The organism is Roseomonas acroporae, from assembly GCF_023223525.1.
Taxonomy (GTDB): Bacteria; Pseudomonadota; Alphaproteobacteria; order Acetobacterales; family Acetobacteraceae; genus Roseomonas_E; species Roseomonas_E acroporae.
In genome coordinates, this window is record NZ_JALPRX010000105.1 from 1 (window position 1) to 45474 (window position 45474).

The following is a 45474-nucleotide window of genomic DNA, read 5'->3' on the forward strand; positions in this document are numbered from 1 at the left end:
CGAGGCAAGCAAGACGGCGGCCGTGCTGGGCGCCACGCTCGCCGCGGCGCAGGCCGACGGGCTCGGGGAGCGCGGGGCGTGAGCGGGACCATGGCGACCTGCCACTGCACCGGGGAATGTCACCGCACCGGCAGGTGCGTGGCGGTTCCGGCGCTCACGCTGCCACCGGCGCCGCAATTCTACCCGTGGGACAAGACCGGCTATCCGCCGCCGGTGCCCGTGTGGCCGCTCGGCTCGCCGGCCGTTCCCTCGGTCGTGGTCCCCGCGCCAAAGCCCCGCATCCGCGTGCGGGCGCCGAGCCGGCCGATCCCGGAGGCCACGCCGTGAACCACTTCCCTGAGTTCTTCGACTTCATCCTGGCCCCGAACAACGACGGCCAGCCGTACCATCTGGATCCCCGCGACCCGGGCGGGATGACGGCCTGGGGCGTCATCGCCGCCACCTGGGCCAGCTACCACGGCAAGCCCCTGGCCTGGGCGACCAAGGCGCGGATGCAGAAGATCACCCGCGAGGACGTGCGGCCGATCTACCGCCAGGAATACTGGGACCGCTGGCGCTGCGACGAGCTGCCCGCGGGCATCGACCTCGTGGTGGCGGACATGAGCTGCGGCAACATGGTGCAGGCGCCGATCATCCTCCAGCGGCTCCTGGGGGTGGCGCAGGACGGCAAGATCGGGCCGATCACCGTCGCCAAGGCCCATGCGGTGCGGGACGTGGCCGGGTTCCTCGACCGCTACGAGACCGGTCGGATCGCCTTCTATCGGACGCTGAGCACCTGGCCGATCTACGGGGGCGGCTGGTCTCGCCGCGCCCGGGAGGCGACGGCGCTGGGCAAGCGGCTCGCCGGGGTCGGGATGCCGGTGGCCGCCTGACCCGCCCCACCCAGGCCGGCGAGATCGCGGCGCGGCTGGCGGCCGCCGCCTGACGGTTGCGCGGCGGCGGCCCATATTGGAAGCCGGCATGCGGGAGCACCCGACATGCCGGATACCGCCATCGACATCGCGAACCGCGCCCTGGCCCGCGTCGGCGCGGACGACATCGTGTCCCTGGACGACGACAGCGCCGAGGGCCGCGCCTGCCAGCGGGAATACGAGGGGGTGGTCCGCGAGGCGCTGACGGTGCCCGGGGGCGCCCCGTACCGCTGGCGCTTCGCCTCGAAGCAGGCGCTCCTCACCCGCCTGCAGGACACCCCGCCCGGCCGCTGGGCCTATGCCTACCAGGACCCGTCCGACGTGCTGGCGGTGCATGCGGTCACGCAGGGCGACGTCCCGGTCACCTATGATCGCTACGACGACAAGGTGTTCACCGACGCCCTGACCAGCGCCGCGGGCGATCTGGTGATGGACTACACCTTCCGCCCGAACGAGGCCATGTGGCCGGGCTACTTCACCGCCGGCGTGGTGCGCGACCTCGCGGTGAAGCTGGCGATCGGGCTGCGCGAGGACACCAGCCTCGCCCGCATGGTGGCGCAGACCTTCGACTGGGCAGGCGCGCGGCGGGCCGACAGCCAGGGGCAGACGGCGCGGCGGCTGCTGGGGCACGGCCGGCTGATCCCGGCCCGGTTCGGCGGGCGCTTCGGGCGGTGGCCGGCCTGATGCCCAAGGTCAAGCTGGCCCTGACCAACTTCAGCCAGGGCGAGATGTCGCCCCTGATGATGGCCCGCTCCGACATCGCCGCCTACCGCAACGGCGCCGCGCGGCTGCTGAACCGGCTGCCGCTGAGCCAGGGCGGGACCAAGACGCGGCCGGGCACCCGGTGGTTCGCCGCGCTGCCGGCGTGGCCGGCGATCCTGATCCCCTTCGTGTTCTCGGCCGACCAGCGATACCTCGTGGCGCTGGCGGATGGGCGGGCCGACATCTGGACCCCGGCCGGCACGCACTGCGGCACGCTGACCGGCCCGTGGACCGCGGCGATGCTACCCACGATGGGCTGGGCGCAGACGGCGGACACGCTGCTGCTGTTCCACCAGACGATGAAGCCGCAGCGCATCCTGCGCACCAGCGCCGTCACCTTCTCGGTGGGCGCCATGCCCGTCGAGCGGGCGCCGCTGGGGAGGATGCGCGACCCGGCCATCACCATGAGCGTGTCGGCGGTGGGCGCGGCCGGCGTCCACACCGACGTGACGTTCAGCGGCGCGGGCTTCCTCTCCTCGGCCTGGGTCGGGCGCGACCTGTCGTGGAAGAACAAGCGCATGCGGATCACGGGCGTCAGCAGCCCGACGCTGTGCGACGCCGAATGGCTCGACGCGACCAGCAGCTTGCAGGACGAGAACGGCGACGGCGCGGACGATTTCGCGGCCCCCACCACGAACTGGCTGGAGGAGGCGTGGTCGGACGCCTTCGGCTATCCCGGCACGGGCGCGTTCGTCGCTGGCCGGCTGTGGCTCGGCGGCTCGCCCGCGCTGCCGAACGGGATCTGGGGCAGCCGCAGCGGCGCCTACTTCTCCTGGGACACCGGCGAGGCGGCGGATGGCGATGCCATCGTGGAGACGATCGCGGCCGGCGCGCCCGGCACGGTGCTGCACATGCTGGCCGGCGAGCGCGTGATGATCCTGACCGACAGCGGGGTCTGGTACATCCCGAGCAGCGACAACAAGCCGCCGACGCCGAGCAACGTCAGCTTCCGGCAGATCAGCGAGACGGGAGCCGGCCGCCCTCGCGCGTGGCTGTTCGACAACTCGGTGATGTTCGTGGACTACAGCGGGCGCATCGTGCAGGAGGCGCTGTACAACCTGAGCCTCGACACGCTGCAGGTCGCGCCGAACAGCCTCCTCGCCGAACACCTCATCCGGGAGCCGACATGCGCCACGACCGCGCAGCCTTCCAGCGGCCGGCCGACGAAGCTTGCCATCATGCGCAACGGCGATGGGACGCTCGCGGTCCTGCACAACGTGCGCAGCGAGAACGTGGTCTGCTGGGTCCCGTGGGAGACGGACGGCGCCTTCATGCATGTCTGCGCCGTCACGCAGGACATCTTCACCATCGCGCTGCGGAACGGCGTCTACACGGTGGAGCTTTTCGTGGACGACGCCGCGCCCCTCGACTGCGCCGCGCGGGCCACATCCGGCAGCAAGGCCCGCGCGTTCCCCGGCTTCGCGCATCTCGCCGGGCGGACGGTCAGGGTGACGACGCGGGGGCACGACATCGGTGATCTGCCGGTATCGGGCGGCGGGGTGATCTCGCTGCCGGACACGGTGCCGGACCTGTACGAGATCGAGGCGGGATATGCCTTCGAGCAGATCATCCGCCCCATGCCGGCGGCGTTCGACCTACAGGACGGCCCGGCCCGGCAAAGCGTGAAGCGGCTGCTGGCGGTGCACGCGCAGGTGGACCGTGCCGGCATGCTGACGCTGGCGGGCCGGGACCTCCAGATCGCGTTCCAGGGCGACGACTTCGACACGCCGCCGGACCCGTTCACCGGCACGCTCAAGGTCCGTACCTATGGCATCAGCAAGGAAGCGCAGTTCGACCTGACCGTGCCGCAGGCGGTCAAGGTGACGGTGCTGGCGCTGACGCGAGAGATGATCGTGGGAGACGTGAGCTAATGGCCGATGTGGCAGCAATCGCCGGCATCGTCGGCGCCGTCGCGGCGGTCGGCGGCACGGTCATGTCGGTGCAGGCGGCGAACACGCAGGCGAAGGCGCAGCGGTCGGCCGCCGCCGCGCAGGCGCAGCAGTACGAGCAGCAGCAGCTTGCGGCCGAGACGGCGGCGAAGCAGCAGGAGGCGCGGACGCGCGCCAATCTCAACCGCAATCTCCGCGCGCAGGACGCGATCATCGCGGCAGGCGGGCGCGATATCGACAGCCCGACGGCCAATGCCCTCGCTGGCTACAGCACCGAAAGCGCCATGTACGACATCACGAACGCGCGGATCACGGGCGACCTGTCCTCCGCGCAGTACGGCACGGCGGCGCAGCGCGCGCTCGCCACCGGCAACACGCAGGCCGACGCGACGATGGCGGCCGGCTACACGCAGGCGGTCAGCAGCGCCGCGACGGCGGCCGATCGGAGCGTCAAGGCGTACAACCTCCTGAGCAACGCCTACGGCGGAAAGACCAAGAGCTGATGGCGCAGGTTCCGGTCCTCCAGCCCTCGTCCATCCTCGGTCCGCCGCCGAACATCCCGATCTCGCAGCCGCCCGCCGGAGGCATGGCGGCGCTGGCGCAGGCGCTCCCCCGCGTCGGGCAGCAGCTCGGGATGTTCAGCGACGAGATGGCGCAGCAGGCAGAGCAGCGCCGGCTGGCCGAGGCCGAGCACACCGCGCAGCAGGCGGCGGTGCGGGACCCGGACGGGAGCCTCGTCGTCCCGCCCGAGGCCGACTGGCGCGACGCCTCGGGCCGACGGGCCAACGCCATCATCCTCGCCCGCGTCGGCGACGAGGCGGTGGTGGACGCCACGAACGAGGCGGTGCGGCTGCGCGCGCAGGTGGGCAACGACCCGGCGCAGTGGGAGGCGCGGTGGACGGGGTATGTCCGGGGCCGCATCGGCGAGCTGCCCGAGTGGGTGCGGCCGGCCCTGGAGACGCGGCTGCGCCAGATCGGCGCGCAGCACGGGCAGGCCGTGGCGCTGGCGACCGCGAGCGAGGGGCGGCAGGCCGCGGCGCAGGCCAGCGAGTTCCTTCGGCAGCAGGATGAGCAGGATCTCGCCGGACTGGCCTATGGCGGCCAGGTCGGCACCCCGCAGTACCAGCAGGGGGTCAACCGGCTCCGGGCGCGGCTGGACGAGGACGTGCGCCTCGGGCGCCGGACCCGCGAGGAGGCCGATGCCCGGCTGGCGGCGACCCTCGACAACGGCACGCAGCTCGGCGTGGTGCGCCACGCCATGGACCGGGCGGCCGATGGGGACGCGCCCGAGACGATCTTGGGCCGGCTCGACCAGGAGATGGACCGCGCGGCCGTGCCGCCGGCGCAGCGCGAGCGGCTGCGGAACCTCGTGGAGAGCCGGCTGAACGAGCGCCGGGCGCTCCAGGCGGGCGAGCGGTCGGAGGCGGCCGGGGACTACGAGGACTGGAACACCCGGATCACTGCCGGCGTGCCGGTGCCGGCCGACGAGGGCGTGCGGCTGGCGGCCCGGCTCGACCAGCTCGGCGACCACCGGCGGGCGCAGGCGGTGCGCGACACGCAGGCGGTCTATTCCGACCTGTCGGCGGCCCGGACCCTCTCCAGCCCGGAGCTCGACCGGACCGCGGCGCAGGCGCAGATGCGCGCCCTGCGGCCGGATGCCTCGGTGCGTGACGTGGTGCTGGCCGAGAAGCTGGAGCGGATGGCGTCGCAGCGGGCCCGCTCCCTCGCGGCCGACCCCCTCGCCGGCGGCGCGGCGGTGCATCAGGCCACGGTCGGACCGCTCCAGACGCTCGACTTCTCGAACCTGGAGGGCCTGCCGGCGCAGCTCCAGCAGCGGGTGCGCCAGGCGCAGCAGATCGGTGCGCTGGAGCGGCGCAGCGACGTGCTGCCGCTGACCAAGCCCGAGATCGAGGGCATGGCCACGCTGGTGCAGAACGGCACCACCGACCAGCAGACGGCGCTGATCCGGGGGCTGTCCGCCGGCCTGCCGCCGCAGCAGCTCGCCCGGGTGCTGGGGCGGCTCGACCAGCGCGAGGAGCGGGTGCGGGGCTTCACCTTCGCCGCCGGGCTGTCCATGGCCGGCGACACGCGGCGCTCGAACGAGGTGCTCCAGGGCCTGGAGGTGCTGCGGCTCCTGCCGGCGCCGGCGCTCGCCACGGACAAGGTGGCGGCCGAGGTGCAATCCCGGCTGGGCCCGGCGCTGGACCTGCGGCCGGACACGCAGGCGCAGGTGATCCAGGCGGTCCGGGCGATCTACGCGCAGCGCAGCCGCACGGGCGCGGCGGGGGACCGGCCGACGCTCGACGGCGTGCTCGACCCGTCGAAGCTTCGGGCCATCGTGGACGAGATCATGCCCACCGGCGTCTGGGGCGGCGGGCTCCTCGGCGGCGGCTCGCGCGTGGCGCTGCCGCCGGGCATGACCGAGACGCAGTTCGCCGAGCGGGTGGCGGCGCTGCCCGGCGGCGCCTGGGACGGCGCGCGGGCCAGCGACGGCCGGGCGGTGACGGCCGACATGGTGCGCCGCGGCGGCTCGCTGGTGTCCACCGGGACCGGCCGCTACCGGGTCCGGTACGGCGGGTTCGACGTGCTCGACCGGGGCGGCGCGCCCTTCGAGATCGACCTGAACCGGGACTACAGCCAGCAGCCGGCCGGGCCGGCTGGCGAGGCCGCGCCCGGCGCGCCGATCCCGCAGCGCACCAGCCAGCTCCTCGCCCCGCTGGCGCAGCAGTACGGCGTGCCGCTGGCCTTCGCCGAGCGCATCGCCGCCGTGGAGAGCCGCGGCACCCACACCGACGCGGCGGGCAGCGTGCGCCGCAGCAGCGCCGGCGCGCAGGGGCTCATGCAGCTCATGCCCGACACGGCGCGCGGGCTCGGGGTGGACCCGACCGACGAGGCGCAGAACGCGCGCGGCGGCGTGCGCTTCCTCGGGCAGATGCTCGAACGGTACGACGGCAACCAGGTGCTCGCCGCCGCAGCCTACAACTGGGGCCCGCAGCGGGTGGACGGCTGGCGGGCGCGGGGCATGCCGGCGGACGGGCTGCCCGCCGAGACGCAGAGCTACCTGACCAGCGTGTTCGGCCGGCCGCTGTCGGCGCTGCTCCCTACCGCGCGGCTGGCCGGGCGCGCGCGGCCGGCCGCCCCGGGCGCCGTGGCCCCGGAGGATGCCGGCTGGGACGTGGCGGCGGTGGACGATTACCAGCCGCAGCCCCGCCAGGCGCAGCAGGCCTATCCGGAATGGCAGCGCACCGATGACGCGCGGCGCGGCCGGAGGACCGACCGATGAGCGGCACCATGGGCCCCCTCGACATCGGCGCCGAGCGCGTCTCGGGCATCGCCTGGAACCCGCTGCCGGTCCCGCCCGCCACCTTCGCCGAGCGGTTCAGCCTCGGCTGGGCCGACGCCGAGCAGACGCAGGGCACCGGCGTCGCGGCGCGCAACCTCTACAACGCCTACGAGCGCCAGCGGGAGGTGCTGCGCGGCGCCGGCTACGCCAACGCCCCGAACCCGGTGGCCTACGACGCCACGGCGCTCGGCGGGCTGGTGCGCTCCACCTATGCCCGGGACATCGCGATCCGGGACTACCGCGCCATCGTGGAGCAGGCGCGCCGGCAGCATCCGGACCGGGCGGCCGAGTTCCTGATGCCGGAGGAGATCCAGGCCGACGCGGACCGGCGGGCGCTGGAGGCGCGGGCGGCGCGCGAGACGCAGGACCGGGTGGGCGGCGGCGCGCTGGGCGGCCTCGCCGCCGACGCGCTGTCCGCCGTGCGCGACCCCACCAACGTGCTGACCCTGCCGCTCGGCGCCGGGCGGATCGCCGGCGGCGTGGCGCTGCGCATCCTCGGCACCGCCCTGGCCGAAGGCGCGATCGGCGCCGGCGCGCAGGTGGTGTCCGACCTCGGGCCCGAAGGCGCGGCCTGGGAGCGGCGCCGCCTCGGCCTGGACATGGATGTGGGCGGGAACGCTCTCGGCGGCTTCCTCGGCGGGGCCGTGATCGGCGGCGGCGCGCGTGGGCTCTTGGAGGGCTGGCGGGCCTTCCGCGGCACGGTGCCGGCGCCGGACGGCGGGGTGGCGCTGCGCGAGGGCGACGCGGCGCGGAACCTGGAGGTGCGCCTGCGCGAGCAGGAAGGGCGCCCGGCCGGCGAGGAGGTGCAGGCGCTCCACGAACGGGCGGCGGACGCGCAGGCCGACGCCGTGGCGCAGGGGCGGATCGCGCCGGTGCCGGCCTCCCTTTCGGCCGCCGCCGTGCCAGCGCCACGGGTGCCGCTGCGGCAGGCCGATCCGGCGGACCTCGCCGGCGACCTCGGGCGGTTCCTGGATGAGGTCGTGGCCGCACCGGGCGGGCAGTCGAGCCGCATGCAGCTCGGCACCTTCGAGCCCAACGTGATTGCGCGGGTTCAGGCCGACACCGGCGTGGACCTGACCGGCCTCCAGCACAGCATCCAGTCGGACGAGCTGCGCCACACCTGGCGGCGGCACGGCCCCGGCGGCGCCGCCGGCGACGCGACGCCGCTGACGCGCGAGGACATCCAGCGGATCGGCGAGTACATCGCCACAGCGGACCGCGTGATCCTCGACGGCACCACGCATCAGGGGCTTCCGACGCTGCGGTTCGAGAAGGACCTGCCCGACCGCAGCGTGGCCGTGATCGAGGAAGTGCGCACGAGGCGCCACATCCTCAGCTTCAAGTCGATGTATCGGTACGGGAAGCGCGGCCCCGGAACGGCAGGATCGCCCCCCGGTCCAGGACCGGGATCGCCCCCACCTCTACGTCCGCAACGGGGACCGGGGACCGCTGCCCCCCAGATAGCGCCGGACCTCACTCGGTTCAACGCCTACACCGCCGCCGGCCGCGCCGTGGCCGTCGAACCCCAGGTGGCCGAGCTGCGGGACCTGATCCCCTCGCACCTGGACGACGGCCGGCCGAACCCGGCCTACCCGCATGCCGAGGGCGTGCAGCCGCGCGACCGCAGCCGTGACGCCTCGCTGGCGCAGGTGCGCGACATCGCCGCGAAGCTGGAGCCGGAGCGGCTGGGCGCCTCGCCCGAGGCCGGCACCGGCGCGCCGATCGTCGCGGCCGACAACGTGGTGGAGAGCGGCAACGGCCGGGTGCTGGCGCTGCGGCAGGCCATGGCGGACCCGGCGCTGGCCGGCCGGCGCGACGCCTACCGCGCCTGGCTGGAGGCTCAGGGCTTCGACCTCGCCGGCTACGAGAACCCGGTGCTGGTGGCGCGGCGGGTGTCCGCCCTGACCCCGGAGGAGCGCCGGGCCTTCGTCCGGGAGGCCAACGCCGAGACGAGCCTGACGATGAGCGCGGCCGAGCAGGCGCGGGCCGATGCCGAGCTGGCGGGCCGGGCGCTCGACCTCTACCGCGGCGGCGACGTGACGGCGGCCGACAACGCCGCCTTCGTCCGGGCCTTCGTGCAGGGCCTCCCGCAGACGGCGCAGGGGCGGCTGCTGAAGGCGGACGGCACCCTGTCGGCCGAGGGCGCGCGCCGGCTGCGCGCCGCCATCCTGGCCCGGGCCTACGGCGACGAGATGGGGCCGCTGCTGGAGCGCATCCTGGACGGCGACGCCGAGGGGCTGCGGTCGATCGCCGGCGCGATCCAGGACGTTGCGCCGGGCTGGGCCGGGCTGCGCGCCGCCGCGGCGCGGGGCGAGATCGCCCCCGGCATGGACCTGACGGCGGACCTGTTCCAGGCGATCCGCACCGTCAGCCTGGCGCGGGAGAAGCGGATCCCGGTGGGCGACATGCTGGCGCAGGGGGACCTCGACATCCCGCCCATGGGCGACAACGCCCGGGCGATCCTGGCCTCGATGTACCGCGAGCCGGGCTTCAAGGGCGCCGCCGGGCGCGACACGGTGGCGCGGCGGCTGGACGCCTACGTGGCCGAGGCCATGAAGACCCGGCCCGAGCCCGACCTGTTCGGCGCGCCGCCAGCAGCCGCCGGGGACGTGCTGGCGGCGACCGACCCGATGCGCGGCCGGCAGAAGGCGCTGGCCGAGGCCGGGACCCGGATCGCCGAGGCGCAGGCCGAGCCAAAGGTGCCCGACGCCGAGTTCGCGGAAGCCCAGCGCATCGCCGCCGCGCGGGACATGCAGGTGCCTGACCCGGTGACGGGCGAGATGCGCGGGCTGCGCGAACTGCTCGACGCGGCGGAAGAGGCCGAAGCGGACGCGCTGGCAGCGGCGGCGTGCTTCCTCGGCGGCGGCGCGGCGGGAATGGGCTAGCGGTAGTGGCCGGTGGAAACGCCGCGGCGATACGCGGCGGCAACGAACAATCGCCGCGGCTATTCGCCGCACCCGACGAAACCCGACAAAACCCGGCGTAATAGGAAAGAAGGCCCATGGCCCTGATCCCTGAGCGCAGCAGCGGCCCCGGCAGCTTCTCCGCGGCGAAGTGCCTGAACGATGCCGTCGAGCAGGGGCGCATGTCCCGGGCCGGCGCGGAGAAGGCCCTGGCCTCGGTCCGCCGGATCATGGAGGAGAACCCAGGCATCGGTGAGGGCGCGGCCGCCACCCGGGCCGCCGAGGAAGGGCGGATCGCCGCCGCCCAGCAGAAGCGGCAGGCCGCCCTCCAGGCCATCGCCCAGAACCGCATGCTGGAGGACGTGGCCGCGCACCCGGACGGCGCGGCCTGGGGCGCGGCCGCCGTGTTCGCCCGGGACCTGACCGGCAAGGCGACCTATTCCAACGTCGAGGGCCGGACCGCCGCGATCCGCGGCATCCTCCACGCCAAGATCGCCGACACGCTGGAGCAGTACCGCTCCACCGCCCTCGGCCTGCGCCGCGACGTGGTGGGCCTGACCCGGCTGGTGCGCGAGCTGTACGGCGAGAGCACGGGCGACGGCGCGGCCGCCAACGCGGCACGCGGCTGGCGCGAGGCCACGGACTATGCGGTGGACCGCTTCAACGCCGCCGGCGGCACCATCGCCCGCAAGCAGGGCTGGAACCTGCCGCAGGGCTGGGACGCCGACGTGGTGAAGGCGGCCGGGCGCGGCGCCTTCCTGGACTGGATGGAGCAGGCGGTCGCGGACGGCCGGCTGCGCATCTGGGACTACGAGGCGAACGCCCCGGTGAACCCGCTGCGCCGGGCCGAGATCCTGTCGAACGCCTGGGACCGGATCAGCACGAAGGGCCTGTCCGACCTGGTGCCGGGGCAGGGGGGCGGCACGAAGCTGGCGAACAGCCGGGCGGACCGGCGCGCCTTCGAGTGGACCTCGGCGGACGCCTGGCTGGAGGCGAACCGGAAGTGGAACACCGGCGACGCAGGCATCTGGGACCTGCTGACCGGGCACATCGACGGCATGGCGCAGGACATCGCCATGCTGGAGCGCCTCGGCCCGAACCCGCACGCCGCGGTGCGCGTGCTGATCGACACGGCGCGCAAGGCCGGGGCGACCGAGTGGCAGGCGAACAAGCTGGAGGCCGTCTGGGAGCACGTCTCGGGCGCGGCCGCGTCGCCCGTGTCCGAGGGGATCGCCAACTTCTTCGGCGGCATCCGGTCCTGGCTGATGAGCGCCCAGCTCGGCAGCGCGGTCCTGTCCTCGGTGGCCGACTTCCCCACCATGCGCGCCACCGCCGCCTGGAACGGCATCAGCGCCAACGGGGTGATGGGGGAGTACCTGCGGCTGCTGAACCCGGCCAACGCGGCCGACCGGAAGATGGCGGTCCGGGCCGGGCTCATCGCCGATGGCTGGTCGCGCCGCGCCATGGCCGCGCAGCGCAGCATGATGGAGGAGGTGGGGCAGACCCTCCCGGCCCGGATCGGCGACTTCGTGATGCGCGCCAGCGGCATGAACGCCCATACCCAGGCGGCGAAGTGGGCCTTCGGCATGGAGTTCCTGGGCGCGCTGGCCGATCAGGCCGGGCGGGGCTGGGACGCCATGGCGCCGGGCATCCGCGGCGCGCTCCAGCGGTACGGCATCGGGGCCGAGCAGTGGGACCTGATCCGCACCAAGGGGCTGTTCGAGGAGGAGGGCGTGCGCCTCATCCACCCCGAGCAGATGGTGCGGGGCGGCGGCCGCGCCGAGATGGAGGCCGCCACCCGCCTGCTGGAGATGATCGACGCCGAGCGGGGCTTCGCCGTGCTGGAGCCGGGCGCCGCCGAGCGGGCGATCGTGGTCGGGCGCAACCGGCCGGGCACTTGGTCGGGCGAGTTCCTCCGCGCGACAGGCCAGTACAAGAGCTTCCCCATCACCATGATGACGCGCCACGCCGCGCGGGGGATCGAGGCGTACCGGGCCGGCGACCACGGCCGGTACATGGCCGCCCTGGCCGTCAGCCTGACCATGGCCGGCGCCTTCGCCATGCAGCTCAAGGCGGTGGCGCAGGGGAGGGACCCGCGCGACATGGCGGACTGGCGCTTCTGGGCGGCCGCCTTCATGCAGGGCGGCGGGGCCGGCATCCTCGGCGACTTCCTGAACAGCGCGCTGACCCGGGCGGACCGCTCCTTCTACATGACGGCGATCGGCGGCCCCACGGCGGGGCTGGTGGACGACGTGATGAAGCTGACCGGGGCGAACATCCAGGCGACCGCCGAGGGCAAGGACACCCACTTCGGCCGCGAGCTGGCGCAGTTCGTCCGCCGCAACACGCCGGGCTCGACCCTCTGGTACGCCCGCCTGGCGCTCGACCGCCTGCTGTGGGACCGGGTGCAGGAGATCGCCGACCCGGACTATGCCCGCAGCTTCCGCCGCATGGAGCAGCGCGCCCGGCAGGACTTCGGGCTGGAATTCTGGTGGGGACCGGGCGACCGCACGCCCGACCGGGCGCCGAACCTGGGGGCTGTCGCCGGGCCTGAATAGCCGTTGCCGGGCCACGGGGGGGATTGGATACGCTGGGCATGGCCCACCTCCAGATCCCCGCCGCCACGCCGCGCGTCACGTACATCGCCACGGACGGGCAGGTGAACTTCCCGGTGCCGTTCGCCTTCTTCTCGGCCGCCGACCTGGTGGTGGAGATCGACGGCATCGCCACCCCGGCCTTCGCCGCGACGGGGGTGGCCTACGACGGCGGGTTCCAGACCGGCACGGTGACGCTGGCCGCCCCGGTCGCGGCCGGGGATCAGGTCCGCATCAGCCGGGCCATCGAGATCAAGCGCACGGAGGACTTCCCCTATCCGGCGCGCACGCTCGACATCAAGGCGCTGAACACCGGCCTGGACCGCATCGTCGCGATCCTCCAGGACATCATGCTGGCCCTGACCGACGAGGAGGCGGCGCGGCTGGCGGGCTTCCTCCGGACGCTGCGGGTGCCGGAGGGCTTCGCGGTGGAACTGCCGGAGGCCGCCCTGCGGGCGAACCGGCTGGCCGGCTTCGACAGCACCGGCGCGCCCATCGTCATGGTCCCGGGCAGCGCCTCCGTCACCACCGTCACCGCCGCTGACAGCCTGATCCCCCGCCTCCTGGCCGACCGCTTCGCCGAGCGGGTCAACCTGCGGGACTACTGCGTGGGCGACGGCACGACCGACGACACGGCCGGCGCGCAGGCGGCGCTGACGCGGGCGGTGCAGGCCGGCAAGGCGCTCTACGTCCCGCGCGGCACGTACCGGCTCCGGGCCCAGCTCCTGGGCGGCGCGCTGCCCGCGCTGCTGGGCGACGGCAAGGGGGCGTCGGTCCTGATCTGGGACGACCTCCCCTCCTGCGGCATCTCCCTGGCCTATGCCGCCTACGGACAGGCGCTGCATGCCCAGGGCGTCACCTTCCGCCAGAAGGGCACCAACCGCGGCACGGCGCTGCTGGCCGACTTCTCGGCCGCCTCGCTGACCTGGCCGGGCATCTGGCCGCGCCTGCTGGTGGAGGGCTGTTCCTTCGAGGGGCCCGACATCCCGGCGCAGCTCACGGGCTGGAACATCGGCATCGACACCGTGGCAGGCGCCTTCGGGCACGTCGTCAACTGCGACTTCAACGGCGTGGCCGGCGCGCCACACACCGGCCTCGCGCGCGGCGCGGTCGCGGTGCGCTTCCGGGGCACCGCCGGCGGCCTCTACCACAACGGCCACCCGGTCTACTGCACCGTCAGCCGGTGCAACATCAACAACTGGCAGGTCGGCGTGCATTTCAGCGGCTGCGAGGGCGTGGTCGCGCGGGACAACAGCATCGTGGAGGTGGAGCGCGGCATCGTCGCCACCGGCGACACCACCCCCGGCGCGGGCGCGCGGCCCTTCATCCTGGTCGAGGGCAACCACGTCAACGCCTACCTCGAGAACGTCGCCGTCACCGACATGTGCGACATCAAGGTACGGACGAACGAGCTGTACCGCATCGCGACTGCGACCGCGCACACCACCGGTATCGGCATCTACGCCTCGACGGCAACCGGCGTGGGCGACCTCTCCATCACCGGCAACACGCTGATGGACACCACCGGCGCGGTGGACTTCGACGGGGTGAACGTCGGCGCTGGCGTGGCGCGCGGGCTGATCGACGGCAACGACTTCAAGGCGGTGCGCTACGGCATCACCCTCCAGCCCGGGACCTCCGGGCTCCGGGTGGGCGACCGCAACCTCTATCAGGCCTCGCTCGCCCCGGTGGTGGACAGCGGCACCGGCAACGTCGTGGCGAGCGCGCTGCTGGAAGCGGCCGGCCACCGGCGCGACATCGCCGGCTGCGAGACGAAATGGGGCTCGGCCACCGTCACCCTGAACGCCTCGGGCGACGGCACGGTGGCCTTCCAGCAGCCGTTCAAGGCCCTGCCGCTGATGGTGCTGGCGACCTGGGCCGAGGCCGGCGGCACGGCGCGCAACATCGCCGCCCCCTCGGCCGGCTGGACGACGGCGGGCTTCTCCGTCTCGGTCCGGCCGAGCCCCGGCGCCGGCACGGTGCAGATCGCCTACGTCGCGGTCGGGCGGTGAGGCCGGGGCTGTGTCAGCCCTGTGCCACCGGGAATGCAAAAGGGCGCCATTTGGCGCCCCTTTGTTCCGTCCAGCGAGATCCATCCTCAAGCTAAGTGCTTGAAAAGGATGGTGGGCGCGACAGGGATTGAACCTGTGACCCCCGCCATGTCAAGGCGATGCTCTACCGCTGAGCTACGCGCCCGCCGGTCGGAACGGGCGCCTTCCTAGCCCCTGCCGGCGGGGCGCGCAAGGCCGGATCAGGCGGCGCGCCGCGCGAGGGAATCAGGCGCAGCGCGAGAGGGTCAGGCGGCGCGCCGCGCCAGGCCCCGGTCGAGCGAGGCGACCGCCTCGTCCACCGTCTGCACGTCGCCGAAGATGGCGTAGAAGCCGGTCAGGGCGGCGGCGTGCTCGGCATCGGTGAAGCTCGCCAGCGCGTCGCTGATCATGAGGGTGCGGAAATTCAGCATCATCGCGTCGCGCGCCGTGCTCTCGCAGCAGACATTGGTGGCGGTTCCGGCCACCAGCACCGTGTCGATGCCCCGCTGCCGCAGGTGCGGCTCGATCGCCGAGGCCCCCTGGATGAAGGCGCTGAAGCGGTTCTTGGCGAGGTGCGCGTCGCCGGGCCCGACCTCCAGGGCCGGGTAGAGGGCGTGCCCGGGATGGTCGCGCTCCATGGTCTCGCGCCGCCGGTCGCGCACGGCGGGGCTCAGCAGCCCCTCGTGCAGCACGGACCAGTCGGCGGTGTCGGTGGTGGTGTTGCACACCCAGGCGACATGCCCGCCCCGCTCGCGCAGCGCCGCCGCCAGCCGGTTGATCGCCGGCACCACGGCGCGCGCCATCGGCACCTCGCCGAGATAGCCGGGGGCGACGAAGTAGTTCTGCATGTCGATCACCACCAGCGCCGTGCGGGCCGGGTCGAGCACGTCGAAGGGGTGCTCGCGGCCGCAGCGCGCCACGACGCGGGCGACGATCTCGGGCGGCATGGTGAAGGGATGCATGTCGGCGGGCTCCGGTCCGGCAGGGCGACGAGGGGGGACAGCAACCCGCGTGCCAGGGGACCCGCCGGCGCGGCGGGCCGGAAGGCACCGGGGGCGGAGGTGCCGGCGCCCTACAGCCCCAACGCCTCCAGCCCCGGATGCTCGGCCGGGCGCGGCCCGGACGGCCAGCGGAACAGCCGGTCGGCCTCGGCGATCGGCACGTCGTTGATGCTCGCCTCGCGCCGGCGCATCAGGCCGTGCCCGTCGAATTCCCACTGCTCGTTGCCGTGCGAGCGGAACCAGCGCCCCCCGGAGTCGTGCCATTCGTAGGCGAAGCGCACCGCGATGCGGGCACCGTCGAACGCCCACACCTCCTTGATCAGCCGGTAGTCCAGCTCGTCGGCCCATTTGCGCCGGAGGAAGGCGACGATCGCCGCGCGGCCCGAGAGGAACTCGGCGCGGTTGCGCCAGCGGCTGTCCGCCGTGTAGGCGCCGGCCACCCGCTCCGGGTCGCGCGTGTTCCAGGCATCCTCGGCCATGCGGGCCTTCCGCCGCGCCGTTTCCGCCGTGAAGGGCGGCAGGGGCGGTCTCGATTCGGGCATGCCGATTGCTCTCCCGGGGCCGCGGCGCCGCGGCCAGCGGCCGGGCCGGTTCCGCCGCGGGCGGGGCCAGCCTGCCGGCCCGGGGCCGGCCGGTCAAACCCCCCTCCCGCCTTGGCCCCCGTCTGCCCCCCCGTCTGCCCCCCCGTCTGCCCCCCCGTCTGGCTCCCCCTGTCCGGCCCCCCGTCTGGCTCCCCCTGTCCGACCCCTGGCGCTTCCGCCGGCCTCGCGCCGTGGTAGAAGGAACGACAGAGTCGAAGGAGTAGCCCGATGGCCGGACCCACCCTCAGCACCGCCCCGACGCTGCACGTCGACCGCAACCTGGCGCTGGAGCTGGTGCGTGTGACGGAGGCAGCCGCCATCGCCGCCTCGAAGTGGATGGGCCGCGGCGACAAGAACGCGGCCGACGGCGCCGCCGTGGACGCGATGCGCAAGGCCTTCGACACGGTCGCCATCTCCGGCACGGTGGTGATCGGCGAGGGCGAGATGGACGAGGCGCCGATGCTCTACATCGGCGAGAAGATCGGCCTCGGCGGCCCGGAGGTCGACATCGCCGTCGATCCGCTGGAGGGCACGACGCTGACCGCCAAGGGCGGCCCCAACGCCATGGCGGTGCTGGCGCTGGCCGAGCATGGCGGCTTCCTGCACGCGCCGGACGTCTACATGGAGAAGCTCGCCGTCGGCCCCGGCCTGCCCGACGACGTGGTCGACATCGACGAGCCGCTGGAGCGCAACCTGCGCGAGCTGGCGAAGGCCAAGGGCGTCACCGTCCCCGACCTCGTGGTCTGCATGCTCGACCGCGACCGGCACAAGGAATACGTCAAGCAGTGCCGCTCGGCCGGCGCGCGCGTGATGCTGATCAGCGACGGCGACGTGTTCGGCGTGGTGGCGGCGGCGCTGCCGGCGAGCGAGATCGACATGTATGTCGGCTCCGGCGGCGCGCCGGAAGGCGTGCTGGCGGCGGCGGCGCTGCGCTGCACCGGCGGGCAGATGCAGGGCCGGCTGATGTTCGAGAACGACGAGCAGATCGCCCGCGCGCGGGAGATGGGCGTGACCGACCCGAACAGGAAGTACGGGCTGGAGGAGATGGCGCGCGGCAACGTCATGTTCGCCGCCTCCGGCGTCACCACCGGGCCGATGATGCGCGGCGTGCTGCGCACGAAGCACGGCGCGATCACCCATTCCATCGTGATGCGCTCGAAGTCCCGCACGGTGCGCTACGTCGAGGCGCACCACGACTTCCGCTCCAAGCCCGCCGCCTTCTCCTGACGGCCCGCATGCGCGACGCCGACACGGGGCCGGATACGGCCGCCGAGGCCCCCGTGCTCGGCGTCGCGCGCAGCCTGACCGGGCGGCGCTGGACCTGGCGGCAGGGCGATGCGCGCATCGGCCTCGGCCTCGCGCAGCGGCTCGGCGTCCCGGAGCTGGTCGGCCGCCTGCTCGCCGCCCGCGCCGCGCCCGAGGCGGCGGCCGACTTCCTCTCGCCGACGCTGCGCGCCCTGCTGCCCGACCCCTCGCGCCTCGCCGACATGGACGCGGCCGCCGAGCGGCTCGCCGCCGCCGTGCGCTCGGGCGAGACCGTCGCCGTGTTCGGCGACTACGACGTGGACGGCGCCTGCGCCGCCGCCCTCACCGTGCGCGTGCTGCGCGAGCTGGGCTGCGAGGTGCGCCACTACGTCCCGGACCGCATCCGGGAGGGCTACGGCCCCAACGCGCCGGCCATCGCGTCGCTCTGCGAGGCCGGCGCCACGCTGATCGTCTGCGTCGATTGCGGCACCGCCGCCGCCGAGGCGCTGGAAGCCGCCGAGGGCCGCGCCGAGGTGGTGGTGCTCGACCACCACGCGCAGCAGGGCCCGCTGCCGCGCATCGCCGCCACGGTGAACCCGAACCGGCTCGACTGCGCATCGGGCCTGCGCCATCTCTGCGCCGCCGCCGTCGCCTTCCTCGCCGCCGTCGCGCTGGTCCGCGCGCTGCGCCGCGCCGGCTACTTCGCGCACCGCGCCGAGCCCGCGCTGATGGAGCTGCTCGACCTCGTGGCGCTGGCCACGGTGTGCGACGTGATGCCGCTCACCGGCCTCAACCGCGCCCTGGTCGCGCAGGGGCTGAAGGTACTGGCGCGCCGCGGCCGGCCGGGACTCGCGGCGCTGATGGAGGTGGCGCAGATGCGCGACATCCCCTCGGCGCACACGCTGGGCTTCCTGCTCGGCCCGCGCATCAACGCCGCCGGCCGCATCGCCGAGTCCGATTCCGGCCTGCGCCTGCTGCTCTCGGACGACCGCATCGAGGCCCGCGTGATGGCCGAGAAGCTGGACGCGGTGAACCGACGCCGCCAGGAGGTGGAGGGCGAGGTGCTCGCCGCCGCCTACGCGGCCGCCGAGGCCCAGGCCGCCGCCGGCCATCCCGTGCTGCTGATCGGCGGCGAGGGCTGGCACCCCGGCGTGGTCGGCATCGTCGCCGGCCGCGTGAAGGAGCGGTTCAACCGCCCCGCCTGCGTCGCCGGCATCGCCGAGGGCCTCGCCAAGGGCTCCGGCCGCTCCGTGGCGGGCGTCGATCTCGGCGCCGCGGTGATCGCGGCGCGCCAGGCCGGGCTGCTGCTCACCGGCGGCGGCCATCCGATGGCCGCCGGCTTCTCCCTCGCCGCCGAGGGGCTGGAGGCGCTGCACGCCTTCCTCGGCGAGCGCCTCGCCCACGCCGCCATGCTGCCGGCCGCGGCCGATCTCGGCGTGGAGGGCACGCTGGCCGTGCCCGCCGCCAGCACGGCGCTGGCGCAGGAGGTGGGGCGGCTGGCTCCCTTCGGCGCCGGCAACGAGGAGCCGGTCTTCGCCATCCCGCGCTGCCGCGTGGTGCGCGCCGACCGCGTCGGCAAGGAGGGCGGCACGGTGCGCGCCTTCCTGGAGGGCGAGGGTGGCGGGCGCCTGAAGGCCATCTGCTTCCGCGCCAAGGACGGGCCGCTGGCCCAGGCGCTGCTGGCCGGCGACCGCGCGCCGCTGCACCTGTGCGGCCAGCTCCGCGCGGAACGCTGGAACGACAACGTCTCCACCAGCCTGCACGTGGTGGACGCGGCGCGGGTGGGCTGAGGCGCGGCCCTTCCCCGGCCGACGCCGCACGCCTGCCGCATCGCGTCCGACCACGCCCTGCCGACGCGGCACCGCCCGCTTTCCCCGGCACGCCACACGACACGCCACTCGATACGTCACCCTGGCCGGTTCGAGCCGATTCGACCTCGGGCGCCGGCGCGTCCTCGCCTTCTGCCGGCACGGCGCGGCCCGGGCTTCCCGCCATGCGTGTGTATCTGTCCGGAATATCGCCCGCACCGGGTCGTGCGCGTCGCCCGGCCGTTGCGATCGGGTCACACCGTGGCGAACAATCCGACCGTAAGACGTTCGTCATCACGCTTCCGGTTGCGGCGGCGCCTAGCTTGTTGGCGCGGCCGGTCGGGAGGCCGCAGCGGCATCGCGTCGCCTTTCCGGCGACGCCGAGGGGGATGCAGCGTGGGGGATTTCCTGTCGACAGACCGACATGCCGCCGGCGCCGCGCAACGCGGCCGGCCGCGCCCGCCGAAGCGGCAATTCGCGCATCCGGGCTGGCTCGTCCTGTGCGCCGCCGGACTCGCCACGCCGGCCCTGGCGCAGTCGAACGAGGCGTCCGAGCTGGCGGCGCTGCGCCAGCAGAACGCGGCCCTGCAGCAGATGCTCCAGCGCATGGAGCAGCGGCTGGACGCGCTGGAGCGACGCAGCGGCCCGGCGCACGCCCAGGCCGCGGCCGGCGGGGTGGCGGGAGGCGCCGCCGGGGGGGCGGCCGCCGTGCCGTCCCGCCGCGCCGGCCCGGCCACCGCCGCCCGCCGCCCGCCGCCGGGCACGCCGCCCACCCAGGCGGAGGCGGCTGCCGGCGCCTCGCCGCTGCAGCAGAGCGCCGTCCCGGGCGCGGCGACGGGCAGCGCCGTGGAGACGGTCGCGGCCCGCCGCAGCTTCCGCCAGGAGGTGGACGAGGTGCTGCGCGGCGACCTGCCCGGCCTCTCCATGCGCATCCCCGGCACCGACACCTCGGTGCGGCTCTACGGCTTCGCCAAGGCCAACCTCACCGGCGACCTCGACAGCCGCGTGCGCGCCGACACGACGGTGCCGATGAGCACGCCGCTGGCCCGCAGCCCGGCCAACCGGCAGGGCGGCGATGTCGGCTTCACGGGCCGCCGCTCCCGCATCGGCCTCGAGACGCTGACGCCGACCGATCTCGGCCCGCTGCGCACGCAGATCGAGATGGACTTCGCCGGTACGCAGCCGGCGGCGAACAGCATCGCCACCTCGAACCCCTACACGCCGCGCCTGCGGCAGGCCTGGGCCTCGCTCGGCGGCGACATCTTCCAGGTGCTGGTCGGCCAGGCGAACAGCGTCTGGAACGAGGGGCTGATCGAGACGCTGAACGACGCCACCAACCTCAACCAGTCCTTCGTGCGGCAGGCGCAGATCCGCGTCACCGGGCGGCTGGCGCCGGGGCTGACCGGCCAGCTCTCGCTGGAATCGCCGATCACCGACTACGCCAGCGCGGCCGGCGTGTTCTACCCGGACAGCACGCTGAACGGCGGCGCCAGCCCGGCCTTCAACCGCGCGCCCGACCTGCTCGGGCGCCTCACCTACCGGGGCGACCTGGGCGAGGTCGGGCTGCGCGGCCTGCTGCGCCAGCTCGAGGTGAACACGCGCGGCACGGCGGTGGCGACGACCTCCTCGGGCGACGCCAACGCGGTGGGCTGGGGCACGGCGCTGCACGGCAACCTCGCCCTGTACAACGTCCTCTCGCCCGCCTTCGGCGCCGACCGGCTGCTCGGCATGGTCTATTACGGCGAGGGCATCGGCCGCTACATGGACGGCAGCTTCGCCGGCCAGTCCGCCGTCACCGATCTCGGCCTGCGCGGCGTCGGACGCGACTTCGGCCTGGACACGGTGAACAGCTGGGGCTTCATGGCCGGCTACCGGCACTTCTGGAGCGACAAGTTCCGCACCAACGTCTCCTACGCCTACGCCCGCGCCGACTACCCGGGCTACACGAACGGCTTCACGCCTGGATCCGACGCGGCCCTCGCCCGCATCCGCGACCAGCAGCAGATCATCGCCAACCTGATCTGGAGCCCGTTCGGCCGCGTCAACGGCGCCGCCTTCTCGCCCGGCGCGGTCGATGTCGGCGTCGAGTACATCTTCAACCGGCGCGACGTGGCGGGCGGCGCCTCGATGACCGGCGCCGCCGGCCTCGGCCACGGCATCAACAGCCGCATCCAGGCGACGGCGATCGCGCGGTTCTGACCGGGGCCGCTGCCGGGCGTCGCGGCGGCGGCCGCTTCCCGGCCGTGCGGCCCCGCCCGGCTGGCCTGCCCCACCGCCCGTGCACGAATTCCGGTCGGGCCGTTCAGCGCGTCGCGGCCGCCGCCGGGGGTGGCGGCAGGTAGCCGGCCTCGACCAGGATCGCCAGCGCCTCGGGCGAGCGCAGGAAGGCGAGCAGGTCGGCCGCGCCCGGCCGCACCGGCCGGTTGGCCAGGGCGGCGGGGTAGAGGATCGGCGCGTGCGCCGATTCCGGGAACACGCCCGCGATGCCGGCATGCCGCGCCCCGCGCACATCGGTCGCGAACACGATGCCGGCGGCCGCCTCGTCGCGGTCGACCAGGATCACGGCGCCCAGCGTGTGCTCGGTGACGGCGAGCGCGCCGCGCACGCGCTCCCACAGGCCGAGATTGCGCAGGCTCTCCTTCGCCACCTGTCCGGCCGGGTCCCGCTCCGGGTCGCACATGGCGACGCGGCCGCGCGCGACCAGCGCGTCGATCGGGAAGTCGGGTCCGATCACCCGGCCGGCATCGTCGGCCCCGGGCGCGATCAGCACCAGCCGGTTCGCCATGATGACGGCGCGCGTCTCCGGACGGATCAGCCCGCGCCGCGCCGCCTCGTCCATCCATGGCATGTTGGCGGAGAAGAGGATGTCGGTCGGCGCGCCCTGCGCCAATTGCTGCACGAGATACGGGGTCGGCCCGTAGACGGCGACGGCGGCCGCGCCGCCCCGTCGGTGCCAGGCCGCCAGCACCGCCTCCAGCCCGTGCCGGAAGGTGGCCGCCGCATAGACCTGGATGGCGTCCGGCCGCGCCTGCCGGCCTGCCGGCGCATCGGGCATCGCGTGGTCCGGCATCGGGTGACCGGGTTGCGCGCCGCCGGCGGCATCGTGCCCGGCATGCTGCGCCCAGGCGCGCCCCGCCCCGCCGGCGGCCAGGCCGAGCAGCAGCACGCGCCGGCCCGGTCGGCGGGCGGCGAGGAGAGGGAAGGGCGGCATCGGCATACTCCCTGCGCGGTGCCTTCCGGTGCGCCGCCTACCGTTCCCCGACCAGCGGCAGCAGCCCGCCGCGCCGCAGGATCTCCTGGCCCGGCGCCGAGAGCATGAACAGCGCCAGCCGCGCCGCCTCCGGCCGCCCGGTGAGGATGGCGAGGCCGTAGACCGGCCCCGGCTCCAGCGCGTCGGGCACGGGGAGGGCGGCCAGCCCCGGCACCTCGCGCATCACCGCCGCCGTGCCTGAGCAGTAGTAGAGCAGCGCGTCGGCATGGTCGCCGAGGAAGATGGTCGCGGCCGGGCTGTGCCCGGGCTGCGGCGTCATCGAGCCCGGGCCGCCGAGCAGCAGCCGCGTCTTCGCGGTCAGCGCCGCCTGCGCGCCGGGATGCAGCGCCTCGGCGCGCGCGAAGACGGCGCGGGCGTAGTCGCCGCCCGGATCGGCGCCCGGCGTCGAGGCGGCGAGGCGCAATCCGGGCGAGAGCAGCCGCTCCAGCAGGTTGCCCTCGGTCAGCCCCAGCCGCGCCGGCGCCACCACGCACATGCGGTTGCGCGCGAAGGGCACCACCAGCGTGCCCGGGCGCTGCGCCGCGACGGCGCGCGGCTGGGCGAGGTCGGCCGAGGCGAACAGGTCGGCCGCCTCGCCGTTCCGCAGCCGCTCGCCCAGCACCCCGGCCGGGCCGAAGACCGGCGGCGCCACGGCGTCGGCCGGCAGGCCGGCGGCGGCGATCAGTTCCGGCAGCACCGCGCCCAGGCTGCCGGCGGCTAGGATGCGGATCGGCTCGGCCGCCCGCGCCGCGCCGGACCAGGCGCCGGTCGACAGGCCGGCGCCCAGGCACAGCGCCAGGGCGGCGCGGCGCGGCAGCGACCCGGTCCGCATCGTGCCGTCCCCCTCAGGCGGTCCGGATCCAGACCGCCTTCACGTTGAGGTACTCCTCGACGTGCTGCAGCCCGCTCTCGCGCCCGTAGCCGCTCATCTTGTAGCCGCCGAAGGGCACGGCCGGGTCCATCGCCTGGTAGCAGTTCACCCAGACGGAGCCCGCGCGCAGCCCCTTGGCCACCTGGTGCGCCTTGGTCACGTCGCGCGTCCAGACGCCGCTGCCGAGGCCGAAGCTGGTGCGGTTGCCGCGCGCGATCACCTCCTCGACGCTGTCGAAGGGGATGGCCGAGATCACCGGGCCGAAGATCTCCTCCTGCGCGATGCGCATCCCGTCCGTCACGTCGGCGAAGACGGTGGGCGGCACGAAGTAGCCCTTGGCGAGCGCCCCCTCCGTCAGCCGCTCGCCGCCCGAGAGCGGCCGCGCGCCCTCCTGCCGGCCGATGGCGAGGTAGCCCGTCACCCGGTCGAGCTGCTCGGCCGAGACGAGGGGGCCGATCTGCACCTCGGGGTCGATGCCGTCGCCGACGCGCAGCGTTTTGCTGAACGCCGCGACCCGCGCGGTGAATTCCTCGTAGATCCTGCGCTCGACGAACATGCGCGTGCCGGCCGAGCAGATCTGGCCGGAATTGCTGAACACCGCCATGGCGGCGCCCGGCACCGCCCAGTCCATGTCGGCATCGGCGAAGACGATGTCGGGCGACTTGCCGCCCAGCTCCAGCGAGACGCGCTTGAGGTTGCCCGCCGAGGCCTGGACGATCTTCTGGCCGGTGACGTGCGAGCCGGTGAAGGCCACCTTGTCCACGTCGCGATGCCCGGCGAGCGCCGCGCCCGCCGTCTCGCCGTAGCCGGGGACGACGTTGACCACGCCCTCCGGCACGCCCGCCTCCTGGCACAGCTCGGCCAGGCGCAGCGGCGTCAGCGGCGCCTCCTCGGCCGGCTTGAGCACCACGGTGCAGCCGGTGGCGAGCGCCGGGCCGATCTTCCAGATCGAGGCGCCGAGCGGCCCGTTCCACGGGATGATGGCGCCGACCACGCCCACCGGCTCCTTCAGCGTGAAGGAGTGGATCTCGCCCGGCAGCGAGTTCGGGATGGTCTCGCCATGGATCGAGACCGCCTGGCCCGCGTAGTAGCGCAGCATGCCGAGCACGCGCTGCCGGTTGCCGCGGGTGCGGCTGATCGGCGCGCCCATGTCGAGCGTGTCGAGCGCCGAGAGCTCCTCGATGTGCGCCTCGACGAGGTCGGCCAGCTTCAGCAGCAGCCGCTGGCGCTCGGCCGGCTTCCACCGGCTCCACGGCCCCTCGAAGGCGCGGCGGGCGGCGGCGACGGCCCGGTCGATGTCCTCCGCGTCGCCCTCGGCCACCTCGGCCAGCACCTCGCCGGTGGCGGGGTTGCAGGTCCTGAAGGTCTTGCCGGAGGCCGCCTCCACCCACTTGCCGTCGATGAACAGGCGCTTGGGCTTGCCGGTCAGGAAGGGATGCGATCTGGCATCCAGCGGCGTGATGACGTTCATGGCGTGACCTCCCCTTCGCCCCGCCCGGCGGGACCGGGATGCGGGACCGATATGCGGATGCAAACATAGCGGTCCCCGGGTGGCAAGCCCGCGGCCGGGGTGCCGCCTGCCTCGGACCCCATCCACCCGCCGGGGAAGGTCTTGCCTTCGCCCGGCCCCATCGACCGGGAGGGCGAGGCCCTCCCGGACCTCTCTTCGTTCGGGGCTGGTGTTCCGACGGGCGGGCCGTCTCTGGCGGGCAGGGGCGAGCGTGGACAATGCCCGGTCGGGAGCCGGGGCGCGGAGCCTTCGGCGAAGTCCCGTCCCCGCGCCGGCGGGAGCCCGCCGTCAGTCCGCCGCGGCCGCCGCCGGCGACAGCCGGTTCAGCGCGCGTATCCGGCTGCGCGACGCGTCCAGCGAGGCCTGCTCGATCTCCCGGTACAGGCGGATCACCGCGTCCCCCGCCGGCGAGAGGCTGGTGCCGCCACCGTCGCGCCCGCCGGGCGTCGCGATCACCACCTTCTCGCCGCAGCCGCGGTTCAGCGCCTCCACCAGATCCCAGGCGCGCTTGTAGGACATGCCGAGCGCGCGGCCGGCGGCGGAGATCGAACCCGTCTCCGCGATCGCCTCCAGCAGCGCCACCTTGCCCGGCCCGATCTGCAGCCCGGAAGCGAGATCCACCCGGATGCTGAGGCCGGCCTGCGCCGGCGGGGAGCGCTTCCTGGACATCGTCGTGCACCCCTGCGAACGCCATCGGACCCGCCCTGCCGTTGCCGTTGCCGTTCCCGGTCCGCGTCGGCGCGGCCGGGGGAGGGGGGCGTTATGGCGCCGAGATTATGGCGGCTGGTCGCCGATGCAAACGGGCGCGCCGTTTTGCCCGGCAGCGCCGCCTGCCGGGCCGGCACAGAATGGCGTAACAGACAGCATGGCGTAATATATGGATGTATATGGCGTTGGGTTCGGCACACCGAGCATGGCCGGCAAGCCGACGCAGGCAGTCCACGCCGGCGGCAATACGAGAATGAGACGCGCTCTCAATTTTTCCGCGACATGGCCTGACTTTCGCGTTGGCGGGACGAGTCCCGCATCGCCCCCGCTTGACTTAATTTCCGGCCTCACCATTGGCTATATCATCGACCGTCTTGCAGGCCGGGAGGGGTGCAATGAATGTGCAACTCTCGCGCCGCAGCTTGCTGAAAGCTGCCGGCGCGGGTGTGGTGGTGACTTCCCTCGGCGCCTTGGGCTTCGAGGCCGCGGAAGCGGCCGTCGCCGCCCATGTGCGACCGTTCAAGCTCGCCAACACCACCGAGACCCGCAACACCTGCACCTACTGCTCGGTCGCCTGCGGGGTGATCCTCTACTCGCGCGGCGACGTGCGGAAGGGCGAGCGGGCGGAGCTGATCCATGTCGAGGGCGACGCGGACCACCCGACCAACCTCGGCACGCTCTGCCCCAAGGGCGCGGCGCTGAAGGACTTCGTCCGGGCGCCGACACGGTTGCAGTACCCGATGATCCGCCGGCCCGGCTCGGACCGCTTCGAGCGCGTCTCCTGGGACGTGGCGCTGGACCGGATCGCGCGCCTGATGAAGGACGACCGCGACCGCAACTTCATCGCGCGCAACGCGGACGGGCTGGCGGTGAACCGCTGGACCTCGACCGGCATGCTCGCCGCCTCCGCCACCACCAACGAGACCGCCTGGGCCACCTTCAAGGTGGCCAAGGGTCTCGGCATCGTCGGATTCGACAACCAGGCGCGCGTCTGACACGGCCCCACGGTGTCCAGTTTGGGCCCGACATTCGGCCGTGGCGCGATGACGAATTCCTGGACCGACATCCGCAACACCGACCTCGTCGTCGTCATGGGCGGCAACGCGGCGGAAGCGCATCCCTGTGGCTTCAAGTGGGTCACGGAGGCGAAGGCGCACCGCGGCGCGAAGCTCATCGTGATCGATCCGCGCTACACGCGAACCGCGTCCGTGGCGGACTTCTACGCGCCCATCCGCCAGGGCAGCGACATCGCCTTCCTGATGGGCCTGATCCGGTACTGCATCGAGAACGGCAAGGTGCAGTGGGAGTACGCCAAGGCCTACACCAACGCCTCGTTCATCGTGAAGGAGGGCTTCGGCTACAGCGACGGGCTGTTCAGCGGCTATGACCCGGAGAAGCGCGACTACGACCGCTCGAGCTGGGACTACGAGATCGGCGAGGACGGCTACGCGAAGGTCGACCCGACGCTGGAGCACCCGCGCTGCGTCTGGAACCTGCTGAAGCGGCACGTCGACTTCTATACGCCCGAGATGGTGGAGCGCATCTGCGGCACGCCGAAGGAGAAATTCCTCAAGGTCGCGCAGATGATCGGCGAGTGCTCGACCGCGACGCGGACGATGACCTCGATGTACGCGCTCGGCTGGACGCAGCACTCGCACGGCGCGCAGAACATCCGCGGCATGGCGATGCTCCAGCTCATCCTGGGCAATATCGGCGTGCGCGGCGGCGGCATGAACGCGCTGCGCGGGCACTCGAACATCCAGGGCCTGACCGATCTCGGCCTGATGTCGCACCTGCTCACCGGCTACCTCAACATGCCGACCGAGGCGGAGCCGGACTTCGAGACCTACATGAAGTCGCGGCAGTTCAAGCCGCTGCGCCCGGGCCAGACCAGCTACTGGCAGAACTACCGGAAGTTCATGGTGAGCTTCCAGAAGGCCATGTGGGGCAGCGCCGCCACGGCCGAGAACAATTGGTGCTACGACTACCTGCCGAAGCTCGACGTGCCGTCCTACGACGTGCTGCGCATGTTCGAGATGATGAACGACGGGCAGGTGAACGGCTACATCTGCCAGGGCTTCAACCCGTTGCTCGCCTTCCCCAACCGGGCGAAGCTGACCAGCGCGCTGTCGAAGCTGAAATTCCTCATCACCATGGACCCGCTGGAGACGGAGACGGCGCGGTTCTGGGAGAACCACGGCGACTTCAACCCGGTGGACACCGCCTCGATCCAGACCGAGGTGATCCAGCTCCCCACCGTCTGCTTTGCCGAGGACGAGGGCTCGCTCACCAATTCCGGCCGCTGGCTGCAATGGTTCTGGCCGGCCGCGACACCCCCGGGCGAGGCGAAGCACGACACCCGCATCATGGGGGAGATCTTCCTCCGCATGCGGGAGCTGTACCGCAAGGAGGGCGGCGCCTTCCCCGACCCGATCCTCAACCTCTCCTGGGAGTACCACGACCCACGCGAGCCCGAGCCGGCGGAGCTGGCGAAGGAGATCAACGGCCGCGCCCTGACCGACCTGACCGACCCGGCCGATCCCAACAAGGTGCTCGTGCCGGCCGGCAAGCAGGTGCTGAACTTCTCGCAGCTGCGCGACGACGGCTCCACCATGTGCGGCTGCTGGATCTATTCCGGCTGCTTCAACGAGGCCGGCAACAACATGGCCCGGCGGGACAACCGCGACCCCGGCGGGCTCGGCACCTACCCCAACTGGACCTGGGCCTGGCCGCTCAACCGGCGCACCCTCTACAACGCCGCCTCGGCCGACACGCAGGGCCGGCCCTGGGATCCCTCCCGCAAGATCATCGAGTGGGACGGGTCGAAATGGGTCGGCGACGACGTGCCGGACATCGCGCCCACCGCGAAGCCCGGTCAGGTGCTGCCCTTCATCATGAACCCGGAGGGCTCCGCGCGCCTGTTCTCGCGCGGCATGATGCGCGACGGGCCGTTCCCGGCGCACATGGAGCCCTTCGAATCGCCGGTGCCGAACGTGCTGAACCCGCGCATGCGCGGCAACCCGGTGGCGCGCATCTTCCGCAACGACGTCGCCCAGTTCGGCAATCCGGACGAGTTCCCCTTCGCGGCGACCTCGTACCGGCTGACCGAGCACTTCCACTACTGGACCAAGCACAACCGGGTGAACGCCGTCCTCCAGCCCGAATTCTTCGTGGAGATCTCGGAGGAGCTGGCGAAGCTGCGCAACGTGACGAATGGCGGCTGGGTGCGGGTGTGGTCGAAGCGCGGCGAGGTGAAGGCGCGCGCGCTGGTCACCAAGCGCATCCGGCCGCTGATCTGCGACGGGCGCACCGTGCACGTCGTCGGCATCCCGCTGCACTGGGGCTTCACCGGCGCCGCGCGCAAGGGCTTCGGCCCGAACTCGCTGACGCCCTTCGTGGGTGAGGCCAACATCGAGACGCCGGCGGTCAAGGCGTTCCTGGTCAACCTCGAACCGTCCACGGCGCCGCAGGATCGGCCGGGGGTGACATCATGAGCGGCAGCAACACCGCGGGCATGGTCGACAGCCCCCGCACCGCGGTCAGCAACCCGCCGGTGCAGCCGGTGGCGGCGCATTTCGGCGAGGCCGACCTGTGCCGCCGCTCGGCCACGCGCGACCTGCCGGCGCCGCAGCGCCAGCTCACGCCGGTGGCGAAGCTGATCGACGTCTCGAAGTGCATCGGCTGCAAGGCGTGCCAGTCGGCCTGCATCGAGTGGAACGACACCCACCCGGAGATGGAGCACAACGTCGGGCAGTACACCAACCCGCACGATCTGACGGCGGAGATGTATACGCTGATGCGGTTCACCGAATGGGTGAACCCCGAGACCGACAACCTCGAATGGCTCATCCGCAAGGATGGCTGCATGCACTGCGACGATCCGGGCTGCCTCAAGGCCTGTCCCGCGCCCGGCGCCATCGTGCAGTACACCAACGGCATCGTGGACTTCATCCACGAGAACTGCATCGGCTGCGGCTACTGCATCAAGGGATGCCCGTTCAACATCCCCCGCATCTCCCGCGCCGACCACCGCGCCTACAAGTGCACCCTCTGCTCCGACCGCGTGGCGGTGGGCCAGGGCCCGGCCTGCGCCAAGTCCTGCCCCACCCAGGCCATCGTCTTCGGCACCAAGGAGGACATGAAGAGGCACGCGGCGGAGCGCGTCGCCGACCTGAAGTCGCGCGGCTTCGCCAATGCCGGCCTCTACGACCCGGCCGGCGTGGGCGGCACGCATGTGATGTATGTGCTGCACCACAACGACCGGCCGGGCATCTACGCTGACCTGCCGGAGAACCCGCGCATCTCGCCGCTGGTGCAGACCTGGAAGGGGATGACCAAGTATGTCGGCCTCGCCGCCATGGGGCTGATGGCGGTGGGCAGCGTCATCCACGGCGTGTTCGCCAAGCCCAACCGCGTTTCCGAGGAGGAGGAGCGGCACGCCGAGGATCTGGTCGAGGGGCGGCCGGTGCCGCCGCCGCCGCCGGGGCAGCCCTGATGAGCGACCAGGTCGAGGAGATCCAGCCCGGCGATTCGATCGTCCCGGGCAAGCCGGTCACGGTGAACCGCTACGGGCCGCTCGCGCGGCTCAACCACTGGGTCACGGCCACCAGCCTGATCCTGCTCGCCCTCTCCGGTCTCGCTCTGTTCTGGCCGGGCCTGTTCTTCCTGACCAACCTGTTCGGCGGCGGCCAGAACACGCGCGCCTTCCATCCCTGGATCGGCGTGCTGCTCTTCGTCAGCTTCTTCGTCTTCTTCTTCCAGCTCTGGCGCGCCAACCTGCCGGCGAAGGTCGATATCGTCTGGCTGTCGCGCATCCGCGACTTCCTTGCCGGGCACGAGGATCGGCTGCCCGAGCTGGGCAAGTACAATGCCGGCCAGAAATTCATCTTCTGGGCGATGACCGGGCTGATCCTGGTGCTGATCGCGACCGGCATCGTGATCTGGGACCAGTATTTCGGCGGCTACTTCTCGATCCCGCTGCGCCGCGTCGCCGTGCTCGCGCACTCCGTCGCGGCGGTGCTCATCATCTGCGTCTTCATCCTGCACGTCTATGCGGCCATCTGGACGCGCGGCACGCTGCGGGCGATGACGCGCGGCTCCGTCACCGGCGGCTGGGCCTGGCGGCACCACCGCAAGTGGCTGCGCCAACTGGCCGGCCGGCCGGGGACGCAGCGGCCGGGGCCGGCGGAGTAGCCCCGGCGGAGTAGCCAAGGCCAGCCGGGGCTTCGCCCCGGACCCCACCGGGAAGGGCGCCGCCCTTCCCCGACCCATCCCGCCAAGGGGCGAGACCCCCTTGGAGCCCCCATTGCGGGAAGGGCAGCCCATGCCCTACGCCCTACGCAACAGACCGCGTGGCCGGTCCGGCCCGCCGAGGTGACATGTCCGGCTTCTCCAACATCGAGCCCGATCCCTCCATGATCGGGCGCCTGCGTCCGGCGCCCTTCGCGCTGATCCCCGATCCGCCGGTCCTGTTCCGCCGCCGCGCGGAACGCCTCGCCGGCCTCGCCCCGGGCCACGACCTCGCCCTCTATCTCCGCTTCCTCGAACGCGTCTGCGCGACGCAGGCCGAACTCGCCGCCACCCTGCCGCCGCCCGCGCCGATCCCGCCCGAGCAGGTCGAGCGCGCCCGCGCCGGCACGATGCCGCCGCTCGACCGCGACGCCCTCGCCGCCGCGCCCGAACTGCGCGACACGGTGGCGCGCTTCCTCGCCGCCCTCTCGCCCGAGGGCATGCCCGCCCCGGCGGCGGCCGCCCTCGCCATGCTGCGCGAGGCGCCCGAGGCGGTGCTCACGGAGATGCTCGGCAACGTCCTCGCCGACGCCATCCCGTTCGACGCCCTGCCGCCGCACCTGTTCCTCTCCGCCGCCGTGCAGCTGCACGCCGCACGCCTCGCCGCGCCGCTCGACCCGGAACGGCTGGTGCCGGTCGGCACCGGCCTCTGCCCGGTCTGCGGCGGCCCGCCCGTCGCCTCGGTGGTGGTCGGCTTCCAGGGCGCCGAGGGGGCGCGCTACGCCGCCTGCGCCTGCTGCGGCACGCAGTGGAACGTGGTGCGCATCACCTGCCTCGCCTGCGGCTCCACCAAGGGCATCGGCTACAAGGCGCCGGAGGCGGACGGCACCGCCCCCAACACGCTCGACGCGGACGCGACCGTCAAGGCCGAGACCTGCGACACCTGCCGCTCCTGGGTGAAGATCCTCTACCAGAACCGCAACGCCGCGCTGGAGCCCGTGGCCGACGACGTGGCCAGCCTCGGCCTCGACCTGCTGATGCAGGGCACCGAGTACCGCCGCGCCGGCTTCGATCCCTTCCTGATCGGCTACTGACCCCGTGCCCGACGACCTGCCCGCCGCATCGCCATCCCCTGGCGACCCGGCGCTGCGCCGCCTGCCCTCGGTCGACCGCCTGCTCGGCCTCGCCGCGCCGCTGATCGCCCGCCACGGCCGCGCCGAGACCACCGACGCCCTGCGCGCCGGCCTCGCCGAGGCCCGCCGCGCGCCCGACGCCCTGCCGGATGCCGAGGCCCTGCTCGCCACGGCCGCGCTGCGCCTGGATGCGCGCGCCCGCCCCGGCCTGCGGCCGCTGTTCAACCTCACCGGCACGGTGCTGCACACCAATCTCGGCCGCGCCCTGCTTGCCGAGGCCGCGATCGAGGCCGCGACGGCTGCCATGCGCGACGCCGTGGCGCTGGAATACGACCTCGGCACCGGCCATCGCGGCGAGCGCGACGACCATCTGCGCGTGCTGCTGCGCGAGCTGACCGGCGCCGAGGACGCGACCGTGGTCAACAACAACGCCGCCGCCGTGCTGCTGGCGCTGAACGCGGTGGGGGAGGGGCGCGAGGCGATCGTCTCGCGCGGCGAGCTGATCGAGATCGGCGGCGCCTTCCGCATGCCCGACATCATGGCCCGCGCCGGCGTGCGCCTGGTCGAGGTCGGCACCACCAACCGCACCCATGCGCGCGACTACGAGTCGGCGCTGCGCCCGGAGACCGGGCTGATCCTCAAGGTCCACACCTCGAACTACCGCATCGAGGGCTTCACCGCCGAGGTGGACGGCGCCCGACTCGCCGCCATCGCCCGCAGGGCCGGGGTGCCGCTGCTGAACGACCTCGGCTCCGGCACGCTGGCCGACCTCGCCCGCTACGGCCTCGCCCGCGAGCCCACGGTGCGCGAGGCGGTGGCGGAGGGGGCGGACCTCGTCACCTTCTCCGGCGACAAGCTGCTGGGCGGCCCGCAGGCCGGCTTTGTCGTCGGGCGGCGCGACCTGATCGCGGCGATCAACCGCAACCCGCTGAAGCGCGCGCTGCGCCTGGACAAGATCCGCCTCGCCGCGCTGGAGGCCACGCTGCGCCTCTACCGCGACCCGGACCGGCTGGCCGAGCGGCTGCCGACGCTGCGCCTGCTGGCCCGTCCCGCCGAGGCGATCGCGGCGCAGGCGGCGCGGCTGCTGCCCGAGGTGGCGCGGCTGCTGCCGGGCTTCGCGGTGACGGTGTGCGAGTGCCGCAGCCAGATCGGCTCCGGCGCGCTGCCGGTGGAAACCATTCCGAGCGCCGCGCTGCGCATCGCCGGGTCGGGCCGGGCGCTGGAGCGGCTGGCCGCGTCGCTGCGCGGGCTGGAGCGGCCGGTGATCGGGCGGCTGCGGGACGGGGCGCTGCTGTGGGACCTGCGCTGCCTGGAGGACGAGGCGGGGTTGCTGGCCGGCCTGCGGGGGCTGGGCTGATGCGGGTTTCGGGGCGCCGCCCCGGACCCCGCCAGGGAAGGGCGCTGCCCTTCCCTGGACCCATCCCGCCAAGGGGCGAAGCCCCCTTGGAACCCCCGTTTCGGAAAGAGACGAACGGGCTGTTCCGACACCACGATCCAGAACGAAGAGAGGTCCAGGAGGGCCTCGCCCTCCCAAGGGACCATGGGGCGGATGGGGTCCGGGGAAGGCGGAGCCTTCCCCGGGCGGCAGCCACGGTCTCCCGCGCATGATCGTCGGCACCGCCGGCCACATCGACCACGGCAAGACCGCCCTGGTCCGTGCCCTGACGGGCGTCGACACCGACCGCCTCAAGGAGGAGAAGGCGCGCGGCATCACCATCGAGCTGGGCTTCGCCTACCTGCCGTTGGGCGACGCCACGCTGGGCTTCGTCGATGTCCCCGGCCATGAGCGTTTCGTCCACACCATGCTGGCCGGTGCCGGCGGCATCGACTTCGCGCTGCTCGTGGTGGCGGCCGATGACGGGGTGATGCCGCAGACGCGCGAGCATCTCGCGATCCTCGACCTGCTCGGCATCGAACGCGGCATCGTGGCGCTCTCCAAGGCCGACCTCGCCGATGCGCCGCGCCGCGCCGCCGTGGCCACGCAGATACGCGCCGAGCTGTCCGGCACCGGCCTCGCCACCGCGCCGATCCTGCCCGTCTCCACCCTCACCGGCGAGGGCATCGAGGTGCTGCGCGACGCGCTGGCCCGGGCGGCGGCCGGCACCGGGCCGCGCGGGGCGGGCGGCGCCTTCCGCCTCGCCGTGGACCGCTGCTTCGTGCTGGCCGGCGCCGGCACGGTGGTCACCGGCACGGTGCTGGCCGGCGCGGTCGCGGTGGGCGAGCAGGTGCTGGTCAGCCCCTCCGGCCTGCCGGCGCGGGTGCGCTCGCTGCACGCGCAGAACCGCCCGGCGGCGCGCGGCGTGGCGGGCCAGCGCTGCGCCCTCAACCTCGCCGGCGAGGGCGTCGGCAGGGACGCGATCGCGCGCGGCGACATGGTGCTCGACCCCGCCCTGCACGCCCCCGCCGACCGCATCGACGCCCGTTTCCGCGCCCTGCCTGGCGAGCCGAAGCCGCTCGGCACCTGGTTTCCGGCGCGCCTGCACCATGGCAGCGCCGAGGTTGGCGCCCGGCTCGTCCCGCTCGACGGCCCGATCGGGCCGGGCGGGGAGGGGAGGGTGCAGCTCGTGCTCGACCGCCCCATCGCCGCCTGCGTCGGCGACCGCTTCATCCTGCGCGACGTCTCCGCCCAGCGCACCATCGGCGGCGGCCGCTTCCTCGACCTGCGCGCCCCCGCCCGCAAGCGGCGCACGCCGGAACGCCTCGCCCAGCTCGACGCGCTCGCCCTGTCGGAACCGGACGCGGCGCTGGCCGGGCTGCTGGCGCTGCCGCCCTTCCACGTCGATCTCGCCGCCTTCGGCCGTGACCATGGCCTGACGCCGGCCGAGACGGCGGCGCTCGCGGAGCGGCTCGGCCTCGTCGCCATCGAGGCCGCCGGCACCCGGATTGCCTTGTCGGCCGCGGGCTGGGACACCTTCCGCGCCGCACTGGCCGACACGCTCGCGCGACACCACGAGGAGAACCCGGACCAGCAGGGACTCGGCCGCGAGCGCCTGCGCCTCGCCGTGCGGCCGCGCCTGCCGGCCCCGGCCTTCCTGGCGGCGCTGGCGCGCGAGGCCGAGGCGGGTGCGCTGGTGCTGGACGGCACCTTCGTCCGCCTGCCCGGCCACGAGGTCCGGCTGAACCCGGCCGACGAGGCGCTCTACGCGCGAATCGCCCCGCTGCTCGGCGACGAGGCCCGCTTCCGCCCGCCCCGCGTGCGCGACCTGGTGCCGCTGGTCGGCGCCGAGGAGCCGGAGGTGCGCCGCGTGCTGAAGCTCTGCGCCCGGCTCGGTCGCGTGGACCAGATCGCGCACGACCACTTCTTCCTGCGCGCCACGACGGCCGAGATGGTGGAGATCGCCCGCGACGTGGCCGACCATGCCGAGGACCACCAGATCACCGCCGCCGCCTTCCGAGACCGGATGGACAACGGCCGCAAGGTGGCGATCCAGATCCTCGACTTCCTCGACCGCCATGGCGTCACCTTGCGCCGGGGCGATCTGCGTCGCATGAATCCGCACCGGCTGGACCTGTTCCGGTCCGTCGGCGCGTGAGAGTGCCGCCTCGGGGCGGCACCCGAAGGTCTGGAAGAGACACGTTCCCGGTGGGGCGTCCGGACTTCAAATCCGGGTGGGGCAGCGAGACTGTCCCGGGTGGGTTCGACTCCCATTCTCTTCCGCCGGGCCGCCCGCACCGCCCGATCGTGGGACGGCGACCAAGGCCGGCTCCATGTCCGGATATTCATGAATTGGCATGAATCGGCGCGGCGTTTTCTGGCTACATGATTGAAGGTCAGCCGTGAGGAACGCCGTGGCGCTGTTTCAGGTTCAGCAGATCCCCCAGCAGTACCCCGTGAACATCGGCTTCAACATCGACTGGCTCGACCTTTCCGGTTGGTCCCAATTCATTGCCGCCACCGCGACCGATACCGACTACGCCGGCCGCCAGGCCGGTTACAGCGTCTTCACCGTCCAGCTGAAGGGTACCGATCTTGGTGGCTATGCCGATGACGGCCCCACCACCGGTACCATCGATGCCATGGAGATCACCTGGAACAACCTGGAGCGCGTCACCATCATGGGGATGCAGCTCGGCGCCGCCACCTACATGGCGGCCGTCCAGTCGGGCTCCGCCTCCGTCCTGCTCGCCGCCGCGCTGCCTGGCGTCAACATCGTGAACGGTGGCAGCAGCTTCGATGTGCTGCCGGCCTACGGGCACTTCAATTTCGTCGATGGCGGCGGTCCCAACGACACGCTGGAACTGCACTTCGCCTTTGCGACGGCGCACACGGCGGTCTGGAACGGCCATGCGGTGGTGTACGATCCGGCCAGCCAGCAGATCGACCAGACGGTCAACATCCAGAACTTCGAATTCACCGACAAGACTGTCGGCACCTACGCCTTCCCCACCTTCCTGCCGCTGTCCTACGTCGCCTCCTACGCCGACCTGACCGCGAAGATCGGAAACAACGCAGCCGCCGCGTTCGAGCACTACGAGGTTGTCGGCATCGTCGAGGGCCGCAAGATCAGCTTCGACGGGCTGCTCTACATCGCCTCCTACGCCGATCTGGTCCGTTCGCTGCACACCGACGCCGAGGCCGGCGCGGCCCACTACCTCACCTCCGGCAAGGCCGAGGGGCGCGGCATCACCTTCGATGGCCTGGCCTACCTCGCTTCCTACCGGGACCTGTCCCTGTCGCTTCCGCACAACGCGGACGCGGCCGCCAACCACTACATCCTGAGCGGGGCCGCCGAAGGCCGTACCATCACCTTCGACGGCCTGGCCTACATCGCCTCCTATGCCGATCTCATCACGGCCTTCGGCGCGGACCGGACGGCCGGGGAGCTGCACTATCTGAACAAGGGCCTGTTCGAGGCCCGCACCGTCAGGTTCGACCCGATGGAGTACATCGCCTCCTACGGCGACCTCATCAAGGCGTTCGGCGCGAATGCCACGGCGGGCGAGCTGCACTACATCACCACCGGACACGCCGAGGGACGCAACCCGTTCCTGTTCAACGCCACGCAGTACCTGGCCAACTACGCCGACCTGCGGGCAGCCTACGGCCACGACCTGCACGCCGCGGCGCTGCACTACATCACCACCGGCTATGCCGAGCACCGCACCGACCATATTCTCCTGTGAGGGTGGCGGATGGTGACCCTGGCCGGATGACGGGGAGGGGCCTGGACAACGGTGCCGCCGCCGCCATTCTCGCTTGGCCCGGCAACCCCGCCCGGCCATCGTGATTCCCGCATGACCCCACCCGCCGAGACCGACTTCGACGACTGGCTCACCGCCACCCACCGCGCCAGCGGCGACTTCACCATGCTGTTCGTGCTGCTCGGCATCACCGAGGCGACGGTGGAACCGCTGCGTGCCGCCTGGCTGCACGTCGTCGGCGACGAGACGCGCTGGCCCGACATGAAACGCCTCTTCGCCGGCGCCGGCGTGCCCTGGTCGGCCGTGGTGTTCTACCGCGCCGGCCGCGAGGGGCTGGTGCCGGACGACGAGGCCCGCGCCCGCCTCGCCTCGCTCAGCCGCGCCCTGCACGAGGACCGCTCGCTGATCCGCGAGGGTGAGTTCTTCAACGCCGAGGGCCTGCGGCTGCGGCTGGACGCTGCGTAGCGCACCCCCGGGGCGGGACGGCACGCCCCACCGCGCCGGCCCTCACCCTGGGCAACGCCCGCCGCGGCGGGCACCGCGCGATCCGGGATGCCGGCGAAGGCGACCGGCCGGCCTCGCCTCCCCCCCGGTCTCAGCAGGTCCGTCCGGCCGGCGCCTGCGGCGACCCGATCGGATCCAGCCCGCGCGCCGTCTCCGGGTGCCGGTTCGGCGAGGCCGACGTCGAGCCCTGCGGGTTGGTGCCGATGTAGGAGCCGCCCGTGCCGCCGCTCCAGCCCGTGTTGCCGGCATTGCCCGGTGCGGTGCCGTCGCCGCGGCCCTGCGCCGGCGGCGTCGCCGGCCGTGCCTGGGCCGCCGGCCGGCAGCCCGGATCGCCCGCGGCTTGCCCGGCGGGGCTGCCCTGCGCCAGGGCGGGCATGGCGAGGCCGAGCAGCAGGAGTCCGGCCAGAACTGTCGATCCGCGATGCATTGCTCGGCCTCCCCGTGCCGGTACCGATGAGGAGACGCGCCGGGCGCGCCCCGGTTCGCCCCCGATCGCGCCTTTCTCCGCCGCCGCGCCGGCCCGCCGGGCCGGGGCTGCCGGCAGCCATGCGCCCGGGCTTCCGCTCCGCCTCACGCCACCACCACGCGCGGCGCCCCCGCGGCCACCGAGCCCACCACCCGCGCCAGCGGATACCCCGCCGCCCGGATGCGCCCGGCCAACCCCTCGGCCGCCGCCGCCTCGCAGGCCACCAGCAGCCCGCCCGAGGTCTGCGGGTCGGTCAGCAGCCGCCGGCGCCACGCCGGCAGCCCGTCCGGCAGCACCACGCTCTCGCCGTAGCTCGCCCAATTGCGGTCCGAGGCGCCGGTCGCGATGCCCTGCTCGGCCAGCGCCTCGGCCTGCGCCAGCCAGGGCAGCGCCTCCTGCCGCAGCGTCAGCGTCAGCCCCGCGCCGCGCGCCATCTCCAGCGCGTGGCCGAGGATGCCGAAGCCGGTGACGTCCGTGATGCCGTGCACCGCCGCCTCCCCGGCCAGCTCGGCGCCGATCCGGTTCAGCAGGGTGGTCGAGGCGATCATCTCCTCGTAGGCGCCTTCCGGCAGCACCCCGCGCTTGATCGCCGCCGAATAGATGCCGACGCCGAGCCCCTTGGTCAGGATCAGCGCGTCGCCCGGCTTCGCCCCCGCGTTGCGCCGCACCCGCTCCGGCCGCACCAGCCCGATCACCGCCAGCCCGTAGATCGGTTCCGGCGCGTCGATCGAATGTCCCCCCGCCACCGGGATTCCCGCCTCGGCGCAGACCTCCGCGCCGCCGGCCAGGATCCGCCGGATCACCGCCGGATCGAGCTTGTTGATCGGCATGCCGAGGATGGCGAGCGCCATGATCGGCCGCCCGCCCATGGCGTAGACGTCGGAGATGGCGTTGGCCGCCGCGATGCGCCCGAAGTCGCGCGCGTCGTCCACCATCGGCATGAAGAAGTCGGTGGTGGCGATCACGGCGTTGTCGGCGTCGATCTGCCACACGGCGGCGTCGTCGGCCGTCTCGGTGCCGACGAGGAGCTGCGCGAAGGGGCCGGCCGCCGGCTGCCCGGCGAGCAGGCCCTGCAGCACGGCGGGGGCGAGCTTGCAGCCGCAGCCGCCGCCATGGGCGAGTTCGGTCAGTCTCACGGTCTGTTCGGGCATCGGGGCCTTCTCGCCGGCTGTGATGGCCGGAAGGTAAGTGCGCCGGCGCCACCCTGCCACCGGCCCTGCCGGCCTTGTCCCCGACTTCCTCCCGGCCTTTCCTTTCCCCTCGGTCTTTTCCGCCCCGGTCCTTCCCCCCGGTCCTTTCCCCCCCCCTGGCCGTCGCCGTCCCGCCTCGCCATTTTCCCCGCGCATGCGCCAAGACCCCACGCCCCTCGCCCCGGCGGACCGCGACGACGCGCCCGGCCTGCCCGCCACCTCCTGCGCCGAAGGCATCCGGTCCTGGCGCGGCGGTGCCTGGACGACGGGCCGGCGCGAGGTGCCGGCCGAGGTCGCGGTGGCCTTCAGCTACAACCGCCTCTCCCACGCCGTGATGATGGCGACCCCCGACGACCTCGCCGATTTCGCCATCGGCTTCAGCCTGTCCGAAGGCATCGTGGACCGCGTCTCGGAGATCGAGGAGCTGGACATCGTGCCTTTGGCACGTGGGACTGAAGTGCCTTTGGCACGTGGGACTGAAGCGCCTTTGGCACGTGGGACTGAAGCGCCTTTGGCACGTGGGACTGAAGCGCCTTTGGCGCGTGGGGTTGAAGCGCCTTTGGCGCGTGGGGTTGAAGCGCCCCTGGCGGCCGCGGCGGTGCCGCCCGGCCGCGCCGCCCGTGCGCCCGCGCGCGGCGTCGAGCTGCGCATGTGGATCGGCGAGGCCCGGCTCGGCGCGCTGGAGGCCCGGCGCCGGCGCATCGCCGGCCCGACCGGTTGCGGCCTCTGCGGTCTCGAAAGCCTGGCCGCCGCGCTGCCCGCCCTGCCCGCCGTGCCCGCCGGGCGCCCGCTCGTGGCGTCCGAGGTCGCGGCCGCCGTCGCCAGCCTCGCCCCGGCGCAGCGGCTCAACCGCGCCACCCGCGCCGTGCACGCCGCCGGCTTCTGGCGGCCGGAGTCCGGCCTCGTCGCCCTGCGCGAGGATGTCGGCCGCCACAACGCGCTCGACAAGCTCGCCGGCGCCCTGGCACGAAGCGGGCAGGATCCCGCCGCCGGCATCGTGGTGATGACGAGCCGCATCAGCGTCGAGCTGGTGCAGAAGGCTGCGCGGATGGGCGCCACCATGCTCGCCGCCGTCTCGGCGCCCACCGCGCTCGCGCTCGATCTGGCCGATGCCGCCGGGCTGACGCTGATCGGCATCGCGCGCGAGGACGGCTTCGACGTCTTCACCCACCCGCACCGCATCCCGGGCTGAGACGACACCGCGCGCCGGAGCCGCGCGCCGCAGTCGCTCTGGCGGGCCCCGCCGCGGGCCGCGCGTTGTTGCGCTGCGAAAACCGCGCCGCTATATCGGTTCGGTCACAACGCTGGGAAGGATGCGCGATGCGCCGCCGCCTGTTCGCCGCCACGCTGGCCCTCGCGGCGTCGCTCGGCTGGCTTCCGCCGGCGCACGCCCAGGCCGGCAACCAGAATTCCGGCGAGATCACCGTCTTCGCCGCCGCCAGCCTCACCGACGCGTTCAAGGCGCTCGGCGAGCAGTGGCGTGCCCGCACCGGGCAGACGGTGCGCTTCTCCTTCGCCTCCTCCTCCACCCTCGCGCGGCAGATCGAGCAGGGCGCGCCCGCCGACATCTTCGCCTCCGCCGACGAGCCCTGGGCCGACTACCTGCAGCAGCGCCAGCTCCTCGTGGACTCGACGCGCGTCAGCCCGATCGGCAACTCCCTCGTGCTGGTCGCCCCCGCCGCCGAGGCGCGGCCCGTGGCGCTCGCGCGCGGCACGGACCTCGCGGCGCTGCTCGGCCCGAATGGCCGCCTCGCCACCGGCGACCCGGCGCATGTCCCGGTCGGCCGCTACGCGCAGCAGGCGCTGACCTGGATGGGCCAGTGGGATGCGATCGCCCCGCGCATCGCCCGCGCCGACAGCGTCCGCGCCGCGCTGCTGCTGGTCGAGCGCGGCGAGGCGCCCTTCGGCATCGTCTACGGCACCGATGCCGCCATCGCCCCTGCGGTGAAGGCGGTCGGCACCTTCCCCGCCGAGAGCCACCCGCCCATCACCTACCCCTTCGCCCTGACGCGCCGCGCCGCCGACAACGCCCAGGCCCGTGCCCTGTTCGCCTTCCTCACCGGCCCGGACGCCGCCGAGACCTACCGCCGCTTCGGCTTCTCGCTGCGCAGCCCCTGAAGCGGGCGTGCCCCACTGGCTCACGACTGACTGGCTCTCGCCGGAGGAATGGCAGGCGGTCCGGCTCAGCCTGACCGTCGCGCTGCGCAGCGTCGCCTTCGGCACGCCGGTCGCGGTGTTCGCCGCCTGGCTGCTCACCCGTCCGCGCCTGCCCGGCCGCCCCATCCTCGACGCCTTCGTCCACCTGCCGCTGGTGATGCCGCCCGTCGTGGTCGGCTGGCTGCTGCTGGTGGTGTTCGGCGTGCGCGGCCCGGTCGGCGCGCTGCTGAACGACTGGTTCGGCATCCGCCTCGTCTTCACCACCGCCGGCGCCGCCTTCGCCACCGCCGTCATGTCCTTCCCGCTGATCGTGCGCGCGGTGCGGCTCTCCTTCGAATCCGTCGATCCCGGGCTGGAGGCGGCGGCCCGCACCCTCGGCGCCGGCCCGCTCGACCGCTTCGTGACGGTGACGCTGCCGCTGGTCGCCCCCGGCATCCTCGCCGGCGCCATCACCGCCTTCGCGGCGGGGCTCGGCGAGTTCGGCGCCGTCATCACCTTCGTCTCCAACATCCCCGGCCAGACCCAGACCCTGCCGCTCGCCATCTACTCCGCGACGCAGGTGCCGGGCGGGGAGGCCACGGCGGCGCGCCTCGCGCTGGTGTCCTTCGTGCTGGCGGTGGCGGGGCTGCTGCTGGCGGAGCTGGTGGCGCGGCGGCTGAACCGGCTGCTGGGGCGGGTGGCTTGAGCGGCAGCGCGCGCCGCGCGGAACGGCGCAAGGAGGGCTTCGCCCTTTCCGTCTCCCCCTCGGCACTCTCCCGCCAAAGGGCGAAGCCCCTTTGGAAACCCCATTTGGATTCGGGCCGCGCACGGTTCGACCGGCGTGGCCCAACGCCGGCGGAGGTCCAGGAACCTGAGGTTCCTGGCGGATGGGTTCCAGGGAAGGCGGAGCCTTCCCTGTGCGGATGGGGTCCGGGGAAGGCGCAGCCTTCCCCGCTGGCATCCCTGTGAGTCCCGACACCCTCTCCGTCTCGCTGCGCCACGCCTTCCCCGGCTTCGCGCTCGACGCCGCCTTCGACTCGCCGATCCCCGGCACCACGGTCCTGTTCGGCCCCTCCGGCTGCGGCAAGTCCACCGTGCTCGCCGCCGTCGCCGGGCTGCTGCGCCCGGAGCGGGGCCGCGTCGCGCTCGGCGACACGGTGCTGCTCGACACGGCGCGCGGCCTCGCCCTGCCGGCCGAGCGTCGCCGCTGCGGCGTGGTGTTCCAGGATTCCCGCCTGTTCCCGCACCTCTCGGTGGAGGGCAACCTGCGCTACGGCCTGCGTCGCGCCCCGCGCGGCGCCACCGGGCCGGGCTTCGAGGAGGTGGTGGCGCTGCTCGGCATCGGCCCGCTGCTGCGCCGGCGCCCGATCGGCCTGTCGGGTGGCGAGCGGCAGCGCGTGGCGCTCGGCCGCGCCCTGCTCTCGCGCCCCCGCCTGCTGCTGATGGACGAGCCGCTGGCGGCGCTCGACGCCGCGCGCAAGGCCGAGGTGCTGCCCTTCCTCGAACGCGTCCGCCAGCGCTTCGGCCTGCCGATCCTCTACGTCACCCACGCGCTGGACGAGGTGGACCGGCTGGCCGACACGCTGGTGCTGATGGGGCGCGGCACCGTGCTCGCCAGCGGCCCGGTGGAGGAACTCTCCACCCGTCCCGACCTGCCGCTCGCCGCGCGTCGCGACGCCGGCGCCGTGCTGGCGTGTACCGTTGCCGGGCACGACCAAGAACGTGGATTGACGCGGCTGCGCTTCCCGGATGGCGAGGTGGTGGTGGCGCTGCGCGACCTGCCGCTCGGTGCCGCGCTGCGCGTCCGCGTGCGTGCGCGCGACGTCTCCGTGGCGACCAGCGAGCCACGCGATCTTTCCGTGCAGAACATCCTGCCGGCGACGGTGGGCGAGGTGACGCCGCTGGCTTCGGGCCAGGAGGCGACCCTGTCGCTGCGTGTCGGCGGCAGCACGCTGCTGGCACGGGTCACGCGCGATGCGGTGGAGCGCCTCGGCCTGGCGCCGGGCAGGCCGGTCTGGGCGCTGGTGAAGTCGATCTCGTTCGACCATGGTGCGGCCGGCGGTGGCGCGCCGGTCTAGAGCGGATCGTCGTCGGGCGGACACGCCCGGCGGCGTGGTTCCGCGCCGGGGACGAGGCGCGGCGGATGGCGGTCCCGACCGGGTCGCGGCTCGCCCGGGCCGCGCCGGCCGGGAGACGGGGCGGGACGCGACCCGCCGCCTCAGCGATAGCCGCGATGATCCTCGTCGCGCGTGGCGAAGACGCGCAGCCCGCGCCGGATGCCGGCATGCAGGCGCTCATAGGTGCGCCGTATCTCCTCCTTCGCCTTGCTGGCGACCTTGCCGCGGTGCGGCGAATCCTGCATCGGCTCGGAGGGGATCGCGGTCTCGGACATGTTGGGCTCCCGTGATGGGTCGGTGCGCTGCACGACATGACGCGGCAGCCGGAACGGCGCTCATCGGTGGGCCGATCAACTGCGCGTCAGCGCGTCCGGGCACCGCCCGGGGTGCGCGGGAGCGATTTCCCCCTTTCCTTCGCCCGCCGCGACGCGGATTCTGCCGCCGCCGGGGACGAGGGCGGCCGGCTCGCCACGGCCGCGCCGCACGAGGGGGGCAGCGATGCGACAGGAGAGCCGCGGGCGCCGCCGGATGCTGCCGGTGCTGCTCGTCGCGTCGGCATGGCCGGCCATCCCGGCCTCGGCGCAGCAGGGCGCCGCCGCCGTCAGCGTGGTCAACCGCACCGGCGAGGAGATCGGCGCCCTCTACGCGACTCCGCCCTCGGTGCGCGACTGGGGCTTCGACCGCCTGGGCGCGTCGGGCATCCCGGCCGGCGCGACCCGCACCGTCCGCCTGCCGGCCGACGGGAACTGCACCTACGACGTCAGGGTCGTGCTGCGCAGCGGCGCGCTGGCGGAGAGGCGCGGCCTCGATCTCTGCGCGTCGCGATCCGTGACCTTCGGGCCCGGCGATGCCGTGGAGACGCCCGCGCCGGGTCCCGCGCCGGGTGGCGCCGTCCCGGCCGCGCCCGCGCTGACCCTGGTCAACCGTAGCGGAATGGCGATCAGCGAGGTCTACGTCTCGCCCACCGGCGTCGCCTCCTGGGGCTACGACCTGCTCGGCCCCTATGTGCTGGCGCCCGGCCAGAGCGTGCCGGTGCGGATGGCGCCCGGACCCTGCCTCTTCGACCTGCGCGTGGTCTACGCGAATCGGGCGGTGCAGGAGCGGCGGCAGATCGATGCCTGCCGCCAGGGCGTCGAGCAGTCCTTCCCCTGATCGCCCCGCCCCGCCGGACCCCCGGCACAAACCCCCTTGGCCGAACCCCGTCAGCACGACGCAAGCGGAATGAGCGAATCAGGGGACAGGCCATCCCGGCCCAGGCGGCGAAGGTCGGCCGCGGCGTGACGGGCGGGCGCGAATCGACCTAGTGTGACCATCGTAACCAGAGGAAAGTCGGACCATGGCCAACAGGATGCTCGGCGCGTTGCTGGCGGCGGCCGCGCTGTGGTGGGCGCAGCCGGCCGCGGCCCAGGGCGACCCGTCCTTCAACTTGGTCAACCAGAGCGGGCAGACGATCAACGAGATCTACGCCTCGCCCTCGACCGACAACAGCTGGGGCCAGGACCGGCTCGGCCAGAACGTGCTGCCGAGCGGCCGTTCCTTCCCGGTGCGCCTGCAGGGCGACTGCACGAACGACATCCGCGTGGTCTACGCCAGCGGCAACGCCGAGGAACGCCGCGGCGTCAACACCTGCCAGACCAACAACGTCGTGTTCGGCGGCCAGCAGCAGCAGGGGCAGCAGATGCCGCCCCAGGGCATGCCGCCGCAAGGCCAGATGCCGCCTCAGGGCCAGATGCCGCCGCAGGCCCAGATGCCGCCCCAGGGGCAGATGCCGCCGCAGCGTCAGGCCCCGCAGGGCGGCGCCAACCCGCAGGGCAACCCCTCCTTCAACCTGGTGAACCGCAGCGGCCGCCCCATCAACGAGATCTACGTCTCGCTGTCCTCCGACGACCGCTGGGGCCAGGACCGGCTGGGCCAGAACATCCTGCCGAGCGGCCAGTCCTTCGCCATCCGCCTGCCGGTGGGAGACTGCATCTACGACATCCGCGTGGTCTATGCCGACAACTCCAATGCCGAGAAGCGCCGCGTGAACACCTGCAACATCTCGGACGTGGAATTCCCGTAGGCCGGTCGGGGCGGCCCCGCGCCGCTCCGCCCGGCCATCCCATGTCGGGGCAGCGAGCATCGTCGCGGGGGGGGGGGGCCCACGCGCCC

General features: G+C 73.5%; 35 protein-coding genes and 2 tRNA genes. 27 read left to right on the forward strand and 10 right to left on the reverse strand.

Features of this window, described 5'->3' with window-relative positions:
- Positions 1–78 precede the first annotated feature (78 nt).
- From M0638_RS29165 to M0638_RS22245, 9 genes are all read left to right on the forward strand, one after another.
- The gene (locus M0638_RS29165) at positions 79–327 is read left to right on the forward strand and encodes a hypothetical protein (protein WP_248669148.1); all 249 of its coding nucleotides are present in this window, start codon (positions 79–81) and stop codon (positions 325–327) included.
- Entirely contained in the window at positions 324–872 is a 549-nt protein-coding gene (locus M0638_RS22210) for a glycoside hydrolase family 108 protein (protein WP_248669149.1), read from the forward strand. Before M0638_RS29165 ends, M0638_RS22210 begins: the two co-directional genes overlap by 4 nt.
- 105 nt (positions 873–977) lie before the next feature.
- Entirely contained in the window at positions 978–1595 is a 618-nt protein-coding gene (locus M0638_RS22215) for a hypothetical protein (protein WP_248669150.1), read from the forward strand.
- Complete coding sequence (locus M0638_RS22220; protein WP_248669151.1) at positions 1595–3544, forward strand: hypothetical protein; 1950 nt, start codon at positions 1595–1597, stop codon at positions 3542–3544. Before M0638_RS22215 ends, M0638_RS22220 begins: the two co-directional genes overlap by 1 nt.
- Positions 3544–4065, forward strand: coding sequence for a hypothetical protein (locus tag M0638_RS22225; protein WP_248669152.1), 522 nt, complete (start codon positions 3544–3546; stop codon positions 4063–4065). Before M0638_RS22220 ends, M0638_RS22225 begins: the two co-directional genes overlap by 1 nt.
- The gene (locus tag M0638_RS22230; protein WP_248669153.1) at positions 4065–6845 is read left to right on the forward strand and encodes a lytic transglycosylase domain-containing protein; all 2781 of its coding nucleotides are present in this window, start codon (positions 4065–4067) and stop codon (positions 6843–6845) included. Before M0638_RS22225 ends, M0638_RS22230 begins: the two co-directional genes overlap by 1 nt.
- Positions 6842–9790, forward strand: a complete 2949-nt coding sequence (locus M0638_RS22235; protein ID WP_248669154.1) for a PBECR3 domain-containing polyvalent protein — start codon at positions 6842–6844, stop codon at positions 9788–9790. Before M0638_RS22230 ends, M0638_RS22235 begins: the two co-directional genes overlap by 4 nt.
- A gap of 116 nt (positions 9791–9906) precedes the next feature.
- Positions 9907–12366 (forward strand): hypothetical protein, encoded by a 2460-nt coding sequence (locus M0638_RS22240; protein WP_248669155.1) that lies wholly within the window; start codon positions 9907–9909, stop codon positions 12364–12366.
- A 38-nt stretch (positions 12367–12404) separates the two neighbouring features.
- Positions 12405–14414, forward strand: a complete 2010-nt coding sequence (locus tag M0638_RS22245) for a glycoside hydrolase family 55 protein (protein ID WP_248669156.1) — start codon at positions 12405–12407, stop codon at positions 14412–14414.
- 109 nt (positions 14415–14523) lie between these two features.
- On the opposite strand, the gene M0638_RS22250 is transcribed toward M0638_RS22245, so the two are convergent.
- The 3 genes from M0638_RS22250 to M0638_RS22260 all read right to left on the reverse strand — a co-directional run bounded on the left by M0638_RS22250 (position 14524) and on the right by M0638_RS22260 (position 15975).
- Positions 14524–14598: transfer RNA gene (locus M0638_RS22250), tRNA-Val, on the reverse strand.
- 100 nt (positions 14599–14698) lie between these two features.
- Positions 14699–15394 (reverse strand): isochorismatase family protein, encoded by a 696-nt coding sequence (locus tag M0638_RS22255; protein ID WP_248669157.1) that lies wholly within the window; start codon positions 15392–15394, stop codon positions 14699–14701.
- A gap of 110 nt (positions 15395–15504) precedes the next feature.
- Positions 15505–15975: a nuclear transport factor 2 family protein gene (locus M0638_RS22260; RefSeq protein WP_248669158.1), complete on the reverse strand. Its 471-nt coding sequence runs from the start codon at positions 15973–15975 to the stop codon at positions 15505–15507.
- Positions 15976–16242: 267 nt separating this feature from the next.
- On the opposite strand from M0638_RS22260, the gene glpX reads away from it, so the two are divergent.
- The 3 genes from glpX (at position 16243) to M0638_RS22275 (ending at position 21266) form a co-directional block, all read left to right on the forward strand.
- Positions 16243–17241: a class II fructose-bisphosphatase gene (gene glpX / locus M0638_RS22265; RefSeq protein WP_248669159.1), complete on the forward strand. Its 999-nt coding sequence runs from the start codon at positions 16243–16245 to the stop codon at positions 17239–17241.
- 8 nt (positions 17242–17249) lie between these two features.
- A complete protein-coding gene (recJ, locus tag M0638_RS22270) occupies positions 17250–19049 on the forward strand; it encodes a single-stranded-DNA-specific exonuclease RecJ (RefSeq protein WP_248669160.1) in 1800 nt (599 codons plus the stop codon).
- A 414-nt stretch (positions 19050–19463) separates the two neighbouring features.
- Positions 19464–21266, forward strand: a complete 1803-nt coding sequence (locus M0638_RS22275; protein ID WP_248669161.1) for a porin — start codon at positions 19464–19466, stop codon at positions 21264–21266.
- A gap of 103 nt (positions 21267–21369) precedes the next feature.
- On the opposite strand, the gene modA (M0638_RS22280) is transcribed toward M0638_RS22275, so the two are convergent.
- From modA (M0638_RS22280) to M0638_RS22295, 4 genes are all read right to left on the reverse strand, one after another.
- On the reverse strand, positions 21370–22278 hold the full coding sequence (gene modA / locus M0638_RS22280) for a molybdate ABC transporter substrate-binding protein (protein ID WP_248669162.1): 909 nt from the start codon (positions 22276–22278) through the stop codon (positions 21370–21372).
- Positions 22279–22315: 37 nt separating this feature from the next.
- A complete protein-coding gene (locus tag M0638_RS22285; RefSeq protein WP_248669163.1) occupies positions 22316–23149 on the reverse strand; it encodes a substrate-binding domain-containing protein in 834 nt (277 codons plus the stop codon).
- Between the two features lie 13 nt (positions 23150–23162).
- Positions 23163–24659: an aldehyde dehydrogenase family protein gene (locus M0638_RS22290; protein WP_248669164.1), complete on the reverse strand. Its 1497-nt coding sequence runs from the start codon at positions 24657–24659 to the stop codon at positions 23163–23165.
- Positions 24660–24986: 327 nt separating this feature from the next.
- Entirely contained in the window at positions 24987–25367 is a 381-nt protein-coding gene (locus M0638_RS22295) for a winged helix-turn-helix domain-containing protein (RefSeq protein WP_248669165.1), read from the reverse strand.
- A gap of 434 nt (positions 25368–25801) precedes the next feature.
- Here M0638_RS22295 and fdnG point away from each other — a divergent pair, with 434 nt between their 5' ends.
- The 9 genes from fdnG (at position 25802) to M0638_RS22340 (ending at position 37375) form a co-directional block, all read left to right on the forward strand.
- Entirely contained in the window at positions 25802–28900 is a 3099-nt protein-coding gene (gene fdnG / locus M0638_RS22300; protein ID WP_248669182.1) for a formate dehydrogenase-N subunit alpha, read from the forward strand.
- On the forward strand, positions 28897–29901 hold the full coding sequence (gene fdxH, locus M0638_RS22305; RefSeq protein ID WP_248669166.1) for a formate dehydrogenase subunit beta: 1005 nt from the start codon (positions 28897–28899) through the stop codon (positions 29899–29901). Before fdnG ends, fdxH begins: the two co-directional genes overlap by 4 nt.
- Positions 29901–30599 (forward strand): formate dehydrogenase subunit gamma, encoded by a 699-nt coding sequence (locus M0638_RS22310; RefSeq protein ID WP_248669167.1) that lies wholly within the window; start codon positions 29901–29903, stop codon positions 30597–30599. Before fdxH ends, M0638_RS22310 begins: the two co-directional genes overlap by 1 nt.
- Before the next feature lie 185 nt (positions 30600–30784).
- On the forward strand, positions 30785–31729 hold the full coding sequence (fdhE, locus tag M0638_RS22315; protein ID WP_248669168.1) for a formate dehydrogenase accessory protein FdhE: 945 nt from the start codon (positions 30785–30787) through the stop codon (positions 31727–31729).
- A 4-nt stretch (positions 31730–31733) separates the two neighbouring features.
- On the forward strand, positions 31734–33125 hold the full coding sequence (gene selA / locus M0638_RS22320) for an L-seryl-tRNA(Sec) selenium transferase (protein ID WP_248669169.1): 1392 nt from the start codon (positions 31734–31736) through the stop codon (positions 33123–33125).
- Between the two features lie 247 nt (positions 33126–33372).
- Positions 33373–35301, forward strand: coding sequence for a selenocysteine-specific translation elongation factor (gene selB, locus M0638_RS22325; RefSeq protein ID WP_248669170.1), 1929 nt, complete (start codon positions 33373–33375; stop codon positions 35299–35301).
- A gap of 32 nt (positions 35302–35333) precedes the next feature.
- Positions 35334–35426, forward strand: a tRNA-Sec gene (locus M0638_RS22330).
- A gap of 131 nt (positions 35427–35557) precedes the next feature.
- On the forward strand, positions 35558–36892 hold the full coding sequence (locus tag M0638_RS22335; protein WP_248669171.1) for a hypothetical protein: 1335 nt from the start codon (positions 35558–35560) through the stop codon (positions 36890–36892).
- Positions 36893–37003: 111 nt separating this feature from the next.
- Positions 37004–37375 carry a hypothetical protein gene (locus M0638_RS22340; RefSeq protein WP_248669172.1) on the forward strand — a complete coding sequence of 124 codons (372 nt, stop codon included), beginning with the start codon at positions 37004–37006 and terminating at the stop codon, positions 37373–37375.
- A 130-nt stretch (positions 37376–37505) separates the two neighbouring features.
- Here the strand turns inward: M0638_RS22340 and M0638_RS22345 are convergent, their stop codons facing one another.
- Entirely contained in the window at positions 37506–37841 is a 336-nt protein-coding gene (locus M0638_RS22345) for a hypothetical protein (protein ID WP_248669173.1), read from the reverse strand.
- 143 nt (positions 37842–37984) lie between these two features.
- The gene (gene selD, locus M0638_RS22350; protein ID WP_248669174.1) at positions 37985–39031 is read right to left on the reverse strand and encodes a selenide, water dikinase SelD; all 1047 of its coding nucleotides are present in this window, start codon (positions 39029–39031) and stop codon (positions 37985–37987) included.
- Between the two features lie 193 nt (positions 39032–39224).
- On the opposite strand from selD, the gene M0638_RS22355 reads away from it, so the two are divergent.
- The 4 genes from M0638_RS22355 to modC all read left to right on the forward strand — a co-directional run bounded on the left by M0638_RS22355 (position 39225) and on the right by modC (position 43284).
- Positions 39225–40262 (forward strand): formate dehydrogenase accessory sulfurtransferase FdhD, encoded by a 1038-nt coding sequence (locus M0638_RS22355; protein ID WP_248669175.1) that lies wholly within the window; start codon positions 39225–39227, stop codon positions 40260–40262.
- Positions 40263–40390: 128 nt separating this feature from the next.
- Positions 40391–41188 (forward strand): molybdate ABC transporter substrate-binding protein, encoded by a 798-nt coding sequence (gene modA / locus M0638_RS22360; protein WP_248669176.1) that lies wholly within the window; start codon positions 40391–40393, stop codon positions 41186–41188.
- A gap of 7 nt (positions 41189–41195) precedes the next feature.
- Positions 41196–41912: a molybdate ABC transporter permease subunit gene (gene modB, locus M0638_RS22365; protein WP_248669177.1), complete on the forward strand. Its 717-nt coding sequence runs from the start codon at positions 41196–41198 to the stop codon at positions 41910–41912.
- A gap of 259 nt (positions 41913–42171) precedes the next feature.
- Positions 42172–43284: a molybdenum ABC transporter ATP-binding protein gene (modC, locus tag M0638_RS22370; RefSeq protein ID WP_248669178.1), complete on the forward strand. Its 1113-nt coding sequence runs from the start codon at positions 42172–42174 to the stop codon at positions 43282–43284.
- A 140-nt stretch (positions 43285–43424) separates the two neighbouring features.
- Here the strand turns inward: modC and M0638_RS22375 are convergent, their stop codons facing one another.
- Positions 43425–43598, reverse strand: coding sequence for a hypothetical protein (locus M0638_RS22375; protein WP_248669179.1), 174 nt, complete (start codon positions 43596–43598; stop codon positions 43425–43427).
- Between the two features lie 223 nt (positions 43599–43821).
- Between M0638_RS22375 and M0638_RS22380 the strand changes: the two genes are divergently transcribed.
- Positions 43822–44475, forward strand: coding sequence for a hypothetical protein (locus M0638_RS22380; protein WP_248669180.1), 654 nt, complete (start codon positions 43822–43824; stop codon positions 44473–44475).
- Positions 44476–44659: 184 nt separating this feature from the next.
- Positions 44660–45385, forward strand: a complete 726-nt coding sequence (locus tag M0638_RS22385; RefSeq protein ID WP_248669181.1) for a hypothetical protein — start codon at positions 44660–44662, stop codon at positions 45383–45385.
- Positions 45386–45474 lie beyond the last annotated feature (89 nt).

Bases quoted from the DNA above. Each gene is read 5' to 3' on its own strand.
- M0638_RS22215 (WP_248669150.1), top strand. From the start codon at position 978: ATGCCGGATACCGCCATCGACATCGCGAACCGCGCCCTGGCCCGCGTC.
- M0638_RS22220 (WP_248669151.1), top strand. From the start codon at position 1,595: ATGCCCAAGGTCAAGCTGGCCCTGACCAACTTCAGCCAGGGCGAGATG.
- M0638_RS22225 (WP_248669152.1), top strand. From the start codon at position 3,544: ATGGCCGATGTGGCAGCAATCGCCGGCATCGTCGGCGCCGTCGCGGCG.
- M0638_RS22230 (WP_248669153.1), top strand. From the start codon at position 4,065: ATGGCGCAGGTTCCGGTCCTCCAGCCCTCGTCCATCCTCGGTCCGCCG.
- M0638_RS22235 (WP_248669154.1), top strand. From the start codon at position 6,842: ATGAGCGGCACCATGGGCCCCCTCGACATCGGCGCCGAGCGCGTCTCG.
- M0638_RS22240 (WP_248669155.1), top strand. From the start codon at position 9,907: ATGGCCCTGATCCCTGAGCGCAGCAGCGGCCCCGGCAGCTTCTCCGCG.
- M0638_RS22245 (WP_248669156.1), top strand. From the start codon at position 12,405: ATGGCCCACCTCCAGATCCCCGCCGCCACGCCGCGCGTCACGTACATC.
- M0638_RS22255 (WP_248669157.1), bottom strand. From the start codon at position 15,394: ATGCATCCCTTCACCATGCCGCCCGAGATCGTCGCCCGCGTCGTGGCG.
- M0638_RS22260 (WP_248669158.1), bottom strand. From the start codon at position 15,975: ATGCCCGAATCGAGACCGCCCCTGCCGCCCTTCACGGCGGAAACGGCG.
- glpX (WP_248669159.1), top strand. From the start codon at position 16,243: ATGGCCGGACCCACCCTCAGCACCGCCCCGACGCTGCACGTCGACCGC.
- recJ (WP_248669160.1), top strand. From the start codon at position 17,250: ATGCGCGACGCCGACACGGGGCCGGATACGGCCGCCGAGGCCCCCGTG.
- modA (WP_248669162.1), bottom strand. From the start codon at position 22,278: ATGCCGCCCTTCCCTCTCCTCGCCGCCCGCCGACCGGGCCGGCGCGTG.
- M0638_RS22285 (WP_248669163.1), bottom strand. From the start codon at position 23,149: ATGCGGACCGGGTCGCTGCCGCGCCGCGCCGCCCTGGCGCTGTGCCTG.
- M0638_RS22290 (WP_248669164.1), bottom strand. From the start codon at position 24,659: ATGAACGTCATCACGCCGCTGGATGCCAGATCGCATCCCTTCCTGACC.
- M0638_RS22295 (WP_248669165.1), bottom strand. From the start codon at position 25,367: ATGTCCAGGAAGCGCTCCCCGCCGGCGCAGGCCGGCCTCAGCATCCGG.
- fdxH (WP_248669166.1), top strand. From the start codon at position 28,897: ATGAGCGGCAGCAACACCGCGGGCATGGTCGACAGCCCCCGCACCGCG.
- M0638_RS22310 (WP_248669167.1), top strand. From the start codon at position 29,901: ATGAGCGACCAGGTCGAGGAGATCCAGCCCGGCGATTCGATCGTCCCG.
- fdhE (WP_248669168.1), top strand. From the start codon at position 30,785: ATGTCCGGCTTCTCCAACATCGAGCCCGATCCCTCCATGATCGGGCGC.
- selB (WP_248669170.1), top strand. From the start codon at position 33,373: ATGATCGTCGGCACCGCCGGCCACATCGACCACGGCAAGACCGCCCTG.
- M0638_RS22340 (WP_248669172.1), top strand. From the start codon at position 37,004: ATGACCCCACCCGCCGAGACCGACTTCGACGACTGGCTCACCGCCACC.
- M0638_RS22345 (WP_248669173.1), bottom strand. From the start codon at position 37,841: ATGCATCGCGGATCGACAGTTCTGGCCGGACTCCTGCTGCTCGGCCTC.
- selD (WP_248669174.1), bottom strand. From the start codon at position 39,031: ATGCCCGAACAGACCGTGAGACTGACCGAACTCGCCCATGGCGGCGGC.
- M0638_RS22355 (WP_248669175.1), top strand. From the start codon at position 39,225: ATGCGCCAAGACCCCACGCCCCTCGCCCCGGCGGACCGCGACGACGCG.
- modA (WP_248669176.1), top strand. From the start codon at position 40,391: ATGCGCCGCCGCCTGTTCGCCGCCACGCTGGCCCTCGCGGCGTCGCTC.
- M0638_RS22375 (WP_248669179.1), bottom strand. From the start codon at position 43,598: ATGTCCGAGACCGCGATCCCCTCCGAGCCGATGCAGGATTCGCCGCAC.
- M0638_RS22380 (WP_248669180.1), top strand. From the start codon at position 43,822: ATGCGACAGGAGAGCCGCGGGCGCCGCCGGATGCTGCCGGTGCTGCTC.
- M0638_RS22385 (WP_248669181.1), top strand. From the start codon at position 44,660: ATGGCCAACAGGATGCTCGGCGCGTTGCTGGCGGCGGCCGCGCTGTGG.